The following is a 55,734-nucleotide window of genomic DNA, read 5'->3' as shown; positions in this document are numbered from 1 at the left end:
GCCTGCCCAGAGGGCGCGACCACAAACGGTCCGCACTGTGTGGTGTCGGGCTGATCACGGTGCGACGTCCGGTTCGGACAGGGTGATCCGGACCGCCCGGAATGTCGCCGGAGTCGCCTCCAGGACGGCCAGCTTCGGATCCGGGACGGCCAGGTGCGGCGCGTTCCGCGTGCGGTCGCGGAGCGTCGCCAGCGCCGTCAACCGGCGGTCCGCGAGCACGTGGTCGACAGCGGCACGGTCGCCTCCGGTGACGACGGCGTCGAGCCCGGCCACGTGGGGCAGCAGCACACGTGCCGCGACGTCGGCGGCGGCCTCGAACGCCTCGCGGGTCTGCTTCTCGCGCCGCCGGGCGAACCGCTGCTGCGACTGGCCGCCGGCGGCCGTGCGGCCCTGGACGTGCCGCGAGCCGACCTTCGACGCCACGAGCCGCGTCCCGGCGAAGACGCCGGCCGCGTAGCCGCCGCGGCGGACCAGCAGGACGGCGATGCGGCGCTCACGGGTCGCGTGCGCGATCAGGCCGTCGTAGGGCTGTTCGGTGTCGTCGTTCTCGAGCGGCGGGAACGGGACGGCGCAGCTCGCGACCGCTCCGTCCGCGGCCTCGACGACGACGACGTCAGGCCCGGCCCGGTGCGTGGTGGCGCCGTGGCGCTGGGCGAAGCCGGCCAGCCAGCCGTCGAGGCGCTCGGGCGAGACGGTGAGGACGCGTTCGGGCATGCGACGAGGATGCCCTGTCAGGGCCCGAGGTGTGGGTGGGGTGGTCCGGGAGGTTGCGACCCCGGCCTCCGCAGCGAGCCGGGGCCGCAACCGGTACCCGAACGCGCCGTGGCTCCGGTGGGTCGGCGGCTCTTGCTTGACCCCCGCCGGTGTTCGGACTCCACGGCACTCGTCGAAGTGGACCGCGATGTGGCTTGGTGTGGGGACACCGGGCCTCCACCCGATGCCGTCGCTGGACCCTTCGGTCCGGTGGTCGACCGCCGGAAGGGCGAGAACGCGCCGACGACGACACGATCTCTTCTTCGATTCCTACACCATACCGGACAGATCGTCGAGGTCCAGGTCACGTTCACCCGCTGATCATCTCGATGTGCGGACGTCCACGAGGGTTCACGCGAGCAGGGTCGACGGCCGGACGGTCACCGGGTACGGCAGCTCGAGGTGGACCTCGTCGTCGCCGCTGCCCCGGGCGGTCTCCACATAGTCACCGTCGCGCAGCTCGTAGGCGACGATCGACGGTCCGCCGTCGGGGTCGACGATCCAGTACGACGTGACGCCTCCCTCGGCGTACTTCGCGAACTTGACCTTGGTGTCGTAGAGCCGGCTGCTCGGCGACAGGATCTCCACCGCCAGCCGCAGCGGCCTGGTGAGCGGCCCATCGCGGACGTCGTCCCTGGCCACCACCAGGAGGTCCGGTTGCAGCGAGTTCCGCTGATTCGGCTGCCAGTCCAGCGGCGCGTAGAACACTTTCAGGTCGGCCGGACACGCTCGGTCGAGCGCTCGGAAGAGCTCGGTGCTGATCCACTGGTGCTTCGGCCGGGGAGACGGGCTCACGACGAGTACGCCGTCGACGAGCTCGTAGCGATTGCCGTCGTTCTCGGGGAACTGGTCGAGGTCGTCCACGGTCCAAGCGTCACTTGCACGGCGCTGCTCCAGCATGGTTGTCATGGTGCCCTCCTCGGGCTCGGTTGTCATTCGAGGATGGGTGCCGCGACGGGCCGAAGCGGGTAGGGCTAACTTCCGGGCTAACCGGGCAACGGTTGCCCGTTCGGAAGACGCTGGTCAGGCCTGTGACGCGCGGGCGGCGATGCGGCGTGCCACCGTCACGTAGCGGTGCAGGGCACGGTCCTGGGCGGCGCGGGTGAGCGGCCCGCCGAGCCTGGCGTACCAGGCGGAGGCCCGGCTGAACGCCGTCACCGTGAACCAGACGTCGTCGTGGTCGTCCAGTTCGGCGAGGAAGGCCTCCTCGCCGGAGGCCGGATGGCCCGGCAGCGTCCCATAGGCGTAGCCGCCGCGGGCCGGCTCGTCCAGTGCCCAGACCACCTCGCACGGCGCGTGCAGCAGTCGGAGCGGGCCGAGCGCCAGCGTGCTGGTGACCCGCACCCCGGCTGCGGCGCGCGGCTGGGACGACTCGACCCGCAGGCCGAACGCGCGGTGCACCTCGAAGGTGACGACGCCCTCGACGGCGGCCTCGAAGGCGGCCCGGCCGTGGCCGATGCGCTCGCGGACGCGGCCGTGGTGGTAGCCGGCCGGCAGCGGCCCGCCGTCGCGGGTGGCGCCGACCTCGGGATAGGTGAAGGACATCAGCGCCAGACTCTGCCACAGCCCGATGTCACAACCGGGCACCGGCGCGTGTCTCAGGGGTATGGCACGCATCTCCCTCGATCCGAAGCCCACGCTCGGCTATCGCCTGGTCCGGCTGTTCCTGCGCCGGCGCTACGGCGTCATGCTCGACCCGATCACGGCCGCGGCGCACCAGCCGCGGGTCATGCGGACCCTGAGCCTGCTCGAGGCCGGCGCCGAGAAGTGGCGGGTCCTCGACCGCGACCTCAGGGCGCTGGCGATCCTGGCGACGTCGGCGCGGACCGGCTGTGCGTGGTGCATGGACTTCGGCTACTGGGAGAACCACCACGCCGGTGTCGACCCGGCCAAGCTGCGCGAGGTGACCCGCTGGCGCGACAGCGATCTCTACACTGCGCTGGAACGCCGGGTGATGGTCTACGCCGAGGCCATGACGGCCACGCCACCGGAGGTGACCGACGCGATGGTGGCGCAGTTGAGGACGGACCTCAGCGAGGCCGAGCTGGTCGAGCTGACGGCGACGGTCGCGCTCGAGAACCTGCGCAACCGCACCAATGCCGCGCTGGGGCTGACCGGCCAGGGCTTCAAGGACCGCTGCGAGGTGCCGGCGCCATGACGGTGGTCGATCCCTTCCAGCGTCACCGCGGCCTGCTGTTCACCGTCGCCTACGAGCTGCTGGGCAGCGTCGCCGACGCCGAGGACGTCGTGCAGGACACCTGGCTGCGCTGGTCCGCCGACGACCGCGACGACGTGCTCGAGCCCAAGGCGTATCTCGTGCGCATCGCGACGCGGCTGGCGCTGAACCGGCTGCGGACCCTGCGCACCCGCCGCGAGACCTACGTCGGGCCGTGGCTGCCGGAGCCCCTGCTGACCGGGCCTGACGCCGCCCGCCCGGTCGAGGTGGCCGAGGACGTCTCGATGGCGATGCTCGTCGTGCTCGAGACGCTCACGCCCATCGAGCGGGCGGTGTTCGTGCTGCGCGAGGTGTTCGGCTTCCCGTACGCGGAGATCGCCACCTCACTGGAGCGCAGCGAGGCGTCGGTGCGGCAGGTCGCGCACCGGGCCCGCGAGCACGTGCAGGCGCGGCGGCCGCGGTTCGACACCGACCCGGGCCAGCGGGCCGAGGTCACCGAGCGGTTCCTGCGGGCCTGCTTCGAGGGCGACCTGACGGCCCTGCTCGAGGTGCTGGCGCCGGACGTCGTCATGACGAACGACGGCGGCGGCAAGGCGCGCGCGGCGCTGCGGCCGGTGGTGGGCGCCGACCGCGTGGCGCGGTTCATCCTGGGCATCCGCGACCGGGGCGAGCTGACCGGCTTCCGCTTCGAGGCGGTGGAGCTCAACGGCCAGCTGGGGTTCGTCGGCTGGCTGGGCGACCAGGTGGCCGTGGCGGCGATCGTCGAGACCGCGGACGGCCGGGTCACCCGGCTGTTGTCGTTCCAGAACCCGGACCGGCACAGTGGCCTGGGGCGGGCGGATCGATGAGCGTCCCGCCCCGGCCGGCCGGCATGGCGGATATTGACACACCCGATGCCGGGCGGCCGGATGCCAGGACGTTTCGGTGATGTTTTGCGGTGTTTTCAGAAAGGTGACGGCTCAGAGCCGGGTCACCTTGGGGTTCGGCAGTGCGATGCGACGGACCGCGGTGCCGAAATCGACGTGTACCTCGTGCTCGCCGGGAACACTGACCACGCGGCCCAAGCCGTGGCGGTCGTGAGTGAGCAGGTCATCGACGGAGAACTTCTCGAGGGGGGCGGGGGCGATGGGGCGGAACGGACTCGAAGGAAAAACAGGCCTCGCGGCCGGTGTGCGAGAGGTCATTGCGCCAGTCTGCCGCTCGGGGACGCCGTTGTGTAGCCCTCTTTGGAAGACTATGTCAACTCTTGACCATCACTTCGGCGGGCAGCGTTGAACAGGTGTTCCCCGTCCTCCGGCACGCTGCTGTGACAGCACCGAACGGCTAGGACACCGTACCGGAAACCCGGGCCGTGGTGGTCCGGCCCGCCGATTTCCCCTGAGCGGACAGCGGCCGGCTGGCGACCTGGTGTGCGACCAGGATCGCCGCGAAGGCGAGCGCCGTGACGGCCACCACCCCGAGCGCCGCACCGACGTACGCCGTCGCCAGGTCGGACCGTTCCGTCACCGCTCCGGCGGTGTTCAGGACGTCGCGGGTGCGCAGCAGCGCCGACGCGGCCATGGCACCCGCCACGCCCGCCGCGACCGCGAACAGGCCGGTGACGACCGCCGTCGGGGTGCTGCCGACGGACGGCACCGGCATCTTCTCGGGGCTGCTGATGGCGGTGAGGACGGTCGTCAGCCCGGCCCACGCGAGCACGACCGTGACAGCGGCGACGACGTCGGACGGACGGTGCCAGCCGCCGACCATGGTCGAGACGCCGGTGAGGGCGGTGTACCCGGCGCCGACGACGGCGACCGCCGGCCGGGCCCGTCGCGGCACCACCAGCACCAGTGCGGCCGCGACGCTTGCCGCGACCGTCGTGTGCCCGCTGGGCAGCGAGTTGCCCAGCGGCCCGGTGTCCTCGGCCAGCCGCGGCCGGTCGAGGACCGCGTGCTTGAGCACCTGGGTCGTCAGGTTGGCACCGCCGACCAGGACGATGACCTGCAGCGCCAGCAGCCAGCGCTGGCGCAGCAGGGCGATCAGGGCGACGGCGCCGAGCACCACGACGACGAACGGGACCGAGACGACGTCGAGGACCCGCTCCGCGCCGGACCAGAGCGTGGACCGGCCGATGCCGGACCCGCGGAACGCCACCTGGTCGATGCGCTGCCCGACGGCGGTGTCGACGAACCACCGCCAGCTCGCCCACGTGCCGAGAGCGCCGGCCACGAACATGAGCAGGCCGAGGACGACACCTCCGGGCCGGGGCGAGTTGGGGCGCATGCTCCGAGGGTAGTCAGTGACACTGTGAATTCCGCCCGGCTCGGCTGCGGACTCACCGGAGCCCGGCGTAGAACGCCCGGATGTCCGCGACGTGCGCGGCCGGCTCCTCCATGGCGACGAAGTGGTGCCGGCCCGGATTGCCCTCGGGCCAGTGCGTGATCGTGTTGTCCCGCTCGGCCAGCCGCCGCATCAGCGCCGACCCGCCCGCGTAGACGCCCGACGGCACCGCCTTCTGTCCCTTCGGCCACTCGAACCGCGGTCGGTCCGCGGCGCCGGCGAGCCCTTCGTACATCGGCCACGACGACGTCGCGGCGGTCTTGGTGAACCAGTAGAGGCTGACGTTGTCGAGGAACAGATCGCGGTCGATGACGTCGAACAGCGGCTGGTCGGACATCGAGAACTCCTGGAACTTCTGTGCGTGCCAGGCCAGCAGCGCCACCGGCGAGTCGTGCCAGCCGTGCCCGAAGGTCTGCGGCGCGACCCGGAGCAGCGCGTGGTGGTCGACGCCGCCGGACATCCACTGCTGCATCAGGTCCCACTCGGCCCGCTCGTCCGCCGTCATGCCGGGTACGTCGTCCTCGGTCGGGAAGCCGAAGCCGCCGTCGATGTGCACGCCGACGACACGGTCCGGGTGCAGCCGGGCGAGCTCCGGCGCGACGTACGCGCCGAGGTCGCCGCCCTGCGTGCCGTAGCGGTCGTAGCCGAGCCGCTCCATCAGCCGCCCGTACATCGCCACGACCGCACCGATGCCGAACCCCGTCGTGCGCGGGGCCGCGGAGAAGCCGAAGCCGGGCACCGACGGCACCACCACGTGGAAGGTCTGCGCGAGCAGAGGGATCGTGCGCGCGAACTCGACGAACGAGTTCGGCCAGCCGTGGGCGAGGATCAGCGGCAGCGCGTCCGGCTCGGGCGAGCGGACGTGCAGGTAGTGCAGGCCGAGACCGTCGATCTCCTCGATGAACTGCGGGAACTCGTTCAGCCGGGCCTCGCGGGCGCGCCAGTCGTAGCCGGTTCGCCAGTACTCGGCGGTGTCGCGCAGCCAGTCGGCGGGAACACCGCGGTCCCACCCGTCGCCGGGCAGCTGCGGCGTCCATCGCGTGCGGGTCAGCCGCTCGCGCAGGTCGTCGAGGTCGGACTGCGGGATGTCGATGGTGAAAGGTGTCATGTCGCCGACGCTAGGACGCATCTAGGTCTGTACTTGTCCTAGTTCTGCGGGCATTCTGTCCTTCATGAGCCATACACCGGCCCGGCTGCTCGCGCTGCTGTCTCTGTTGCAGACGCCGCGCGAATGGCCCGGCAGCGAGCTGGCGCACCGCCTCGGCGTCACCCCGCGCACCGTCCGCCGCGACGTCGACCGGCTGCGCGACCTCGGCTACCCGGTCGAGGCGACGCTGGGCGCGGCGGGCGGGTATCGCCTCGTGGCGGGCGCCGCGCTGCCGCCCCTGCTGCTCGACGACGAGGAGGCGGTGGCCATCGCGGTAGGCCTGCGGGCGGCCGCCGGGTCCGCCGTCGCGGGCATCGAGGAGGCGTCCGTGCGGGCGCTCGGCAAGCTCGAGCAGGTGCTGCCGTCGCGGCTGCGGCACCGGGTGCGGACGCTCGGCGCGGCGACCCTGCCGGTCGGGCCGGACGGTGCCGGGCCGGTGGTCGACCCGGAGGTGCTGACGGCGCTGGCGGCGGCCGCCGCGACCCGCGAGCGGGTGCGGTTCCGCTACACCGCAGGCGACGCGACGGAGTCCGGCCGGCTGGTCGAGCCGCTCGCGCTGGTCCCGTCGGGCCGCCGCTGGTACCTCGTCGCCTGGAACGTCGACGGTTCGCCTGGCCAGACCCCGCCCGGTCGGGAGGGTCCTCCCACCCTACGGGCGGGTACCGACAACCGTGGCCGCGCAGGTCACGCCGCCTCCCGGCACGACGGCGACCGCGACGGCTGGCGGACGTTCCGGGTGGACCGGATCACCCGGGTGCAGCCGACGGGGGTCCGGGTGCGCGAGGAGCGGGCGCTGCCGGCCGCCGACGCCGCGGCCTACGTCGCCGGGCGGCGGACCGACTGGGGCACGCCCGAGCTGCACGTCGTGGTGACGTTCGAGGCGCCCGTGAGCGCGGTGGCCGGCCGGCTCGGCGATCCGCCCGGTCAGGTCGTCGCCGTCGACGAGGCGCGCTGCCGGCTCCACGCCCGCCGCGACGACTCGATGGACTGGCTGGCCGCTCGCCTGGTCACGCTCGGCCACCCCTTCACCGTCGATGGGCCGGACGAACTGGTCGCCGCCGTGCGCGCCCTCGCCGCCCGCGCGGCCGCCGCGGTCGGCTAGTGTCCTGAGTCGTTAATTCGCGTGCAGTATCTGGCGATGGATTCGAGGATCTGGTCGGCGGTCTTGGTCCACACGTAGGGCCTGGGGTTGTCGTTCCAGGTGTCGATCCAGGCGCGGATGTCGGTGTTGAGTTCGCGGACTGACCGGTGGGTGCCGCGTTGGAGTTTCTTCGTGGTCAGCTCGCCGAACCAGCGTTCGACCAGGTTGAGCCATGAGGAGCTGGTCGGGGTGAAGTGGAGCGTGAAGCGGGGGTGTTCGATCAGCCATCGCTTCACGGCCGGTGTCTTGTGGGTCGAGGCGTTGTCGAGCACGACGTGCACGTCGAGTTCCGCGGGCACCTCGGCGTCGATCTTGGCCAGGAACTTCTTGAACTCGATCGCTCGGTGGCGGGCGTGCAGCGAGCCGATGACCTGGCCGGTGGCGAGGTCGAGGGCGGCGTAGAGGCTGGACGTGCCGTAGCGCTTGTAGTCATGGGTGGCGCGCTGCGGGGTGCCCGGGAGCATGGGCAGGATCGGGGCCGTGCGGTCCAGGGCCTGGATCTGGGACTTCTCGTCCACGCACAGCACCACGGCCCGCTCGGGCGGGTCGAGGTAGAGACCCACGACGTCTTTGACCTTGTCGACGAACAGCGGGTCCTTGGACAGCTTCCACGACTCCTGCCGGTGCGGCTGCAGGCCGAAGGCCCGCCAGATCCGCGAGACCGCGGACTGCGACAGGCCCAGCTCGGCCGCCAGCGACCGAGTCGACCAGTGCGTCGCATCCTTCGGCGTCGTCTCCAGCGTCCGGGTGATCACCGCCTCGACCTGCTCGTCACCAACCGTGCGGGGCCGGCCAGGGCGCGGTTCATCAAGCAGGCCATCGAGTCGGTCGGCGACGAACCGCGAGCGCCACTTACGCGCACTCGACACCGCGATCCCGAGCTTCTGCGCGATCGCGGTGTTCCCCAGCCCGTCACCAGCGGCCAGCACGATCCGCGACCGCACCGCCAACGCATTCGCGCTCGTCGGCCGCCGCGACCACGTCAACAGCTGCGACCGCTCCTCATCAGTCAACGTCACAACAGGGGCAACCGGACTCGGCACCCGCAAAGCCTACCCACTAAATACGAACTATTGACTCACGACACTAGGTACGTCCGGCGGGATCAGAGGAGCTAGCTGGATGCGGTTCGTGCTTGGCACGTTGACGGCGACCCCTTGGCACGTGGGGCATGAGCCCATGCGCCTGATTCGTCCCATGTGTAGAGCGCTGCAACGTGCCAAGGCCCGATGGGTGCGCGTACGGACAGCGTGGGTGGGAGATCACTGCGTGATCTGTGTGGCGATGCTGTCGCTCCAACGACATTTTCTTCACACACTCAGTGCACTGATCTCACACCGTTGCCTGGCCACCCGCCGTGCGCGCCTTCGCCGAGCGCGCGGCCGCTGCCGCCGTCAGCGGAACCGGGCGTTCGCCGGATGGTCGGGCAGGTTGACGACGATCGCCTCGCCGCTGGTGCGCGCGACCACGATCCGCGCGATCTCGGTCAGCGCCGGGTTCTCCTCGACGTGGATCGCCCCGCCCGGTACGTAGACGAAGTCGCCGGCCTCGGCCACGACGTGCTCCGTCAGGCCGGGGCCGAACCACCAGCGTGTGACGCCGTCGAGCACCAGGACGCCGGTCTCGGAGTCGCCGTGGTGGTGCACCTCGGTCGCGTGGCCGGCGGGCAGCTCGGCGATCCCCATCCAGAGGCCGGACGACCCGGTCATCGACGTCGAGACGGCGGACAGGCGGACTAGCCCGCCCGCCGTCTGGGCGGTGTTGCCGGACAGCTCGCCGCGGCGGACCAGCCGCACGCTCGCCTCGCTCATCCCTGAGTCCCTTCCACGGGCAGGAACACCCGCATGGTCGACGGTCCGCGCAGCCCCCACAGGTACAGCGGCACCAGCGTCAGCTCCTCGTCGCCCGCCGAGGCCGGAGGCGCCTCCGGGCCGTACGGCCAGGCCGGCACCGTGGTCTCGACGGTCGTGCGGACGGTGGTGGCGATGCCGACGGCGCCCGGGTCCAGTCCGGCGACGCCGGCGGGGACCTCGGTGAGCTTGGGCCGCGGGTCCGGCAGCGTGTGCCGGGCCTCGGCGACGCCGCCGGGCACCTCGGCGCAGTAGACCAGCGGACCGCGCTCGACGGCGACCGTCCCGCGCACCGCGTCGACCCGCGGGTCCGGGACCGTCAGCCGGGGCTCGACGTCCAGCGTCAGCCGCAGCCGGTCGCCGGGCCGCCAGTTGCGCCGCGCCCGCGCCATCCCCGGCACGACGGCGCGGACGTCGCCCGCCACCTCGATCCGGGCCGACCGCGCCCATGCCGGGACCCGCAGCGCGAGCTCCCAGTCGCGTCCGTCGGCCTCGACCACCTCGATCTCGACGGTGCCGTCCCACGGGTAGGACGTGTGCACGCGCAGGACGACCCGCTGGCCGGCGACGTCGGTCGCGATCCGCGACGCCGTCAGCTGGTGCAGCTGCAGCCCGCCGGCGTCGGTCGTCGCCACGTACCCCGAGAACGACGCGAACAGCCGGGCCAGGTTCGTCGGGCAGCAGGACACCCAGAACCAGGGCGCGCGGGGCGTGTCCTTGCGGAACGGCGCCTCGTCGTCGCCGGGCTCGGGCAGCGGGTGCCGGACCTGCAGCGGGTTGACGTACAGGAACCGCTGCCCGCTGGGGTGCAGCGCCGTCGCGACCATGTTGAACAGCGCGCGCTCGGCGTAGTCGGCGAACCGCGGCTCGCCGGTGGCCAGCGTGAACCGCCAGGCCGCCATGACGCCGGCGATGGCGCCGCAGGTCTCGGCGTAGGCCCGCTCGGTGGGCAGTTCGTAGTCGTTGCCGAACGACTCGCCGAGGTGGCGCGAGCCCATGCCCCCGTGCAGGTAGGTGCGCGTGGCGATGGTGTGGTCCCACTGGCCGACGAGGTGGTCGACCAGCGCGTCGTCGCCGGTCTCGACGGCGTGGTCGACGGCGCCCGCCGTCAGGTAGAGCGCCCGGACGGCGTGCCCGCGCAGGACGTCGACGTCGCGGAGCGGCCGGTCGTCGAGGTAGTACTCGGGGCCGATGGCGTGGTGCTCGAGGGTGTCGTGGCCGCGGCGGGCCAGGAACTTCCCGGCGAGGTCGAGGTAGCGCTCGCGGCCGGTGGCCCGGGCCAGCTCGACCAGCGCGGCCTCGACTTCGGGGTGGCCGTCGATCCGAGTGTCATCGGTATCGCCGAACGTCGCGACGGCGTGGTCGGCGGCGGCGAGCACGGCCGCCGTCAGGTCGTCCTCGACCCCGCCCCGCAGCCGCGCCACACCGGCCTGGATGAGGTGGCCGTAGCAGTACAGCTCGAAGCCGTGGCTGAGGTTCGTGTACTTCTCCGCGGCGTGGCGGTGCCCGAACCAGGTGTTGAGGTAGCCGTCGGGCTCCTGGGCCGAGCGGATCAACGCACCCAGATCGGCCAGCCGCTCGCCCGCGGGACCCTCCGGCGTGCGGCTCGCCTCCCAGGCCAGCGCCTCGGCGGTCTTGTACACGTCGGCGTCGGTGAACAGCTTGCCCTGACGCGGCCGCGCGTCCTCGCCCGCCGCCGCCCGCCGGAACGCGTCCGTCCAGCCCAGCCGGTCGATCCAGTCCAGCGCGTGCGGCAGGACGGTGCTCGCGTTGAGGTCCTGCCGGGCCTTCCAGAACCCGTCCTCGAGGACGACGTCGCCGGCCGGGACCGGGGTCAGCCGCCCGCGCGACGGAGCGACCGGCAGGCCGCGCTGCGGGTGGGACGGGTCGGGCATGGAGTCTCCTGGCAGGTGAGGGGAGTCGGGGACGGCGGACGGCTCAGCCACGCAGCGCCCCCGCGAGCAGGCCGCGGACGTAGTGCCGCTGCAGCAGCAGGAACAGCACGACGCAGGGCAGCGCCGACACGATGACGCCGGCCTGCAGCGCGCCGAGGTCGACGGCGCCGAAGTCGCCCGAGCGCAGGCTGACCAGCGCGATCGGCAGCGTGAACCGCGAGCCGTCGTTGAGCAGGATGAGCGGGGTGAGGAACTCGTTCCAGGCGGCGAAGAACGCGAACAGCCCGACGGTGACGACGCTCGGTACGACGGCCGCGAGCGACACCCGAAGCATGGCCCGCGTCTCCGAGCAGCCGTCCAGCATGGCCGCCTCCTCGAGCTCCTCCGGCACCGCGGAGAACGCGATGCGCATCATGAACACCGAGAACGGCAGCTGGAACATGATCATCACCAGCGCGACGCCGATCAGCGTGTTCTGCAGGCCGAGGTCGCCGAGCAGCACGTAGAGCGGGATCAGGATCGTCGGGTGCGGGATCATGAGGATCGCCAGGATCAGCACGAAGATCAGGTTCTTGCCGCGGAAGGAGTAGCGGGCGAACCCGTAGCCGGCCGGGATCGCCAGCGCCAGCGACCCCGCCACCGTGATGACGGTGACGACGGCGCTGTTCCACAGGTACGTCAGCAACCCGGCGCCGAAGTCGGCCAGCTTGCCGTAGTTGGCCGTGGTGAGGCTGCCACCGTCGGTCAGCGACAGAATCGCGGCGCGCAGCAGCGGGAACGCGAACAGCAGTGCGAGCAGTGCGGCCAGCACGCCGCCGGCGACACCGGTGGTGCGGCCCCACCGGCGCCTCGGCCGGGCCACAGCGGCGGGCGAGCCGTTCGCCGTCGTCGATGGGGAGGTCAGGGTGGTCACGGCGGTCACCTCTCCCGGCGCAGGGCGAGTAGCTGGACGAGGTTGAGGACGATCAGGCCGGCGAGCACGACCATCGAGATGGCGGCGGCCGAGCCCAGGTCGAGGAACGAGAACGCCTCGCGCACGATGACGATCACCAACGTGACGGTCGCGTTGTCCGGGCCGCCGTTGGTCAGCACGTAGAACTGCTCGAACGCCAGCAGCGCGCCGGTGATGATGAGGATCGTGCACAGCGCCAGCGACGGACGCAGCAGCGGCAGCGTCACGTGCCGCAGCGTCTGCCACCGGTTCGCGCCGTCGAGGCGGGCCGCCTCGTAGACGTCGTCGGGGATCGACTGCAGCCCGGCCAGCAGGATCAGCATGTAGAACCCGGCGAACCGCCAGGTCATCATGATGACGACCGAGAGGAACGCCGTCCCCGGCTGGCCGAGCCAGTCGATGGGTTCGTCGATGAAGCCGAGGCCCGTGAGCGCGTCGTCCACCGGCGACAGCCCGGCGAAGTACAGCTCGTAGAAGAGCAGCGCCGCCGACGTCAGGCCCACCGCGGCCGGCAGGAAGAACGCCGTCCGCAGCAGGCCGACGCCGCGCCGCGGACGCCGGACCAGCATCGCCAGCCCGAGCGCCACCGCGAGCAGCACGACCAGGATCACCGCGGCGTACTTGGCGGTGAACCCGAGCGCCTGGCCGACGAGGTCGTTGTCGGCGATGCCGCGGTAGTTCTCCAGGCCGGTGAAGGACGGCTCGCCCAGCAGCGGCCAGTCCGACACCGACATCCGCGCGGCCAGCAGCAGCGGCACGACGAACAGGCCGAGCGCCACCAGCAGGGCGGGCAGGACGAGCAGGAATCCGGTGCGCGGACGGCGGATGCTGTGCCGCCGTCCGCGCCGCCGGGTGAGGGCGATCGCGCTCACGTGGCTCCGATCAGTTCCGTTGCAGCGAGTCGTTCACGGCGCCGTTGAGCTCCGGCACCTCCGAGCCCGGGTCGTCGCCGAACAGCCCGGCCCGGATCAGCGGCAGCCCCGGCCCGTTGGGGTCGTTGAACGTCTGGAAGAAGTTCACGGCGTACGGCGTGCGGCCCTCGCCGACCAGCTCGTTGAGCAGCACCAGTCGCGGGTCCTGCTCGGAGTACTGGTTCGACGCGAGGTCGGTGCGGACGGTGAGGTTCTTGCCCTTGGCCATGACCTCGAGCTGCGCCTCCTCGCTCAGCGTCCACTGGACGAAGTCCCAGGCGGCGTCCGCCTGCTCCGACGACGAGGAGATGCCGAGCACGTCGCCGCCCACGAAGGACGAGCGGCCGCCGTCGACGCCCGGGATGGGGACGACGCCGATGCTGAGCGCGTCGCTCTCGGGAATGGTGGCCAGCGCCTTGGAGCCGAGCAGCGAGAACGCGGCCTGGCCGGTGGCGAACGGCTCGTTCTGGGTCGGGCCGGCCTCGTTGCGCGCGGCCTCCGGGATGGCGCCGTCGGCGACCATCTGGTTGTAGGCCTCGAAGACCTCCAGCGCCTCCGGCTGGTCCAGCAGCGACTCGGTGCCGTCCTCGCTGAGGACCTCGGCGCCGGACGCCCAGATGGACGGCCAGATGGTGAAGACCAGGCAGCCGCCGCAGTTGCCGGCGACGTAGAGGCCCTGGACGTCCGGATTCGCCGCCTGGATGGTGGCGATGTTGTCCGCGAGCGCCTGCAGCGTCGGGGCGGGATCGGCCGGGTCGACGCCGGCGGCCTCGAGGATCTTCGTGTTGACGTAGAGCGCCGAGGTGTCGACGACGTGCGGAACGGCGTAGCGCTGGTCATCGACCGTGCCCGCGTCGATGTGCGACGGCGCCAGCGCGTCGGCGTAGTCGAGCGAGTCGATGCGGTCGCCGATGTCCTGCCAGAGGCCGAGCTGCGCGTAGTTGGGCGCCTCGACGACGTTGGCGGCCAGCAGGTCGGGCAGCTCACCGCCGCCGGCGGCCGCGGTCACCTTCTGCAGGTAGCTGTCGAAGGGGACGACGGTCAGCTCGATCTGGTTCTCATGGGTGGCGTTGTACGCCTCGACCAGGGCCTCGGTCTGCGGTGCGGTGACCGAGCGGGCCCACATGGTGAGGGTGGCGCCGGTGTCGCCGCTCTCGGGCGCGGCGCCGTCGTCCGTGCTGCCGCCGGTCTGCTCGTCGGTGCTGGCCGAGTCGCCGTCGGAGCCGCAGGCGGCCAGCAGCAGTGCCGTCGCCGCGATGGCCGCGGCGAGGCGGGCTCGTCGTTGAGCCATGATCTCCTCCTGATGTGATCCTTAACATTTTGGCGATGCATGCGGTACTGGGATGGATTGCGTTGTTCCGGGGTGGTTCGGCCCGCCCGTCGGGCCTCAGTTGGACGGGGGTGGGGCGGTGCTGGCGCGCAGGATCAGGCTCGGCGGCGCGAGGGTCACGCTCTCGACACCCTCGCGCGTGCCGCTCTCGATCTGGCGCAGCGCCAGCCGGACGGTGTGCCGGCCCAGCTCGGCGAAGTCCTGGCGCAGCGTGGTGAGCGCCGGCCGGTAGTACGCGGCGTCGGGGACGTCGTCGAAGCCGACGACGCTGACGTCCTCGGGGCTGGTGATGCCGCGCTCGGCCAGCGCGTGGAACAGCCCGAGTGCCATCTGGTCGTTGGCGCTGAACACCGCGGTGACGTCGTCGCGACCGGCCAGGGCCAGCCCCGCCGCGTACCCCGACCGCGCCGTCCAGTCGCCCTCGACGGGGGGTGGGACCTCGCGGCCGGCCTTGCGCAGCGTCTGCTCCCAGACGGTGCGCCGGATGTCGGCCTCGGCCCAGCCGGCCGGCCCGGCGATGTGGTGTACCGTCCGGTGACCCAGGCTGAGCAGGTAGTTCACCGCCTGGCTGACGCCGGGTCCGGAGTCGTAGGAGACGCTCGGCACGCCCGTGGAGCGCAGCCCGCCCACCGTCACCAGCGGCAGGTCGGACGGCAGCGGGCCGAGCAGCGGCTGGTCCTCCGGGTGCGGGTCGACCACGATGACGGCGTCGACCAGCTGCTGTCGCAGCGACTCAACGGCCTCGCGCAGGGTGCTGCGGGCCATCGGCGGGAGGTTGAGGATGCGCAGCCCGTAGCCGGCCGAGCGTGAGTCCTGCTCGACGTGGCGCAGTGCCGACGCCGGGCCGTACAGCTCCTCGTTCAGCACCACCAGGCCGAGCGTGCGGGACCTTCTGGTGATCAGCGTGCGGGCGGCGACGTTGGGGGAGTAGCCGAGCACCCGCATCGCCTCGCGCACCCGTTCCCGGGTGGCGGGGCGAACCCGCGGGCTCTCGTTGAGCACGCGCGACACCGTCTGGTGCGAGACCCCGGCATGCCGGGCGACCGCATGGATGTCCGGCGGGCGGTTCGCCTTGCCGTCTGCGGGTCGCTCGGTCATGGGAGCAAATGTGAACCATCACATTCGGTTCGTCAACCGGTGACGGGCGTCACGCATATAGTCATACAAAATGATGAATGGTAAGTTGCGCCGCGTGAGCGAGGTTCGGGTGAGCGACGGCGTCGTGCTGGCGCCGCGGTACCGCGGCAGGGTGGCACTGGTCACCGGTGCCGCGTCGGGCATCGGGGCGGCGACGGCGGCCCGTCTGGCGGCCGAGGGGGCGCACGTCGTGCTGGCGGACGTCGACGAGGACGCGGTGGGTGCCGCTGCCGGGTCGGCGGCCGAGGCCGCGTCGGCGTCCGGGTTCGGTGGCGGTGCGTCGAGCGTGGTGCTGGACGTCGCCGACGCGGACGGGTGGGCGGGTGTGGCCGGGCGGCTGGCTGGTTCGCACGGCCGCTTGGATCTGCTGCACTCGAACGCCGCCATCGCGGTCATCTCGCCGGCCGACGAGTTGGCGATCGCGGACTGGGACCGGCAGGTGGCGGTCAACCTGACGGCGACGTTCCTGGCGGTGCGGTCGCTGGCCGGGTTGCTGCGCGCGTCGCGAGGGTCGATCGTGCTGACGTCGTCGGTACACGCGCATCGAGGGCTGCCCGGGCGGCCGGCGTACGCGGCGACCAAGGGCGCGCTGCTCTCGCTGGGCCGCCAGCTCGCCGCCGACTACGGACCCGAGCTGCGGGTGAACACCGTCGTCCCCGGCCCCATCCTCTCGCCCGCCTGGGACGAGGTCACTGACACCGACCGCGAGCGCAGCATCCGCGCGACGACGCTCGAGCGGTTCGGCCGCCCCGACGAGGTCGCGTCGGTGGTCGCCTTCCTGGGCTCCGATGACGCGTCCTACGTCACCGGGGCGAGTCTGGTCGTCGACGGCGGGTGGAGCGTGACGGCGGACTCGGCGTGAGCGGGTCGCCGTTTCGCGGCATCCACGGGGCGGTCGTCGCGCACCTCGGCGAGCTGATCGTCCGCGGCGACGTCGCGCCCGGGGCCACGCTCGACCCCGCCCAGCTGGAGCGCGAGCTGGGCGTGAGCCGCACCGTCGTCCGCGAGGCCCTGCGCGTCCTGTCCGCCAAGGGCCTGGTCGACGCCCGGCCCAAGCGCGGCACCGTCGTCCGCTCACGCGAGAAGTGGTCGCTGCTCGACGCCGACGTCCTGCGCTGGCAGGCGGAGCACCGCGCCGACGACGCGTTCCTGGCCGACCTCGCCGAGGTGCGCGGCATCGTCGAGCCGGCCGGGGCGCGGCTCGCGGCCACCCGCCGGACCGACACCGACCTCGCCACGTTGACCGGCGCGCTGGCGATCATGGCCGATCCGGAGGCGTCGGTCGACGCCGTCGTCGAGGCCGACCTCGTGTTCCACCGGGCGCTGCTCGCCGCCGCGGGCAACGAGCTGCTGCGGCAGATGGAGCAGGTCATCGCGACCGGGCTGCGCGCCCGCGACCTGCTGGTTCACGGCCGCGGCCCGTGGGCGGACAGCGTCCCCGCCCATCGTGCCGTCCTCGACGCCGTCGCCGCCGGGGACGCCGACGGCGCCGAGCGGGCCGTCCGTGACCTGCTGACCCAGGCCGATCGCGACGTCCACGCGATCACCGCCGAAGAGGAGACGCCATGAAGATCACCGAGATCGAGACGTTCCTGGTCGCGCCGCGCTGGCTGTTCTGCCGCGTCGCCACCGGCGAGGGGGTCGTCGGGTGGGGCGAGCCGGTGATCGAGGGCCGCGCCGACACCGTCCGCACCGCCGTCCACGAGCTCGCCGACTACCTGGTCGGCCAGGACCCGCTGCGCATCGAGGACCACTGGCAGGTCATGACGAAGTCGACGTTCTACCGTGGCGGGCCGGTGCTCTCCAGCGCGGTCGCGGGCCTCGACCAGGCGCTCTGGGACATCGCCGGCCAGGTGTACGGCGCGCCGGTGCACGCGCTGCTCGGCGGCCCCGTGCGCGACCGCGTCCGCATGTACACCTGGGTCGGCGGCGACGAGCCGGCCGAGGTCGCCGACGGCATCGCGGCCAAGGTCGCCGAGGGGTTCACCGCCGTGAAGATGAACGGGACGGCGGCGCTCGGCCCCATCGGCACCGTCGCCGAGACCGAGGACGTGCTGCAGCGGCTGGCCGCGGCCCGCGAGGCGCTCGGCCCGGACCGCGACGTCGCCGTCGACTTCCACGGCCGGGTCTCGCCGGCCAACGCGCGCCGGCTGCTGCCGCTGATGGCGCCGTTGCACCCGCTGTTCGTCGAGGAGCCGGTCCTGCCGGAGCTCGGGGCGCAGTTCGCCTCGGTCGTCGCGTGCAGCTCGGTGCCCATCGCGACCGGCGAGCGGCTGTTCGGCCGGCGCGAGTTCGTCGAGCCGCTGGCCGCCGGGGTCAGCGTCGTTCAGCCGGACATCTCGCACGCGGGCGGCATCTCCGAGGTCCGCCGCATCGCCGCGCAGGCCGAGGTGGCCGGCGCGAGTCTGGCGCCGCACTGCCCGCTCGGCCCGATCGCGCTGGCCGCGAGCCTGCAGGTGGCGTTCGCGACGCCGAACTTCCTCATCCAGGAGCAGAGCCTCGGCATCCACTACAACGTCGGGAACGACCTGCTCGACTACCTCGTCGACCCCGCCGTCTTCCGCTTCGTCGACGGATACGTGGAGCGGCCGATGGCCCCAGGTCTCGGCATCGCGATCGACGAGGCCGCCGTCCGCCGCGCCGACGAGGCCGGGCACCGCTGGCGCGCCCCGGTCTGGCGGCATCGCGACGGCTCGTTCGCCGAGTGGTGAGGGCGGTGGGGGTGTCGGCGACGGCGTCTACGATGCGCTCGTGGCGACCCGGCTGGGGCTCGACGACCATGTGACGCTGCTGCTGCACAGCGGCGCGGTGCTGCATGACGCGGCGGGCCGGGCAGGGCTCGGCGCGCCGGTGCCCACCTGCCCCAGGTGGGACGTGCGGGCGCTCGTCACCCACCAGGGCATGGTGCACCGCTGGGCCGCGGCGCACCTGCGCGGCGAGAAGGACCACGACACCCAGGCCTCGGTGACGGCGGCAGCGGCGGCGCCGGACCTGCTCGCCTGGTTCGCCGCCGGCCTCGACGCGCTGACGGCGACCATCGCGGCCACGCCCGACGACGCCGAAGCCATGGTCTTCCTGAAGGACGCGCCGCCGCCGCGCCGGTTCTGGGCTCGCCGGCAGGCGCACGAGACCACCATCCACAGCGCGGACGCGCTGGCGGCGGCGCTCGGCCGGGTGCCGGTCGCGGCCGACCTGGACATCGCGGCGGAGCTGGCGGCCGACGGCGTCGACGAGCTGCTGAGCGGCTTCATCACCCGCGGCCGCGGCAAGCTGAGCACCGACGAGCCCTACACGATCGCCGTGCGGGCCACCGACACCGGTGACGCGTGGACGCTGCGGGTCGAGCCGGACTCCCTGACGACGACGGCGGGCGCCGGCGCGGGCGGGCCCGCGGACGCGGAGCTGTCCGGGACCGCGCTGCAGCTCTACCTGGGCCTGTGGAACCGCGGCGACGAACTCACGGCCACCGGGCGGGCGAACGTGCTGCGCGACTGGCGGGCGCAGGTGCGGGTGCGCTGGAGCTGACCCGGCGCCCGCGCATCAGAGGGCGGACTGGCCGTTGAACTGCTGCGGCGGGTCGTCCGAGGACCCGCCCAGACTCATGATCGCGACGACTGCGCCGACGGCGATGGCGAGGCCGATGAGGATGACGACCGCCAGCTCCGTCCGGTAGCGGCGTTCTTCCGATGCCTTGTGCTGACTCACGGTGCCCCCCGAGAAGTCCACGTACTGAGAAGATTCGTCCCAAGGTCATACTTTACGAACACTGTCAACCGAAACGCGGAGATCATTCCCGTTTCGTGGTCCACTGAATCCTGGACATCCCGACGTTGTCGGACGCCCGTGCCAGGATCGGATCCGTGCTCACCATCAGCCCCGAACAGCGCCGCCTGCGACTGCTGCGCCGCCACCGGTTGGCGCGCGAGGCCCAGGCGGCGACGGTCGCCCAAGCCGTCGCAGGCATGGTCGTCCTGCACGCCACCGACCAGGCGTCGGTGTACCTGTCCGCGCTGGCCAGGGTGCCCACGGCCACGCTCGACGACGTCTCCGCCGCGCTCTACGAGGACCGGTCGGTGGTCAAGCTCATCGCCATGCGCCGCACCATGTTCGTGACGCCGGCCGACTTCGTGCCGGTCGTGCACAGCGCGGCCGGGCTGGCCATCGCCCAGCGGCTGCGCAAGCAACTGGTCCAGCACCTGAGCACGCTGCCCACCGACCCTCCGCTCGAGGGCGACGTCGCCGCCTGGCTGGCCGACGTCGAGACCAGCACCGAGAAGGCGCTCGACGAACGCGGCGAGGCACTGGCCACCGAGCTGGCCAAGGCCGAGCCCCGGCTGCGCACCGCCATCCTGCCCACCACCGAGAAGAAGTGGGACGTCAAGCAGAACATCACCAGCCGCGTGCTCACGCTCATGGGCGCCGACGGCCGCATCGTGCGCGGGCGCCCCGCGGGCACCTGGCTGTCGCGGCAGCACCGGTGGGCGTCGGTGCGCGGCCTCTGGCCCGACGGCCTGCCCGACCTCCCCGAGGCCGAGGCCCGCGTGGCGCTGGCCCGGCGCTGGCTGCAGGTGTTCGGCCCGGCCACGGTCACCGACCTGCAGTGGTGGACGGGGTGGACGCTCGGGGTCACGCGGCAGGTCCTGGCCGCACTCGACACCGTCGACGCCGACCTCGACGGCGCGGCGGGGGTCGTCCTGGCCGACGACACCGAGCCCGAGGCCGACGTCGCTCCGGTGGCCACGCTGCTGCCCGCCCTCGACCCCACGCCCATGGGCTGGCAGCAGCGCGACTGGTACCTCGGCCCGCACCGCGACGCCCTGTTCGACCGCAACGGCAACATCGGGCCGACGGTGTGGTGGGGCGGGCGGGTGGTCGGCGGCTGGGGCATGGGCCAGGGCACCGTCCGGTGGCGGCTGCTCGAGGACGCCGGCGCCGAGGCCGCGGCCGCCGTCGAGCAGGCGGCCGGCGAGCTCGAGCCTCGGCTGGGCGGCGCCACGGTCATCCCCAGCTTCCGCACCCCGCTGGAACGCGAGCTCGCCGGCTGACGGTCAGGGCGTCCTCGTGGCCGGGCCGGTGCTGTCCTGGTTGTGCAGTGCCAGCCAGCGGCCCCGCTCGAAGACGAACGTCACGCCGATGACCAGCGGCTCCGGGTGCGCGCCCGGCGACGGCGTGTAGACGGAGTCGAACAGCACGAAGCCCGTGCTGCAGCCGCGGACCTCGCGGGTCAGTTCGTCGAAGGTCTGGGTCCAGTCCGGCACGGCGAAGAACCGCTCGATGAAGCCCATCGTCTGGTCCTTGCCGTACAGGACGTCGCCGGTCGCGAAGATCGCGGTGACGTCCTCGTGCAGGACCGCGGCGAACCCCTCGGCGTCGCGGTCGTACGTCGTCTGCACGTAGGCGTCGACGGCGCGGTCGAACGCCTTGGCGCACAGCCGGTGCGGCAGTCCCGTGCTTGACGCCTCGGCGCCGGCGTCGGCGTGCGAGGCGGCGGGCAGTGCTGCGGCGGCGAGGACGGCGATGGCCGGCAGCGCGATGCGGGCGCGGATCTTCATGGGTGCTCCTCTCGGGGACGGTGCGCCCGAGTCAAGAGCAGCCCGCCGCGGTCGGCGAAGAGATTCGACCTGGGTCGAATCGGGACGGCCGGGGTTATCGTGCAGTCGTGATCGTGGTGGACGTCGACAGCGCCAGCCTCGCGAAGGTGCGGTTGACGCCGTCGCCGGCCTATGAGCTGGTCGGCTGGCTGATGCTCGCGGCGCAGGGGCGACGGCACCCCGTCTTCGGCGACCCCGGTCCGGCGGCGCGGACGGCGCTGCGCGATCCGCGGACGGCGCTGGTCGCGGCGGTGCTGCCGCAGGCGGGCCGCGGCTACATCCCCGACCTCCTCACGCCGCAGCCCCCGGCCGGGCGCCGGGCGCATCTGCTCGCGGCCCAGCTCGACGCCGTCGCCGCCACGCCACCGGACGTCGTCGCGCAGCAGCTGGAGTGGTGCGCGGCCGAGCGGGCGCTGCCGGGCGAGGTGCGCGCGGCCGCCCTGACCGGCACGTTCGCCTCCCGCGTCGCCGAGGGCATGCGGGCGTTCTGGCGCGCGACGCTCGCCGACGGCTGGGGTGCGCTGCAGGGCACGCTCGACGCCGACATCCGCGTCCGTTCGCACCGGCTGGCCGAGTACGGCGTCGGCGACGTGCTCGCTGGCCTGCACCGGGATCTGCGCTGGTCGGCCGGCCGGCTCGAGGTGCGCAAGCCGTACCACGAGCGGCTCGCCCTGCACGACGACGAGCTCGTGCTGGCACCGTCGGCCCTGCGCTGGCCGGCGCTGAGCGTGCAGGTCTGCGCACCCGGCAACGCCGTCCTCTGCTATCCGGCCGACGGCCTGGGCGCGGACGCCGCGGCCCCGGCGGGTGCCGTGGGGCGCCGTCATCGCCGGGCGGTGTCGGCGCTGCTCGGGACCACCCGTGGCGCACTGCTCTGCGACCTCGCCGAGGCGCGGTCGACCGGCGACCTCAGCACGCGGCACGGCCTCTCGCCGGCCACCGTCTCGCACCACCTGGGCGTCCTGCTGCGCGCCGGGCTCGTCCACCGGACCCGGGACGGGCGCGTGGTCCGCTACCAGCGCAGCACCCGTGGCGACGTGCTGGTCGGCGACTGACCGCGTGCACGCTGTCGGCGGCTGCGCCTAGGCTCGGGGCATGTGCCGCAACATCAGACCGCTCAACAATCTCGCCCCGCCGGCCACCAACGACGAGGTGTACGACGCCGCGCTGCAGTTCGTGCGCAAGCTGGCCGGCACCCGTACCCCGTCGCAGGCCAACCGCGAGGCGTTCGACCACGCCGTCGAGGAGATCGCGCACACCACGCGGCACCTGCTCGACGCCCTCGTCACCAACGCCCCGCCGCGCGACCGCGAGGTCGAGGCCGCCAAGGCGCGGGCGCGCTACGAGGCGCGCATCGCGGCCGGCGCGCCGCGCTGACGGCTGCCGGTCACACTCCGCCCCGGCGCAGCTCGTCGAGCAGCGCCGGGCGTCGGCGGTAGCGGTCGCGCAGTTCGGCGACGTACGCGTCGAACTCCCGCGAGTCCGCCTTGGCCGCGGCGTCGCGCATGCTCCGCAGGAACCGTGCGGCCGTCTGGTAGTTGCCGCGATCGCCGGCGAGCACGCACTTCTCGACGAGACGGCGGTAGTGCGGCAGCGTCGACGCCGGGTCGATTCGCACCCGCGCGCGGAACAGCCGCCGCCACAGGTCGGGGTCGAAGTCGATGCGCTCGGGCATCGTCTCGGCGGCGGCCCACGCCGCGGCCGAGTCGCCCTGGCGCAGCAGGGTCGACACCCAGCCCCGTGGATCGGCCGCGAGCAGCACCGGGTCCGCGTTCTCGCGGTCGGCCGCCCACGTGCCGGCGGTGGTCGCGGCGCGCTCGAAGGCCGCGTAGGTGGTCGTCGACGGGCGGTGGTGGAAGTCGTCTCGACGAAGCTGGGCGACCTCGTCCACGGCACCGCGCCGCCGCGCGTCCGCGACCAGTCGCTCGACCAGTGGTCCGACGGCAGGCGACAGCGGGTCGGCGGTGACTCCCGCACGGGCCTGCGCCAGGGCCAGGTCGGCGTGGCCGGCCTCCTCCAGCGCCCTCACGAGGTCTTCGACCAGGAAGGCGTGGCGCAGATCGGCGCCGAAGTGCGCCATGACCTCGGCCGGGTCCCTGCTCAGGATCGCCAGCCGGCCGCGCGCATGGCGGACCGCCGACCCATGGCTCTGCTCGTCGGCCCGGTCGACCAGGCGACGGTAGAGATCGATCCCGGCCGGCCCGACGGCGTCCGCATACTGATCGATGTCGACGGTGACGAAGTCCTGCGGGCCGGCGAACATGAGGCGGAACAGCCATCGGGCCAGCGCTGCCGACGCCTTGCGGTCGAGCGACGCGTGCACGGCCGCGGTCACGTGGGCATCGAGCAGCCGGCCGATCTGCATGCCCTGGCCGCCGGACGAGTCGTCGCTGCGCAGGATGGTGCGGATCGCTTGGTCGATGGCGGTCTGCACGACGACCAGCAGCTCGGCCGAGGGCGCTCGGGTGCACCACTCCTCGAGGAGCCGGACGGTCGCCTCGGCGTCGTCGGCGTAGGCGTTGGCCTGGTCGTAGTCGTAGAAGCGCCGTCGCGGGGTGAACACGCGCCTCACCTCGTCGGCGAGCTCGCCGACGTCGTCACCGACGGCGGGGCGCGGCTCGAACCGGTCGAGCTCGACCGGGCCGGCGGGCGCTGCGCTGCCCGAGCCGCCGGACGCCGCCAGGGCGACCGCGACGCAGTGCTTGCAGAACGCTCCGGTGACGCCGACCGGGCAGTCGCAGAACCAGCTCTGCTTCGCCGCGACCAGTTCGACCCGGTAGTCGTCCGTGCCGCGCACCACGGCGGTGAGCCTGGCGCCGTCGTCGATCAGGTCGACCACCCGGCCGCCGACGGCGTAGGCCCGGCCGCGCTCGACGGTGCGCGCGTCGGCCAGCTCGCCGAGGGCGCCGATCCAGGACATGTCCGCGCTCACTCCAGGTTCAGTGCCACCGGGGTGCCGATCTCGACGGTCCGGCTCACCGTGCACAGGCGATCGTGCGACTTCTTGACGGCGTCGGGCAGCACCTCGCGCGCGGCGTCGCCCTCGTCGCCGTCGGGGAAGCTGATCCGGATCGACACCTCGATGTTCTCGAGCCGGTTGCCCTGCTCGTCGCGGATCTTGGTCGCCGTGGTCTCCATCTCGAACACGTCGGGCTCGGCCCGGCGCGACGTGATGAGGTCGATGTCGATGGCCGAGCAGCCGGCTATCGCGGTGAGCAGCAGTTCGACGGGCGTGAAGTCGCCACCGTCGCCCTGCCCGAAGGACAGCTCGCCGCCGCGGGCATTGGTCGCGACGTAGCGGCGCTCGCCGACCCGCCGCAGGGACACCGTTCGTCGTGCGTTCTCAGCCATGCGGCCAAGCCTGTCACGCGCCCCGCTCGGGCCCGGGCAGCGGCCCGGCGATGGTCGAGTGGTGCTCGAACAACTCGCGCGCGACCTGCCGTCCGGCGTCGGCCAGCGCCGGCGGGTCGGTGACGAACGCCTCCGGTCCGGCGGTCAGCAGCAGGATGCCGAGCCGGCGCTCGACCGGCGGCAGCAGCCGCACCCGCAGCTTCACCGACTCCGCGTCCTCGTCCAGGAGCTCCGAGCCCTCGGCGAACCGGTCCACCACCCAGCGGGCGTCCTGCGGGACCACCAGCTCGACCTGCTGCTCGTACCGGGTGCCCGCCAGCCGGTCGTCGATCTCGGGCGGGCGCTCGAAGGTCTCGTCGAGCACCGTCGCCTCGCGGATGCCGGTGAGCAGGAAGCTGCCCACGACCCGCCCGTCGGCGGACATACCGGCGTCGACCTCCCAGCCGCGCCGGGTCCGCAGCAGACGGTATGGCGCGATGCGGTGCTCGCGGCTGTCGTCGCGCCACACGGGCGTGTAGTCGATACGCACCCAGCGGCGCTGCTTGATCGCCTCGACGAGCCGGCCGGCGAGTTCGGCCTTCCAGTGGTCGTCGACCGGCCGGATGCCCCGCAGCATCGTGCCGCCGAGCGCTCGCAGGGCGCCGTCGAGCACGTCGTTGTCGGGCTCCAGCGACAGCAAGGCCTGCCCGGCGCGATAGATGTTGGCCAGCTCGGCCGGCGACGTGTGCACCACGCCGATCTCGGCCGCGGGCCGCTCGGTCGACGCGCGCACCAGCTCGGCCACCGCGGGGTCGGCCTCGTCGACCTCGCCGTCGCGGTCGAGGAACTCGATGCGCACCTGCCGCAGCGGGCCGGGATCGAACGCGGCGCTGTCAGCGCAGTAGAACGCCACGATCTCGTCGCGCAACGTCTGCTCGTCGACGTCCAGCTCGGCCGCCAGCCGGCTCAACGGGACGCCGTCGGGGTGCATGGTCAGGATCTGGAGCGCGTGCGCGACCCGCTCGAAACGGCGGACGAACACGGGCGTGGTCATCGTCATGGGTCAGTCCAGGAGGGATTCCAGCTCCGTGAGGAGCTCGCTGCGGATGCTCTCGGGCCCGAGCACGCGGACGCGCGGGCCGAGTTCGTAGACGCGGTTGCGGAACGCCGACCGGTGCGTCACCCGGATCGTCAGCCGGACCACGTCGTCGTCGACCTCGCGGTACGACGGCGTGCCCAGCAGCGTCTCGACCTGGTTGCGGTGCGCCGGGGTCGTCTCGACGGTGACGTCGACCGGCTCGTCGACCCCCCAGGTCAGCGGGTCGAGCTCATCGCGGTACGGCTCGTGCCGCGGGTCCGCGGTGCGCGGCAGGTCGACGCGGACGGCGGACATGCGATCGGTGACGAACTGCTTGTCCTTCTCGCTGCCGTCCTCATGGCCGACCAGGTGCCAGCCCGACGTGCCCGGATAGACGAAGTGCGGATGCACGACGCGGAGCCGCTGCTTGTAGACGAACCGCAGCCGGCACCGTCGCTCCAGCGCGTACAGCACCTTGTCGAGGGCATCGTCGCGCTGCGCGTTCTGCGCCGTGCGCAGCTCCGGGATCGGCTCGGCGCGGGTGCCCTCGATGCCGGCGCGCTCGGCGAACTCGGCGTCGCCGGCAATGAGCGCGGCGCGGGCCAGTTCGGCCTGCTGAGCCGGAGTCAATGTCAGCCGGAGCCGATTGTCGCCGGCGAACGCGCGATAGACCGCGGTCTGCCCGGGTGGCGCGGTGTTGCGGATGTTCCACCCGGCCGCGTTGAGATCTTCGATCAGCCGCTTCAACTGTCGTACATGATGCTCTTCTCCCCCACCGAACGCCGCGATCTTCAGCAGTCGCGGCGTCGGGATCCCCTTGGGCTCGGCCGCGACCAGCGCGACCAGCACTCGGGTCACCCGTTCCAATGGACCGAGTTGGTCCCGTCCTCCAGCCATGGCGCCCCTCCACAGCAACATCGGACGATCATGCTATGCCCGTGTCATGTGAAAGGCCAGAGTAGTTCGTCATTTCTCATTTTGGGTCGAATTACTCCGGTGTATTGCCCCAAATGCCGGTTAGCCACGGAGGTTTCGATAGGCACAAGGTGGTGACGGTTTCACCTAATGAACTATTCACTCGCCCGGCTGTGCTTCGCGCAGGCCGCGAGCCGTCAGGTCGTGCAGATGGTCCAGCCATCCCTCCGGCGCCGACCGGAACCCGACCGACTGTGTGGGGGACCGGTCGACGGCCGCGCCGATGTCCTCGACCGTCAGGCCCCGAGCCGCCAGCCACTCCGCCGCGCCGGGGGCGCTGGTCTCCAGCGTCTGGTTGATCGCGTGCAGCATGTAGTCGGTCAGCCGACTGTGACCCCAGTCCTCCTGAGGCACGGGGAAGGGGTCGCCGGGGGCGGGCTCGGGTCCGAAGGCGTCGTACCAGACGTCGCGCAGCCACTCGTCGGTCATCCACTGCGACTCGGCCTCCGACTCCGGAGGGAAGGACGACTCCCGGATATGGACGGCGAACTCCTCACGGAAGGCGTGGTAGCTCCCGGACGCGTCGTTGGCCAGACGCACGGGCGCCTCCTCGACAGCCTCGATGTACAGGGCCGGCTCATCGTCCGCCAGCGCGAATCCGCCGCCGAAGATCAGTTGGAACCTCCTGCTCCAGGGGATCATCCGAAGTCCTCCAGGCGTATGGTCGAGGGTCTCTGCCGGTCCACCGGATAGCAGGTGGTCAGCCGCCACCCGTTCCCCGTTCTCGTCAAGATGATCGTCGCTCCCGGATCGTCGCCGCTGGCGATCGGGTCGTCGGGCACGCCATAGACCTGCCCGTGGCCCCGGCGCATGGCGTACTTTCGCGCGGCGAGCCAATCACGTCTCGTCGTCTTGGTGCCGGCGCCGGCGGCCCGGTACCCGAAGGCGTCGCCGGCTCTCAGATCGGCCTGCTCGGCTGAGATGTGCAGCGCGACCTTGGTCTCGTCGTCCGTGTTGTCGGTGAGATACGCGTCCAGGCCGCCGGCGGCGGTACGTGCGTGCTCCAACAGTGCTTGTAGCGGCTTCGCCATCGCCTCGGGGGAGGTGAAGCCGCCGGTCGCCGGGCCGGACCAGTGCTCTGTGACGACAGCTCCCGACGGGTCGACGTGCCACGGCCACTCGCCGGTGGGGTCCTTGAGCCAGAGCAGCCGCGCCAGCTGGGCCTGGTCGGGGATCTGCGGCCCGTGCTGCTCGACCGCGTGGCACTCGTCGGCGGCGAGCAACTCGACGCCGCCTGACCGATGGTCGTCGGTGAAGCCAGCTCGGGAGGCGGCGATCGCCTCGTCGGCGTCGCGCTGGAGGACCGTCGCGACGCCGGTGGCGTCGTCGCGGGTAAGGGTGGCGCCGCGGTGGACGCCGGCGAGCAGGTCGGCCACGTACTCGCGGGCGAACCCGTCGGGGAACAATCCGTCGAGGCTCGTGGCCGGGGCGACGGGGGTGAGCGGCGCGACGGGCCCGAGGCCGTGCAGCGGCGCCAGCAGCGCGAGCAGGGCGTGGATCTGCGTCACGTACGGCTGCCGCGCCTCGGCCAGCAGGCCGTCGAGATCGCCGCCCAGCCCGCGCCCGACGCCGTCGACCTCCTGGGCGAGGGCGGCCACGTCGATGACGTGCGCCGGCAGCCGGACCGCCGCGAGCTCGCCCGTCACCCGGCGCACCCGCTGCTCGATCCGCGCCACCATGTCGGCCGTGCCGCGTTCCACTTCCACACAGGTGCGCAGCAGGCCTTCGACGGCCGATCGCAGCTCACCGCGGTCGGTCGAGCTCGGCAGCGCCACGGGTCCGACGATAACCGACGCCTTGCGTCAATGCAGCGGATCGGCTCAGTCGTCGTCGCGCTCGAGGGAGTCGCGGACGAGGCGCCGGATGAGGACCTCGACGAGCATGCGGTCGTCGTCGCGGAGGAGTTCGAACAGGTCGACGAGGTCCTGGGTGCGGGCCGGCTTGGGCCGGTGCTCCACCTCGGGCTCGCGTGACGGCGCCGGGCCCTCGAGATGCTCCATGCCGGCCGGCAGGGGTGCGGAGTGGAAGACCGCGAGCGACTGCGTGCAGCGGGTCATGGCGACGTACAGCAGCCGCCGGCCGAGCTCGGTGCCGTCGCCGATCTCGGCCGGCTCGACCAGCGCCACGGCGTCGAACTCGAGCCCGCTGACCTGGTCGGCGGGGAGCAGCGTGACCGGTTGGCCGAGGTCGCCGTCGCGGCCGTCGCCGGCCTTGATGCCGGCCGCGCTGCAGTAGCGCAGGACCTCGTCGTAGCGCGCCGGTGCCACGACGACGCCGACCTTGAACCCCGTCCCGGCCGCCGCTTCGCCCGCGGAGATCGCCACCGCGACGGCGTCGCCGGGGTCGACCCGGCGGACGAGCGGGGTGCCGAGGCCGTCGCGCAAGGACTGTGCGAGGTCGAGCGTGCCGCCGTCGGCCAGCTGCCGGCGCGACAGCTCGACGACCGGGCGTGGGACGCGGTAGCCGAGGCTCAGCGTCGCCTCGCGAGCCTCGGACGCGAAGTAGCTGGTCAGCTCGCTCCAGGTGTCGTGCTTGCCGGGTCCGGTGGAGCACTCGAGATCGCCGACGAGCGTGACGTCGCGGCAGCGGCGGGCGATGGCGCGCGCCTGCATGGGCGACAGGTTCTGTGCTTCGTCGACGACGGCGTGCCCATAGCGCCGCGGCGCCCGGCCCAGCAGGTACGACAGCTCGTCGAGCAGCACGAGGTCGTCGACGGTCCACGGCTCGTCGTCGGCGGACGCGGCCGGCTCGCGGTACAGGACGTCGCGCTGGCCCACCTTGAGGAGGTCGTCGGCCAGGCGCTCGAGCAGGGCAGGGTCGGCGTAGAGGTCGCGCAGCAGGCCTTCGGGAGTGCCGGGCCCGGCAGGGTCGTCGATCGACTCGACCAGGCGGCGCAGCACCATGGCCATGACGGCGGAGCCCTTGACCCGTGCGGCCTCGGCCTTCGTGTCGCGGCCGCGCCGGCGCGCCGGGCCGGCGTACAGCGACGCGATGTCGGCCGTGACCGCGTCGACGCCGAGGCACGGCAGGGCGTCGCCGATGTAGCTGCGCAGCGCCGGGGTCGGCACCACGACCAGCAGCCCGGCCGAGCGGACGCCGTCGTCGTTGGTGGCCAGCCATGCGGCGCGGTGCAGCGCGGTGATGGTCTTGCCGGTGCCGGGCCCGCCGCGGACGACCAGGACGCCGTCGGCCGGCTCGCGGACGATGCGGTACTGCTCGGGCCGGAGGGTGGCCGTGGCCTCAGCGATGGTCCCGGTGCGGAACTGCTCGAGCGCGGCGACGACGACCTTGCCGACGACGGGGCGCTGGTCGCGGTCGGGGCTGACGTCGGCGGGGACTCCGTCGGCGATCTCGTCGTGGACGGCGATGACCTGGCGGCCGCTGACGGTCACGACGCGCTTGAGCGTGACGCCGGCCGGGTCGGTGGCGCAGGCCTGGTAGAACGCGCCGGCCTTGGGCGAGTGCCAGGCGATGACGACGGAGTCGCCGGCGTCGTCGCGGACCTCGATGCGACCCACGTAACGTGAGCCGCCGGCGTCGTCGACCCGGCCGAAGATCAGCGGCCGGTCCGGCGCGTCGTCACCGAGAAGGGCATACGAGCGGTCGAGCCGCTGCTGCTCGTCGTCGAGAGCAGGGTGTGTCGTCACGTCTGTCCTTCCTCACCACGATGTGCCGGGTTCGACGTCGACAGCTGGCGACCTACCCCGCGGAACCTCCCGCGCCGTTGCGGTATTTGACCATGATTGCGCAGATCCCCGTCCGGGTCAGGCGAACGATCGGAAAGATGGCTTCCAGTGACCTCGTCAGGGTGTCGGGACCGCTCCGCCGTCGTGCCGGCCGAGCACGAACGCGATGCGCTCGGCGTCGGCGTCGCGGCCCTCGAGCCGCAGCTCAACGGCCCAGCGGTGGATCGCCTCGACGTAGGCGCGGTAGCGGTCCGCGCGGCGCCGCGAGCTCGCCAGCCGGGTCGTCCCGCCGATCATGAGAGTTCTGTTCAACGTCGCGTACACCCGGTCGTCGAGGACCAGCGGCTGCCAGGTGCGGCCGGCGACGTAGCCCGCGCAGGCCCACCACCGGCTCGCCTGCGACTGGCCGACGCCACGCAGCGTCCACGCCCGGTGGGCGGCCTCGAGGCTCCCGTCCTGGATGCTCTGGGCCGACCGGAGCGTGCGGACGGCGTCGCTCAGGATCCGGTGCGCGCGGCCGGGATCGGTGAGGGCTCGCGCCGTCGCCCGCAGCGTCGGGTTGGCCGCCGCGCCTTCCGACGCCCAGGCCATGGTCAGGACGAACGCCTGCAGCACCTCGCGCTCGTCGGCGACGTCCATGGCCCGGCAGGCCGCCCGCACGTCGGCGAGCGTGACGGTGCGGTCCTTGGCCTTCGACTCCGCGAGCGGCGCGGTGTACTGCCGGCTGCGCAGCAACGCTGTGATGTCGAGCCCGGCCGGCGCGTGGTAGAGCACGCCCTTCCACGTCGCCGGCCGGAACCGCACCGGCCTCGGCTGGACGTCGCGATACTTGTCGATGAGCGCCGGAAGGGCGGCGGGCAGCGCGGTGCTGACGATGCGCGCCATGGCGTCCCCCGTGGGCCGCGGATGTGTGCAATCAGGACATTACGCCTGGCGCCGAATGATGGCCTCCGAATTCAGCGGCTGGGTGGGGCGCCTCCGTTGTGGTGGAACAGCACGAACTCGATGCGCTCGGCGTCGATGTCGAGGCCGGACATCTGGAACTCGAGCGCCCAGCGGTGGACGGTCTCGACGTAGGCGCGGTAGCGGTCGGCCCGGCGGCGCGAGCCGGCCAGCCGGGTGGTCCCGCCGATGCGCAGGGTGTCGTTGAGCGTGGCGTAGACCCGGCTGTCGAGGATGAGCGGCTGCCACTCGCGCCCGGCGGTGTGGCCGGCGAAGGCCCACCACTTGCTCGCGAACGACTGCCCGACGCCTGGGAGCGACCACCAGCGGTGCACCTCTTCCAGCGCGCCGTCGTGGAAGCCGGCGGCGTGGCGCAGGACCTTGGCGGAGTCGCTGAGCACGCGGAACGCTCGACCGGGGTCGAGGACGGCCTTCGCGGTGTTGGCCTGGTTGCGGCCGCCCACCAGCCCGGAGCCCCACGCCATGACCAGCACGAACGTCCGGAGCACCTCCTTGGTGTCGTCGACGTTGAGGGCGGCGCAGGCCGCGCGCACGCCGTCGCGGCCGATGGTGCGGTCGTGCGTCTTCGACCCCGGAACGGCGCGGGTGAAGCGCCGGTGCGTCAGCAGCGACGTCACCTCGAGCGACTCAGGGACGCGGATGAGGGCGTTCTGCCACGTGCTGGGCCGGATGCGCACGGGCTTCTGCTCGACGCCGGCGTACCGGTCGAGAAGGTCGCGCAACACCGGCGGCGGCATGCTCATGGGCTCAACGTAGGCGGAGGCACTGACAGGATCGTGATCATGACGGCGGTGCGATCGGCCCGGGCCCTCCTCTTCGACGACGGCGGCCGGCTGGTGCTGATCAAACGGGTGCGGCCGGGACGGGGGCCGTACTGGACGACACCGGGCGGCAAGCTCGAGCCGTCGGACGACTCGCTCGAGGCGGCGCTGCACCGAGAGCTCATGGAGGAGCTCGGCGCGACGGCGCAGGTGCTCGGCCGGGTCCACGTCGTCGAGCCGACCACTGAGCACCCGACTCGCCAGCACGTCTTCCTCGCCCAGCTGCTGACGATGGACCCGTCGTTGCGCTGCGGCCCCGAGCTCACCGCCGGCCACCTCGTCGACCACGTCCCCGTCGACCTGCTGCACACGATCGACCTGCGGCCGCCCGAGCTGGTGCCGCTCGCGCAACAACTGGCTCGGAGTCAGTCCGTGTAGTGGGCGAGGAGGTCGCGGGCGAGATCGGTGCCGGCGTCCCTGAGCCCCGTCGGGGAGTTGACCCAGGTGTCCGGCCCAGCGACGAGGAGCAGCAGCCCGAGCCGCTGCTCGACCGGGGGCAGGAGGTGGGCCCGCATGCGGATCATGTCCTCGTCGGCGCCCAGCACCTCGACGGACTCGGAGAAGCGGTCGACCACCCAGCGGCTGTCCTGAGGGGTGACGAGGTCGACGGCGGCGGTGCGGCGGTTGGCGGCGATCAGGTCGTCCGCGTTGGCGGGGCGGTCGAAGCCGGCCGCCAGCACCGTCGCCGATCGCACGCCCGACAGCAGGAAGGTGCCGACCCGCCCGTCGAAGGCGCCGTCCTCGACGAAGCCGGCGTCGAGCTCCCAGCCACGGCGGGTCTTGACCAGGCGGTACGGCTCGACGACGTGGGTGCGGACGCCGGGCTGCCAGGCCCGGGCGTAGGTGAGCGACATCCGCCGCCGCGAGCGCAGGGCGTCGCCGACGGACGCCACGAGGTCGCCCAGCCAGGCGGTCCGGCCGGACACACCGGTCCCGAGGCCGGCCAGCACGGTCGCCGTCAGCGCGTTGAGGGCGCCCTCCAGAGCGGAGTTCCCGGGCTCCACCGCGAGCAGGTCCTGTCCCGCGCGGTAGATGCGGGCCAGTTCGCCGACGGTGACGTAGTCGGCGCCGATCTCCTCGGTGGGCCGCGGCGAGGCAGACACGAACTCCGCGTCCGTCGGCTCGACGTCGGCGCCGTCGGCGTCGTGGAAGCGGATGCTGGTCTGCCGGATCGCGTTCGGGCTGAAGGCGGGGTCGACGTCGGCGCGGAAGTAGGCGCGCAGCTCCGCCCGAAGCGTCGCGGCGTCGGTCCCCAGCTGCTCGGCGAGGGCCGCGATGGGCAGGCCGCCGGCGTGCAGGGACAGCTCATTGAGCGCCCGGGTGACGCGGTCGAACCGGCGGACGTACTGCGGCGTGCTCATGCCGGGCTCACCATGGGGATCACCGTCGTTCCGGAGCGGTCGGGCCGACGAACCGGCGCAGCTCGGCGACGATCTCGGCGACGACCTCGGGCGGCGCGACGACACGGGCTCGGCGGCCGAGCTCGTAGAGGCGGGCCCGGAACGCCGCGCGATTGGTGACCGGCACGGTCAGCCGCACGCCGTCGTCGTCGTCGCCGTCTCCAAAGACAACGTTGCGAGCCGACGGCGTGCCCAGCATGGTCGCGACCTGCGGCTCGTGCTCGGCCGTGGTCTCGACGGTGACGTCGACGCGCGGGTCGCGGTTCCACGTGATGGGGTTGAGCTGGTCGGCCGTGACGTCGCGGAGCGGGCCGACGGTGCCGGGTGGGTCGAGCGACACGTCGGACATGCGGTCGGTGACGAACCACTTGGTGTCGGCCGACCCGATCTCGTGGCCGTACAGGTACCAGCCCGACGCGCCGGGGCGGACCAGTTGCGGGCGCACCACGCGCGGGCGCCCCTTGTAGGTGAAATGGATGAGGCAGCGCCGCTCGACGGCGTAGGCGGCCTCGGTGAGCGGGTCCGGTGCGGCGGAGGCGGGCGTCCCCGAGCGGACGAGGCCGGCCTCGTCGGAACCCGGCTCCGGCAGGTCGCCGAGCCGGTCGCGGAACCCGGCGTCGCCGGCGACGAGCGCCGCCCGGACCAGCTCGACCTGGTGCTCCGGCGCCAGCTCGACTCGCAGCCGGGTGTCGCGCGCGTGCAATCGGTAGACGGCGTCGACGCCCGGCCCGGCGACGTTGCGGATGTCCCAGCCGATGGCCGTGAGCGCGGTGACGTCGCGGGCGAGCTGGCGCTGCGCGTCGTAGGCGGAGTCGGCGCCGTACCGGCCGACGGCGACCAGCCGCGCGGCGGGCAGCCCGGCCGGCTCGGCGGACTCGAGCACCAGCAGCAGCCGGGTCAGCCGCTCCAGCGGACCGAGCTGGTCACGTCCTCCTGGCATGCATGCCCTTCGCCGCCCGACGGGGTCGAGCCGCAGCCTAGGCGCCACCCCGGACGGAACGTGGCAGGCGACGCAACGCTCGTCGCCGGCCGCTCGCCGCGCAACCCGGCAGGGAGTTCGTCCGTGGACCGACCCGTACGGTTCGCGGCGGGCTCGTGTAGCTGCTCCTCGCCTTCCGAGGCTAGTCGGCGAGGCTGTGGACGACGTCAACCATCTCCAGGTAGCCATCCGTCGCACTCCACAGCTGCTGATCGGGGTAGTCACCGTCACCGTGGTGTTCACGTCGCCAGTCGCGGTCCCAGTAGTGGTCGCGGACGGTACGCAGGTGATCGCGACAGGCGGTCAGCTCGAGCCGATACTGCTCGGCCCGCTCTTCGTGCGGAGGGCTCGGCAGCCGGAAAGACTCTGCCTTCCCCCGCGACAGAGCGTCGAGTGCCGCCGAGTCGATGCCGTCGGCGGCCGACCAGAGCCGCAGCGGACGCTGGATCCTGTGATTCCACACCGGCCAGGCCGCCGGTCGCCACCGAGCCGACACCGGGTTCCTGCCGAGATCCAGGACGTAGCGGAGCCATCGGCACGCCGCGGGCTGGGCGCCCCAGGTCAGTTGTGCTGCGGGTAGGTCGAGGACGATCGCAACCTGCACGACGTCGAGGTCGCCGGCGTCTTCCAGGATCTGGCCGAACGCGTAGGCCGCCACCAGCACGCGACCCTCCTCGGCCCGCTGAGCCGTCCGATCACAGAGCTCGAGCGTGGTGCGCAGGTGCCGGATTCCGGTGCTTCGGTGCATGGTCACTCCTCGACGCAGATGCTCGAACCTCCGGTCCGACGCTAACGGTCGTCCTGTTCCGCGGCCCGCACGCGCCGCGTCCCCGCGCGCGGAAATCCGATGGAGTTCTGTCGGAGGCCGCCCGTATCGTCGAACCATGGCATCCGGCCCCGCAACGACCAGCGGCTCCATGGGGGAGCCCGCGGCAGGAGGTGGTGCGCTTCAACGCCCAGGGAGGTGAAGGCGATGGACGCCGAGCAGGAACCGACCGATGACGTGAGGCGCATCGACGACGCGACCCGGCGCATGCCGGCGAGCGTCAGGGACACGCTGTCGTGGCTGGCGCACGTGCTGGACGCGACGCTGCCGCTGCGTGCGGCCGAGGACCACGACGAGTTCGCCCGCCGCGTGCTGAGCGGCACCACGAGCGCCGACGGCGCCGGAGTCGTCGCCGTCCGCGAGCAGCTCGGCCCGTTCACCGCGCCGCTGGTGGCCCGGGTGCTCGCCGAGGACCTGCGCGCACACCCGCCGTTCGCCCTCGCCGGACTCGAGAGCGACGAGAGCCCTCGCTGGGACCGCCTCCAGCTCGCCGACGCCGTCGAGACGGTGCCGACGTCGCTGGTCGCGGCGTTCGCGGCGGGAACGCTCGACGCGACGGCGCCGCTGGTCGTGGCCATCGACGCGCGGTGGTCGTCCAAGGAGCTGATCGTGCACGCCCGCGCGGGCGACGTCGAGGCGGCCGAGGCGTATCTCCACAGCGTGGTCGAGCGCGGCCGCGGCCCGCGCAACTACTTCAAGGGCCGTTGCCTGCAGGTCCGCGCCGACCACAGCGGCTTCCAGGTCGGCACGGTCCCGGTGCCCGAGGCGACGCGCGACGGCGTCATCGTGCCGGCGGCGGTGTGGGCCGAGATCGACCTCAACGTCGCCGGGCTGTTCCGCCGTCGTGCCCTGCTCGAAGAGCTGGGCCTGGGCACCAACCGCGGGCTGCTGCTGTTCGGCGCGCCGGGCACGGGCAAGTCGGCGCTCTGCCGGGTGCTCGCGGCCGAGCTGGCCGGCGAGGTCACGGTCGTGTTCTGCGACGCCCGCACCATCGTCGACTCCATCGAGGCGGTGTACGAGGAGCTCACCCGGCTCTCGCCCGCGCTGGTCGTGCTCGAGGACCTCGACCTCGTCGTCGGGCGGCGCCGGCACGGCAACGACGTCGGCCTGCACGGGTTCCTCGCCGCGCTCGACGGCGCCATGAGCCGGCACCAGGGCGTGGTCACCGTCGCCACCACCAACGATCCCCAGGTGCTCGACGACGCCGCGGTGCGGGCCGCGCGGTTCGACCGCACCATCGAGGTGCCGCTGCCCGACGCCACGCAGCGCCGGGCCATCCTGCGCCGCTACCTCGGGCCGCTGGCGGCCGCCGTCGACGCCGGGACCATCGCCGCCGGCACCGACGGAGCGTCGGGTGCCGACCTGCGCGAGCTGGTGCGCCGGGCGGTGCTGGCCGACGGCGACGAGGTGACGACGGCGACGCTGCTGCGGTTCGTCCGCGACGGTGCGTGGGAGCCCGAGACCGGGGCCGGACTGTACGTGTGACGTCGGTCAAGTCGCACGTCAGGGACCGGCCGGATCGCTACAATATCCACTGGACGTACACCCCGCCGCTGCAGTGAGGCAGCTGGACTCCGGCCGACCTGCCCGCACCCCCAAGACCGAGCAGGTCGACCGAAGCGAGAGGACGGTACGACACACCCCGGACAGATCGAGAGCCGCGACCCGGCGAGTCGGGTCAGGGAGGCTGCCGCAGTGCGCCAGGACCGACGTTGACGGCCCGCAAGCAGGTCGGCATCTGGTCGATCGGTCCCTCGGTGTACCTTCCGTCGCTCCTGTTCGGCATCGGTCAGGGCGCCATCGCCCCGATCATCCCGCTGACGGCGCGTGACCTGGGCGGCTCCGTCGCCACCGCCGGTCTGATCGTCGCGCTGCTGGGCGTGGGCAAGATCGTGGGCGACCTGCCGGCCGGTGTCCTCGCGGTCCGGCTGGGGGAGCGGCGGGCCATGCTGTTCGCGCTCGTCGTCGTCCTGGCGGCGCTCACCGCCTGCCTGCTGGCGCCGTCGGTGCACCTGCTGGCGGTCGCGGTCGTGCTCATCGGCATCTCGTCGTCGGTGTTCGGGCTGGCCAGGCATGCGTACGTCACCGAGGCGATCCCGTTCCACCTGCGTGGCCGGGCGCTGTCGACGCTCGGCGGCATGCAGCGCATCGGCCTGTTCGTGGGCCCGTTCCTCGGCGCGGCGGTCATGAGCCGGCTGGGCCTCGCCGGCGGGTACTGGGTGCACATCGTGGTCGCGGTCGCCGCCGCCGTCGTGCTGATCGTGGTGCGCGAACCCGAGATGGCCGACGGCGGCAGCGAGCGCGCCGAGCTCCAGCCGTCCGGCAAGCCCGACAGCACGGCCCGCATCATCCGCCGTCACCTGCCCATCCTGCGCACGCTCGGCTTCGGGGCGCTGCTCATCGGCGCGGCCCGGGCGTCGCGGCAGGTCGCGATCCCGCTGTGGGGCGAGCACATCGGCCTCGACCCGGCCACCGTGAGCCTCCTGTTCGGCCTCTCCGGCGCCATGGAGATGCTGATCTTCTACCCGGCCGGCTACGCCATGGACCGCCTCGGCCGCCGCTGGATCGTCGTCCCGTCCATGGTGCTGCTCGGCCTGTCGCTCGTGCTGCTGCCGCTGACCAGCGGCATCGCGACCTACACCGCCGTCGCCCTGCTCATGGGTTTCGGCAACGGCCTGGGCAGCGGCATCATCATGACCATCGGCTCCGACGTCTCTCCCGAGGTCAGCCGGGCGACCTTCCTCGGCGCCTGGCGGCTCTTCGCCGACCTCGGCAACGGCGCCGGGCCGGTCCTCGTCAGCGTCATCACCGCCGCCGCCACCCTGGGTGCCGCCATCGCGGCGGCCGGCGCCGTCGCGTTCGTCGCCGCCACCCTCATGGCGCGCTGGGTCCCGCGGCACGGCGCCGCGCCGTGACCCGAGGGGCCCCCCGGGGCCGGGGCGGAGCCGACGGTGCCGGTGGGGTCCCGGCCCGGCTCCTGCTGACGCTGTCGCTGGGCACGCTGCTCAACCCGCTGAACTCGTCGATGATCGCGGTGGCGCTGGTCAGTCTGCAGCACGACTTCGGCATCGGCATCGCGACGACGACCTGGCTCGCGTCGGGGTTCTACGTCGTCGCCGCGGTGTGCCAGCCGCTGATGGGCCGGCTCGCCGACCAGTTCGGCGCGCGGCGGCTGTTCATCGGCGGGCTGGTGGTCATGGGGACGGCGTCCGCGCTGGCGCCGCTCGCGCCGTCGTTCGGGTGGCTGCTCGTGGTCCGGCTGGTGCAGGCCGCGGCGACGTCGACGGCGTACCCGTCGGCGCTGATCCTGGTGCGGGCCGCGGCGGGCAGCGGCGGTGGTGCCGGGCCGCCCGCCCGGGCGCTCGCCGTCCTGTCCGTCGCCGCGTCGGGGAGCGCCGCGCTCGGCCCCGTGCTCGGCGGACTGCTGATCGCCGTCGCCGGCTGGGAGGCGGTGTTCCTGGTCAACGTGCCGGTGACGCTGGTGGGGATCGTGCTGGCGATGCGCGTGCTGCGCGGCGTGACGGTCGAGCAGGGCCGGCGGATCGGCCTGCGCGAGCTGGACCTGCCGGGGATCGCGCTGTTCAGCGGCCTGCTGGTGGCGCTGATCTTCGCCGTCCTGTCGTTCGCCGACGAGCCGCTGTGGTGGCTGGTCCCGGTGGTCGCCGTGCTGGGCGTCCTGCTGGTGCTGCGCGAGCGGGCCGTGGCCGAGCCGTTCCTCGACGTGCGCGGACTGGTGGCGAACCGGGCGCTCAGCACCGTCCTCGTGCAGCAGGGCGGCATCAACCTCATCTTCTACTGCATCTTCTTCGGCATGCCGATCTGGCTCGAGAACGTCCGCGGCTTCGACCCGGCGACGGTCGGCCTGCTGGTGCTGCCGACGACGGTCCTCAGCATCATCGTCACGCCGATCACCGCTCGCGCGATCCGCCGGCACGGCCCGACGGGACCGCGGCTGCTGGGGCTCGGGCTCATGGTGGTGGCGGCGTCGGCGCTGCAGCTGCTCGGCGACGCGACGCCGGTGGTGCTGCTGCTCGGGATCGCCGTCCTGCTGGGCGTCCCGAACGGCGTCAACAACATCAGCCTGCAGACGGCCCTCTACTCGGCGGCGCCGGTCGGCCGGATGGGCGCCTCGGCCGGGCTGTTCCAGACCTTCCGCTACCTCGGCGCGATCGCCGCGACCAGCGTCCTCGGCGTCATCCTCGAGCAGAACCTCTCGACCGACGGCCTGCACGACGTCGGCCTGCTCATGACGAGTGTCGCCGTCGTGCTGTTCGTGCTCGGCCTGCTCGCCGTGCGCCGCCGCTGACACGCCCGGCCGGCGAACGGTCACTCGGTGGCGAGGGCGACGATGGTCCGCAACAGCACGTTGGCACCGCGCTCGATGTCCTCCCAGCTGCTGTGCTCGGCCGGGGAGTGACTCCGCCCTCCGGTGCTCGGAATGAAGATCATCCCCGTGGGTGCGATGCGGCTCATGTTCTGGGAGTCGTGGCCGGCACCGGACGGCATCCGCCGGGTCGAGTGCCCTTGCGCGGAGGCCACCGACTCGATCAGGTCCTGGATCCGCGGGTCGAGCGGGGCGGGATCGGTGATGCTGTCGCGCGTGTACCGGACCTCGAGATCGTGCGCGGCGGCCGCGCGCCGGGCCGCGTCGACCAGCGCCGACTCGAGCGCCTCGATCGACGATCGGCGCACGTCGCGGAAGTCGAGCTGCAGCCGGGCGAGGGACGGCACCACGTTGGCCCCGCCGGGCTCGACGGCGATGATCCCGCACGTCGCCACGGCGGTCTCGCTGATGGAGGCGGTCACTGCCGGTAGCCCGGCCAGGAACTCGCCGGCACCTCGGAGCGGGTCGCGGCGCAGGCGCATGGGAGTCGTACCGGCGTGATCGGCCCGGCCGATGAACTCCAGCGCTCCGCCGCCCATGCCGACGATCGACGTCACGACGCCGAGGTCCGTGCCGGCCGACTCGAGGACGGCGCCCTGCTCGATGTGCAGCTCGACGAAGGCGTGCACAGTGCCGGGTGGCACGGTCGTCCGGGTGGCCGCGGCGACGTCCCAGCCGAGAGCGTCCAGCGCGTCGACCAGGCGGTCGCCGTCACGCCCTCGGAGTCGCTCCAGCTCGTCCGCCGCGTAGGGCCGCACGAGCGCGGTCGAGCCGAGAAGATGGTGATAGCAACCCTCCTCGTCGGCGAACACCACCATCTCGACCGGCCGTCGCAGCGGGACGCGCGTCTCCGCCAGGCGCCTGACCACCTCGAGCGCCGCCATGCTGCCCAGGGCGCCGTCGAACCGGCCACCGTCGGGCACGCTGTCGATGTGCGAGCCGGTCCACACCGCGGCCTGCTCGGAGGCGTCCGGGGCGGGCACCGTCACGACGATGTTGCCGATGCCGTCGGTCCGCTGGCTCAGCCCGGATGCCTCGCACTGGTCGCGCAGCCAGGCTCGCGCGGCGGCGTCGGCGGGGGAGAAACTGGTCCGGCTGACGCCGCCGGACGGCTCGGCGCCGAAGGTGGCGAGGGTCTCCAGGGTCGCGCGCAGCCGTGCGCCGTCGATGGTCAGGTCGTCGTCGCTCATGCCCGCCCCCGTGCCTCGACGACCGGTGCCGGTTCGTCGTCGCTGAAGTAGGGGTCGGTGGCGCTGGCCGGCGGCGGCGCCGTGAGCAGGCTGACGACGACCATCAGCACCAGCGAGGCGGCGAAGCCGGGCACGACCGGGTCGACCGACCCGATGTCGCCCCACTGCCGCCAGCCCACCGTGCCGGCCAGTCCGCCGAGCATGGCCGCGATGGCGCCCTCGCGAGTGGCGCGCCGCCACAGCACTCCGGCGACCACCGGGACCAGGAAGACCGCACCCATGAGAGCGCTGAAGAGCGCGACGATGAACTGCACCAGTTCACCCGCGCCGAAGCCGGTGAGCACCATGACCATGGGCACGATGCCCACCACCACGGTTCCGATGCGTCCGATGAGCACGCGGCGCTCCGGTGAGCCGCCCGGCCGGATGACGCCGTAGATGTCGTGTGACAGCGCGGTGCCCGCGACGAGCAGCACCGACGAGATGGTCGACATCATGGCGGAGGCCACTGCCACCAGCAGCAGGGTGCCGAGGAAGACCGGCAGCGCATGGACGGCGAGCACCGGCATCGCCTGGTCGGCGGTGCTGAGCGCGGGGAAGAGCGTCCGGCTGCCGAGCGCGAGGACGAACACGAGCGTGTGGGCGAGGCCGACGAGCACGATGACGAAGCCGATGCCCTTGCGGATGGTCGCCATGTCCTTCATCGCGTAGAAGCGCACCAGCTGCTCGGGCCGTGCCACGGCCCCGAGGAAGAAGGCCAGCGACAGCGTCAGCAGCAACGACGGCGCCATGCCGTCCCACGTGAACGTGACCGGGTTGGCGCTGTCGACCAGGGCGAGCATGGAGCTCAGACCGCCCGTCTGGCCCAGGACCATCGGGATCGCCGCGGCGGCGCCGACGATCATGATCATCATCTGGAGGAAGTCGGTGTAGACGACGGCGAACATGCCGCCGATGGCGGTGTACGCCAGCACGACCACCGTGAATCCGATCATCCCGGACTCGACGGAGACGCCGAACAGCGCGTTGGCGATCAGTCCGCCGGCGATGACCTGTGCCGAGATGTAGACGACGAACGCCACCAGGATGATCAGAGCCGCGACGACCCGGGCGCCGCGGCTGTAGTAGCGGGCCTCGATGAAGTCCGGCAGCGAGATCTTGCGCTGCCGCGTGAACCGGGGCGCGATGACCGCGACCATGATCCAGTAGGCCAGCGGGAAGACGAACACCACCCAGGCGAACGACCAGCCGACGGCGTACATGATGCCGATGGTCCCGATGAACAGACCGGAACTCATCTGGGTGGCGGCGATGCTCGCGCCGCCGACGGCCCAGCCGAGCCCGCCGCCGGCGATGTAGAAGTCCTCGTCGTTCCTCGTCATGCGCAGCCCGAAGTAGCCGAGGGCGAGGGTCAGGACGAGGTAGCCGAGGAGTACGGCCCATTCGGTCATGGCGTCATCCGTTCTCGCGGCGGTCGCCGGTCCGTCGCGACTCGCGTCGGTTCAGGGCGGCCATCCAGCCGAAGTAGGCGAGGGTGAGCACGATGTAGATGGCCAGGTAGCCCCAGAAGACGAAGCCGGCCTCGAAGATCGACATCAGAGCCTCCGTCCGGTGGACGCGGCGCCGGTGGCACCGGTGCCGGTGTCGTCGGCGCTCGGATCAGCGGCGCCGGGGTCGTCCGCGCCCGAGCCGCCGGCCGCGCGGGCACGACCGCGGGTGAACGAGAGGGCCAGGGCGGTGCCACCGGCCAGGAGGGTCAGGAACAGCGCCAGGTTCACCCAGCCGCCCAGGGTCAGCAGCGGGGCGTTGCCCGTGGTGCCGACCGAGCGCACCAGCGAGGGCACGGCCGGGGCGTCGTAGGTGATCTCGGCGCGGCCGCCGGAGGCCGACACCCTCTCGGGATTGGCGGGGAAGCCCTCGACGTAGTCGTACCCGGGAGCCAGCCGCACCGTCGCGGTGAAGACGCCGGGCTCCGTCGTCGCGGCGGGCAGGTCGAAGGCCAGCACGGGGACCTCGGTGGTCATCCGGTCGCCGTCGACCACGCCGGCTGTGGGAACGACGTAGCCGATGGTCAGCTCGGCCTGGGCCCCGGGTTCGAGCGGCTCGTCCAGGGTCACCGTCACGGTGGTCTTCAGATCGGCGGTCTCGACCGAGGTGTCCAGCCGGTCGCCCCCACCGGACGTGACCTCGACGTCCTCGACCGGAACGGCGCCGGTGCCGCCGAAGTCGAGGGCCGAGAAGGACAGGGTCGTCGCGGGCTCGGTGCCGCCGGCGCCGCCGTCGATGACGTAGGTCAGCTCGACCCGCGCCGTCCCCTGCTCGTCCACGTCGACCGTCGCGGTGGCCTCGCCGAGGGCCGGCGCCGCCGCCGCGGCCGCCGCGACGACCAGGGGCAGCACGGCGGCCGCCGCTCCGGCCGTGGCGGCACGCCGCGCGGCCCGACGGGTCATGGCCGGGTCCCGTCGCCGCCGAGGAAGAGCTCGCCGAGCTTCGCGCCGGCGGCGATCTTCGGTGGCGTCATGTAGGCGCGCCTGCTGTGGGTCAGGCCGAGCGCCACCGTCGACTCCGCGACGTGCAGGCCGGCCTGGGACGGGTTGACGACCGGGACACCGAGCGCCTCGGTCATCTGCTCGGCGACGTCGAGGAAGCCCATGCTCATGCACCCGAGGACGAGCACGTCGGCGCCGTCGTGCTCCACCGCCAGGCGGCCCTGTTCGAGCATGCGGCCCAAGGCGGCGCCGTGGTCCTTGTTGACGTCGAGGACGGAGGTCTCGATGTACCGCACGGACGCGAGAGCGTCGGCGGCCCCGGCTTCCCACGCCAGGCGGCGCAGGGCCGGGACGATGCTGGCGGTCACGGTGACGAAGCTGAATCGATGACCCAGGGTCGTGGCGAGGGCGATGGACGCCGACGCCGGCCCGACGACGAGCATGTCGCTGATCTCGCGCAGACCGTCGAGTCCGGGGTCGCCGAAGCAGCCGACGATCGCCGCGTCGAAGCCGTCGGCCTCGGTGGCGACCAGGAGCTCGGCCATGGCGGGGATGCTCAGGTACTCCTCGTACATCGACTCGATGGAGGCCGGGCCGCGGTCGACGGCGCGGACCTCGACCTCTGTGCCGGGGAACGCCCAGCCGCGGAGCTTGTCCTGACGGCGTTCCACCTCGGCGGCGCCGAGCTCGGTCCGGTGCATCGGCCCGGGAACGAGGTAGGCGATGCGGCGGGTGCCGCGGGACGGGTCGTTCGGGTTCGGTGTCATGGCTGCTCCTCGCGGTGCGTCGGTGCGCGGCCGTCGTCTGAGGACGGGGCGGGGCGGGTGAAGCCGTCGGCGTCGACGACCCGGTGGCCGTCGCGGTAGACGCCGGCGACCTCGCGGACGGCGTCGATGTCCTGGAGCGGGTCGCGTCGCAGCGCGACGAAGTCGGCACGGCGGCCGGGCTCGAGCGCGCCGATGTCGGTGACGCCCATCAGCTCGGCGCCGCGGACGGTACCGGCGAGCAGGGCATCCTCGGCGGACCACCCGTGCTCGACCAGCCACTGCATCTCGTAGCCGAACAGACCGTGCATCGAGTCGGTGCCGAGCGCGATGGGCAGCCCCGCCGCACGGATGCGGCCCACCGCGCTCTCCATGGAGGCTCGCGCCTGCCGGACCTTGGCCAGGATGGCCGGCTCCGCGGCATCGCCTTGCTCGATGCCGGTGGGGTGGAACAGGATCGTGTTGGTCAGGACCAGCCAGGTGCCGTGGGCGACGAGGGCGGCGATGTTCTGCTCGGTCAGCAGCGCGCCGTGCTCCACCGACCGGACACCCGCGGCCGCCGCGAGGTCCACGCCGGCGCCGCCGTGGGCGTGCGCGGAGACCATGAGCCCGAGCTGGGCCGCGGCATCGACGATCGCGGTGATCTCCTCGGCGGAGTAGTTCGACTCCTCCAGTGACGTGTCCGTGGAGGACACCCCGCCGGTGGTGAAGATCTTGATGTGGTCGGCGCCCTTCGCCGCGTTGGCCCGGACCGCTGCGCGGGCCGCGTCGGCTCCGTCGACGCCACCGGCCGCGCTGCCGTGCTTGCCGCTCGGGCTCAGCCCGCGCCCGGCGACCCGTAACCGTGGACCGGCTACCTCACCGGCGGCGACGGCGGCCTTGAAGTGCACGTCGATGTCGTGCTCCTCGGTCATGATCCGCGCGGTCGTGACTCCGGACGCGAGCATGCGGCGCAGGTTGTCGACGCCGCGGACGGTCTGCCAGGCGGCCGGGCGCTGCAACTGGCCGTGCTGATCGCCCTCGCCCGGCCTGATGGTGACGTGGGTGTGGGCGTCGACGAATCCGGGCACGAGGTAGACGTCGCCGAGGTCGACCTGCGCCGCGCCGGGAGGACAGACGTCGGCCGGCGGGCCGACGGCGGCGACCCGGCCGTCCTGGACCAGCAGCCCGGATCCGGCGCGAAGCCCGGGCCGGACGGCGTCGAACACTCCGGCAGCGCGGAAGAACGTCATGTCGGTCATGGCTGGAGATGCACCTCGCCGATCGTCGTGTCGGGCAGGAGATCCGGCCGGGCGACGACGGCGCCACCGGCGTCGCTGCCGCCGAGCCGGTGGACGATCGCCCGTGCGCGATCGCCCGTGGCCAGGACCGGTTCGCCGCCCACCATGGTGGCCGGGACGAACCGGACGGTCAGCCGGTCCCCGTCGGGCGGTGCGACCAGCACGACCACCGAGTCGAGCGTGACGTCGGACCCGAACGCGCTGCGGTACGGCGCTGCCGGCACCCGCATGGGGAAGGTCCCGGCCCCGGCCAGGTCCGACCAGGCATGGAAGATGAAGTTGCCGACGGAGTACGCGATGAGCCCGCCGCGGTGTCGTTCGACCGGATGCAGTTCGTGCGGGTGGTGACCTACGACGAGGTGGGCACCGGCCTCGACCAGAGCATGTCCGGCCGGTCGCTGGTACTCGGCCAGGAGGCCGTAGGAGGGCGCCGCGAACCCGTGCGGGACGCCCCAGTGGACGGCGACGACGACGAGGTCGGCGCTCGCGTGGGCGGCTTCGACGACCTCGCACGCGGCGTCGAGGTCTGCGGCGACGACCGACGTGTGCACGTAGGGCGCCATCCCAGGCTGTTCGGCCGCCAGGACCGGGTCGATCGACACCTGCTGCCGGACCCGCAAGGGCGCCGCTCCGGGCCGGTCGGACGCCGCGGCGAACCCCGGGGGGAGTGCGGCGGACAGGCCGATGAGCGCCACTCGGCCCGAAGTGGTCGTACGGACGGCGGCCGCCCGCGCGGCGGTGTCGTCGGGTCCGGCGCCGACGGCGGCGATTCCGTGGCGGGCCAGCGCGGCCAGGGTGTCCTCGAGGCCCTCGGCGCCGAAGTCGAGGACGTGGTTGTTCGCGAGGGTGGCGACGTCGACGCCGAGCGCCGCGAGGTCCGCCGCCCGGTCCGGTGCCGAGCGGTGGACGAACGCCTTCTCGGCCGGGACGCCGCGTGCCGTGAGCGGGGACTCGATGTTCGCGAACGCGGTCTCCGCGTCCCGGAGCAGTTCGGACAGCCGAGGGTCGACGCCCGCCGGCGGATCCATGACCACGACGTCACCGACGACGGCGAGCCAGGCGGGGCCGAGGGTGTGGGTCCCGAGATGGTCGGACACGGCTGCCTCCTCCCGCTCACGATGGTGCCTGGGAGCCTTGCAAGATTCCGCCGATATGACAAGGGGTGATGGGTGATCGCTCCGAAATGCGAGGACCAAGCGGGTTGAAGTGATCACGCACGCCAGGCATCGGGCTCGATCGAAGGATTTTCTGCCCTGGTGGTTGCCCGGCCGATGAGTCTTTGCAAATATGAGCGACATGTCGCAAGAACCGCCCGCCTGGCTCTCCGGAAGGTTGCCGTCCCTGTCAGCCGGACTCAGCCGGCTCGACGAGCTCGACCGGGCGATCATCGCCTGCCTCCAGTTGAACGGCCGGGCCACGTGGCAGCAGGTCGGGGCGGTGGTCGGCGCTTCGGAGTCGACGGTGTCGCGCCGCGCCAACCGCCTGCTCGCCAATCGCGTCGTGTGCGTCTCGGCGGTGCCCGATCCGGCGCGCTGTGGTCTCGGCACGCCGGTGCTCATGCAGGTGGAGTGCGCCGTCGGCGCCACCACGGCCGTGGCCGGTGTGCTCGCCGTGCGCTCCGACGTGCGGTTCCTGGCCTTGCTCACCGGGTCCCACGACCTCGTGCTCGAGGTGATCGTCGGGTCCCGGGCGCACCTCGCCGACGTCCTGGTCGACCAGCTCCGATCGGTCCCGGGCATCACGCACACCAGCACCGAGACCGTCGTGCGCAACTTCAAGACGTCCTATGACTGGAGCCGCGGGCTCCTCGGCGACCGTGCAGCGCTCCTGGAGCGGCCCCCGGCGCCGAGCGGAGGCCGGGTCTCCCTCGACGCCACCGACCTGCAGATGATCCAGATCCTGGCCGCCGACGGCCGGACGACCATGTCGGAGGTGGCCGCGCGCGTCGGCATCGGCGAGGCTGCCGCCCGCCGCCGGCTCGACGCCCTGACGTCGCAGGGCGCCCTGTGGTTCGCCACCTTCGCCGACCCGCAGGCCATGGGTTTTCAGACCGAGATGTTCCTGTGGCTCGGCGTCGACTTCGCGCGCCTCGAGGAGGTCGCGGCGGAGCTCGCCCGGCATCCCGAGGTGCGCTACCTCTCCGCGACGGCGGGCTACAGCGACCTCGCCTGCGAGCTCGTGCTGCGCGACCTCGACGACCTCTACCGGTTCAACACCGAGGTGCTGGGCTCGCTGCCCGGCATCCGCCGGGTCGAGATGGGCCAGGAGCTGCAGATCGTCAAGCGAGGGTTCCTGACCAGCTCGACCGTGCTTCCCGACATCGCCCCGTACATGCCGCGCTGACCCGTGGCGCCCAGGGGCGGGAGATGAGGTAACCGCATGACCGACACCGTCAAGCCGGCCACCCCCTACCGGTCCGGCCGATACACCGGGTACACGTCCTTCTCCTACCTCGAGGAGGGACGCGACTACGAGGCGTTCGCCCTCGCGCCGGAGCTGGGCCGGGTACCGGCCCACGACCTGGGGCTCGACGAGGACCAGGAGGAGCGCACCCGACGCCTCGTCCGGGACAACATCATCATCAGCCTGCACGACCACCCGCAGGTCTTCCCCGACGACATGAACGAGGTGCGCGCCTACATCCGCACGGGCCGGGAGCGCACCGGCTACCTCGGCCTCTCGCAGTCGGGCATGACGGCCGTCTTCGACAACATGATGGACGGCACCGCGTGTGTCACCAGCAAGTCCGGCTGGAAGTTCGACGACATCGTCTACGACATCGGCATGCGCACGTCCGACATCGCGCACCAGGACTACGTCACCATCGCCCTCGGCCTCGACGACATCCGGTCCGCGCACGAGAACGACCAGCTGGCCATCGTGCTCTGCCTCGAGGCGGCCACGCCCATCGAGAACGAGGTCGACCGCATCGACCTGCTCTACGGCCTCGGCGTGCGCCAGATGGGCATCGCCTACTCCGAGGCGAACACACTGGGGTCGGGCCTCAAGGAGGCCGGCGACGGCGGCCTGACGGTGTTCGGCCACCGCGCCGTGGAGCGCATGAACAAGGTCGGCATCGCCATCGATGTCTCACACTCCGGCGACAAGACCTGCATGGACACCTTCGCGGCCTCCACCAAGCCGGTGCTCATCACCCACGCCGGCGCGCGCGCCCTCTGGCCGACGCCGCGCATGAAGCCCGACGAGGTCATCCGCGGCTGCGCCGAGACCGGGGGCGTCATCGGCATCGAGGCCGCGCCCCACACCACGCTGACCGAGGCGCACATCGAGCACTCCATCGAGTCGGTCATGGAGCACTTCGAGTACTGCGCCGAGCTGGTCGGCATCGAGCACGTCACCTTCGGTCCGGACACGCTCTACGGTGACCACGTCACACTCCACGACGTCTTCGCGGCGAACCTCGGCGTGCACGACGCGCACAAGGGGCCGTCCTACCCCAAGATGCCGTACGTGGCCGGGCTCGAGAACCCGACCGAGTGCTTCCACAACCTCGTCGGCTGGCTGGTGAAGCACGGCTACAGCGATGCCGACATCATCGCGGTCACGGGCGGCAACGTCATGCGGGCACTCGGTGAGATCTGGGTCTGAGCCCGCATGCGTGCTGTCGTCATCGACCGTTACGGCGGGCCCGAGGTGCTCACCGTCCGCGACCTCGCCGACCCCGAGCCCGGGCCCGGCCAGGTGGTCGTCCGCATGGCGGCGTCCGGGCTGAACCGGCTCGACGTGTTCGTCCGGCAGGGGCTCACCGGCCCGGGTGTGCGCCAGCCACGGGCGCTTCCGCACGTCATGGGGGCCGAGGGTGCCGGCACCGTGGTCGACGTCGGCCCGGTGGCCCGCACCGACCTGGTGCCGGGCGACCACGTCATGGTGTTCTGCGGGTTGTCGTGCGGGCACTGCCGCTACTGCCGCCGCGGCGAGACCAGCAGGTGCCCGGCCTACGCGATCCTCGGCGAGGACGCGTGGGGCGTGCAGCGCGAGCTCGTGGCCCTGGATCCCGCGAGCCTGCTCCGGGTGCCGCCGGGCATGTCGTCGATCGAGGCGGCCGCGGTCCCCACCACGTTCACCACCGCCTGGACCATGCTCATGACGACCGGTCGCCTGCGGCTGGGGGAACGGGTCCTCGTGGTGGGCGCCAGCGGCGGCGTCGCCACCGCCGCCATGCAGCTCGCGGCACGGGCCGGAGCCGAGGTGTGGGCCGCCACCCGGAGCCCGGACAAGGCGCGGCGGCTGAGCGAGCTCCCGTACGTCCACCACGTGGTCGACAGCAGCGCGCCGGGCTGGTCGGCGCAGGTGCGCGAGCGGACGGCGGGCCAGGGGGTCGACCTGGTGGCCGACGCCGTCGGCGCGCCGACGTGGCGCGACTCCATCCGCGCCCTGGCGATGGGTGGACGCCTGGTGATCTGCGGGGCGACGGGCGGCGATCGGCCCGACATCAGCATCCGCGAGCTCTACCAGGCGCACCGGCAGATCCTGGGCGCGCCGTTCGGCGGCTGGAACGACTTCGTCGACGTCGTCGGCCTCATGGAACGCACCGGCATCCGCCCGCTCGTCCACGCGACGGTTCCCATGGAACGCACCGGCGACGGCCACCGGATCATCGAGCGCGACGAGCACATCGGCAAGGTCGTGATCGACCTCACGTGACCCGCTGCCGACCCGGCATACCGTTCCATGTCGGGGCGACCTACGCTGAGCGCGGCCAGTCCACCAGCCAGCGAGGAGTTCGGCATGCCCTTCATCGTCGGTGCGTATGCGGCGGCACCCCGGGGCCTCGAGCCCGGCACGCAGTTCCGGACCTACGTGGACGACGTGCTGGCGCTGCCGGCGGTCGACGGGCTGGAGGTGCCGTTCCAAGGAGAAGGTTCCACGTGGAACGATCCGGCCTACCTGCACGCGACCGCCGCCGGCAGTGAGCACGTGCTGACGATGATCCCGGCGACGATCATGGCGCTGGCCGGATCGCCCACTCAGGGCCTCGCCTCGTCCGACGACGGCGGCCGGAAGCAGGCCGTGGAGCAGCTGCGCCGTGCCTTCGAGTTCGTCACCGCCGTCAACGAGGGCCCGGGCGGCACGTTCGCCGCCGTCGAGGTGCACTCCGCGCCGCGGCACCCGTACACGTCCGCCGACGCGTTCCGGGCCTCGCTCGACGAGGTCCTGGCCTGGGACTGGGGCGGCACCGAGCTGCTGATCGAGCACTCCGACGCGCACAGCGACGAGCACGAGCCGGCCAAGGGCTTCCTGACGCTCGACGACGAGCTCGCCGTCGCGGCCGAGCGCGGCATCGGCTTCTCGGTGAACTGGGGCCGCTCGGTCATCGAGACCCGCCGCGTCGCCGGCGCCCGCGAGCACCTCGCCGCCGTGCTGGCGCAGGGCCGGCTCGGCGCGCTCGTGTTCTCCGGGGTGTCCGACGCCGACACGCTCGACGGGCCGGCCTGGGCCGACCTGCACCTGCCGATCCGCGACTGGTCCGGCGCCCCGGTCGCCGCCGAGGCCGCCACCAGCCTGCTCACCGCCGACGAGGTACGGGCCTGCGTCGACGCGGCCGCCTCGCCGCGGTTCGCCGGCGTCAAGGTCTCCTCGCCCAGCACGGCCACGCCGGCCGAGTGCCTGGACCTGGTGGCGGCCAACGTAGCGATCGTCGCCGACGCGGTCGAGCGCGCACAGAGCCGCAGCTGACGCCGTCGCCGATGACGTCACGCACCCGGCGGCACGGGGCCGACGATGCCGCCGGTTGACGTCATGCTCGTGCTCGCGGTCGCCGTGTTCCTGGGCGCCGCCGTGCAGGGCGCGATCGGACTCGGGCTGGGCCTGCTCGCTGCGCCCGTGGCCGCGCTGCTGGCGCCGGAGCTGATGCCGGGGACGCTGCTCTGGCTGTCCATGCTGCTGCCGGTGTTCACGCTGGCCCGCGAGTGGTCGCACATCGACTGGTGGGGGCTGCGCTGGGCGTTCCTCGGGCGGTTCCCGGCCACCGTGCTCGGCGCGTGGATCGTCTCGGTGATCTCGCAGCGCGTGCTGAGCGTGATCGTCGGACTGGTGATCCTGGTCGCGGTGGTCCTCACGGTCCGGACGATCCGGCTGCCGATGACGCGCGGCGTGCTGGTCGCGGCCGGCACGGTGTCGGGCATCTCGGGGACGGCGACGTCGATCGGCGGGCCGCCGCTGGCGCTGGTCTACCAGAGCGAGCTGGGTCCGAAGGTGCGCTCGACGCTCGCGGTGTACTTCCTCATCGGCGCGGGGTTCTCGCTCGCCTCGTTGCGGCTGTTCGGCGAGCTGACGATGACGCAGACGACGGCGGCTCTCTCGCTCTCGCCGCTGCTCGCGGCCGGGTTCGCGGCGGCGTCCTCGCTGCGGAGGGTCGCCGACGGCGGACGGCTGCGGCTGGCGGTCATGGTGGTGTGCGCGCTGTCGGCGATCACACTGATCGTTCGTTCACTCGCCGGCTGACGCGCCGTACCGATTCTGTCGGAGGCATGCGGCAGGCTTGGACCCGACGAGAAGAAGGAGGTGCGGCATGTACGTCACCGACGGCGGGCTGGTCCTCAGCCCGACCGACCTGGTCGGCCACCTCGAGTGCCCGCACCTCACCACGCTCAACCGCGAGGTGGCGGAAGGACGGCGCGCGCGGCCGCGGGCCGACGATCCCGGCGCCGACGTCGTCCGCCGCCGCGGCGACGAGCACGAGGCCGCCATCCTGGCCGAGATGTCCGCGGCGCACCGCGTCGTCGAGATCCCGCGCGGCACCGGCCCCGCCGACGCCGAGGACCGCACCCTGGCCGCCATGAAGGACGGCGCCGACCGCATCTTCCAGGCCACCTTCTTCGACGGGCGCTGGCGCGGGCACGCCGACTTCCTCATCCGCAACGACGACCGTTCCTCCGAGCTCGGGCCGTGGTCCTACGACATCGCCGACACCAAGCTGGCCCGGCACGTCAAGGCGGCGGCGCTGCTGCAGATGGCCGTCTACGCCCAGCGTCTCGAGCAGCTGCAGGGCGTTCCTCCGCAGACCCTCACCGTCATCCTGGGCGACCGCCAGCAGGTCGCCGTCCCGTACGTCGACGTCGCCGCCTACGCGCGCCACGCCATGCGGCAGTACGGGCAGTGGCTCGCTGACCCGCTGCCGACCTATCCGCTGCGCGTCAGCCACTGCGCCATCTGCCCATGGAAGGACCAGTGCGCCGAGCAGTGGCACACCGACGACGACCTCGTGCTGGTGCCGTTCCTGCGCCGCGACCAGCGCGACTCCCTCCGGGCCGCCGGCATCACCACCGTCGACCAGCTGGCCGCCGCCACGCCGGCTGAACTCGACACCGTCACGCGGGTGGGCGGGTCCAGCAGGCGCAAGCTCGCCACGCAGGCCCGGCTGCAGGTCGGCGCACGCTCGCAGCAGCTGCCGCCGTACGAGCTGGTCACCCCCATCGAGGCGCGCCGCGGCCTGGCCCTGCTGCCCGCCCCCGACGACGGCGACCTCTTCCTCGACCTCGAGGGCGACCCGTTCTTCGGCGACCACGGCCTCGAGTACCTGTGGGGCGTGTCCGATGTGCACGACGGCTTCGTGTCCTGGTGGGCGCACGACCCGCAGGCCGAGCGGCGAGCGTTCGAGCACGTCGTCGACCACCTCATGGCCGCCTGGCAGGCCCGTCCCGGCATGCACGTCTACCATTACGCGCCGTACGAGCCGAGCCGGTTGAAGGGGCTGTCGCAGCGCTACGGCACCCGGGTCGACGAGGTCGACGCGCTGCTGCGGGGCGAGCGGCTGGTCGACCTCTACGCCGTGGTCAAGCAGGGGCTGCTGGTCGGGACCGAGTCGTACTCCATCAAGGCTCTGGAGCGTTTCTACTCGCCCGACGGCCGGGCCGGCGCCGCCGTCAAGGACGCCGGGTCCAGCATCGTCGAGTACGAGCGCTGGCTGGCCGACCACGACCAGCAGATCCTCGACGACATCGAGGCCTACAACCGCGACGACTGCATCAGCACTCGGCAGCTGCGCGACTGGCTCGAGGACCGGCGGGCCGAGGCGGTCGAGGCCGGGCATGCCGTCCCGCGGCCGGCCCTCGGCGACGGGCAGGACGACTACCTGAAGGAGCGCGATCCCGACCTGGTCGCGCTCGAAGAGCGGTTGCTCGCCGGCGTCCCGGCCGACCCCGATTCCCGCACGCCCGATCAGCGGGCCCGCGCCCTGTTGGCGGGGCTGCTCGAATGGCATCGGCGCGAGGCGCGGGCGGAGTGGTGGGAGTACTTCAGGCTGCGCTGGCTCAGTTCCGCCGAGCTGGTCGACGACGTGTCGCCGCTCGGCGGTCTGTCCGATCCGCAGTTGCTGCGCACCGAGCTGAGGTCCGGGGTTTGGCGTTACTCCATGCCGGTCCAGGACTGCCGCATCCGCGTCGGCGAGCGGGTCGACCACGCCGAGCAGGAGGGCCGGAGCAGCATCGTCGTCGGGCTCGACCTCGAGCGCGGGCACGTCGACCTCAAGCGGTCGCTGGCCAACGAGCACCCGCATCCCGACGGCGTCCTGAAGGTCGGCCCCATCCCGTCCAAGGTGCAAGAGACGGCCATCTGCCGGGTCGGCTCCTGGATCGCCGACCACGGGTTCGACGCCGACGGCCCGTTCCGCGGCGTCCGCGACCTGCTGTCCGGCGCGTCGCCGCGGCTGGGGGACGGGGTCCGGCTGCGGCTGGACGGCGAGTCCGGTTCCGACGCGCTGCGACGGGTGGCGCCGGCGCTCGACGGCGCGCTGCCGGTCCAGGGTCCGCCGGGCGCGGGCAAGACGTACTCCGGCTCGCACGCCGTCATCGAGCTGCTGCGCGCGGGCAAGACCGTCGGCATCACGGCGCTCAGTCACCGGGTCATCACCAACCTGCTCGACGCGGTCATGGCCGCCGACGCCGTCGGTGTCGGCGGCGGTGTCGTGCGGGCCGTCCAGAAGGCCGACGACGGCAACGGCAGCCGACACCCGTCGGTGCTGGTGACGAACTCGAACGACCAGGTCGAGGCGGCCATCGCGACCGGCGCCGTCAACCTGGTCGCCGGCACCGGCTGGCTGTTCGCCCGCCCCGACATCCACGTCGACGTCCTGGTGGTCGACGAGGCCGGGCAGTTCTCGCTGGCCAACACCGTCGCCGCCGGGGCCGCCGCCCAGTCCGTCATCCTGCTCGGCGACCCCCGCCAGCTGCCGCAGCCGGCCAAGGGCATCCACCCCGACGGCGCCGGCCTCTCCGCACTCGACCACGTGCTGGGCGAGCACGACACCGTCCCGCCCGAACGCGGCCTGTTCCTCGACACCACCTGGCGCATGCACCCCGACGTGTGCGCGCCGGTGTCCGAGCTGTCCTACGACTCCCTGCTGGTGCCGCGCTCCGGCATGGAGAACCAGCGGGTCGGCGGCTCCGACGAGCTGGCGGGCGCGGGCGTGCGGTGGGTGCCGGTTGCTCACGCCGGCTGCTCGGTCCGCAGCGACGCCGAGGTGGCGGTGGTATCCGACCTGGTGGCCTCGCTCACCGGCCGCACCTGGACGGCGGCCGACGGGTCCGCGCGCGTGCTCGGGCCGGCCGACATCCTGGTGGTCGCGCCCTACAACGCGCAGGTCGGCCAGCTGCTCGGCGTGCTCGACGGCCGGGCGCGCGTCGGCACCGTCGACAAGTTCCAGGGGCAGGAGGCGCCGGTCGTCATCGTCTCCCTCACCACGTCGTCCGCCGCCGACGCTCCCCGCGGCGTCGACTTCGTCGCCAACCGCAACCGTCTCAACGTCGCGGTCTCGCGGGCCCGGTCGCTGGCCGTCCTGGTCGGCAGCCCGGCCCTGCTGAGTGCGCCGGTGCGCAGTCTCGACCAGGTCCAGGGCGTCAACACGCTGTGCCGCCTGGTCGAGTACGCGACGGGTCGCGTCGCCGCGGGTTGAGTCCGAGGCTCCCGGCATCCTCGGCCCATGCGGTTCGTCGTCAGAGGAGTCGAGGTCGACCTGGACCGCGAGGACATCGTGCGTGTGCTCAACGGTGTGCAGCCCGGCCGTGTGCAGAAGTACGGCGTCCGCGTCGGCGACGTCGTCTTCCCCGTCAAGCAGGTGTACCACCTGGTCACCGGCCTGCCGCTCGGCCAGTTCTCCAGTGCGGTCGCCCGGCGGCACCTGCGGGCGCTGGGCTTCGAGATCCTCGGTTCCGAGGCAGGCGGAGCGTCGCCGCTCGACCCGGCCGCCGGTCAGGGCTGGCCGTGGGACGGCGAGGTGCGGTCGATGTTCGCGGCGTTCCTGCACGACCACGGCTGGCAGGTGGTCTCCACAGCCGACACCGCCTCGCGCGAGCGCGGTGTCGACGTGGCCGCTCGCAAGGGCGATCGCCGGCTCGGCGCCGAGG

55 protein-coding genes (1 of these 55 only partly in view) are annotated in these 55,734 nt (G+C 72.6%); 21 read left to right on the top strand and 34 right to left on the bottom strand.

Annotated features, from left to right (window positions below; translation table 11 throughout):
* Window positions 1–54 precede the first annotated feature (54 nt).
* From HD601_RS08215 to HD601_RS08205, 3 genes are all read right to left on the bottom strand, one after another.
* Window positions 55–714 carry an acVLRF1 family peptidyl-tRNA hydrolase gene (locus HD601_RS08215; RefSeq protein WP_184820903.1) on the bottom strand — a complete coding sequence of 220 codons (660 nt, stop codon included), beginning with the start codon at window positions 712–714 and terminating at the stop codon, window positions 55–57.
* Window positions 715–1,104: 390 nt separating this feature from the next.
* The gene (locus tag HD601_RS08210; protein ID WP_184820901.1) at window positions 1,105–1,662 is read right to left on the bottom strand and encodes a Uma2 family endonuclease; all 558 of its coding nucleotides are present in this window, start codon (window positions 1,660–1,662) and stop codon (window positions 1,105–1,107) included.
* A gap of 114 nt (window positions 1,663–1,776) precedes the next feature.
* Window positions 1,777–2,298 carry a DUF1990 domain-containing protein gene (locus tag HD601_RS08205; protein ID WP_221440699.1) on the bottom strand — a complete coding sequence of 174 codons (522 nt, stop codon included), beginning with the start codon at window positions 2,296–2,298 and terminating at the stop codon, window positions 1,777–1,779.
* A 61-nt stretch (window positions 2,299–2,359) separates the two neighbouring features.
* Between HD601_RS08205 and HD601_RS08200 the strand changes: the two genes are divergently transcribed.
* Window positions 2,360–2,911 (top strand): carboxymuconolactone decarboxylase family protein, encoded by a 552-nt coding sequence (locus tag HD601_RS08200; RefSeq protein WP_184820897.1) that lies wholly within the window; start codon window positions 2,360–2,362, stop codon window positions 2,909–2,911.
* The gene (locus tag HD601_RS08195; RefSeq protein WP_184820895.1) at window positions 2,908–3,777 is read left to right on the top strand and encodes an RNA polymerase sigma-70 factor; all 870 of its coding nucleotides are present in this window, start codon (window positions 2,908–2,910) and stop codon (window positions 3,775–3,777) included. The genes HD601_RS08200 and HD601_RS08195 overlap by 4 nt, the downstream gene beginning before the upstream one ends.
* Before the next feature lie 111 nt (window positions 3,778–3,888).
* On the opposite strand, the gene HD601_RS08190 is transcribed toward HD601_RS08195, so the two are convergent.
* From HD601_RS08190 to HD601_RS08180, 3 genes are all read right to left on the bottom strand, one after another.
* A complete protein-coding gene (locus HD601_RS08190; RefSeq protein ID WP_184820893.1) occupies window positions 3,889–4,113 on the bottom strand; it encodes a hypothetical protein in 225 nt (74 codons plus the stop codon).
* 139 nt (window positions 4,114–4,252) lie between these two features.
* A complete protein-coding gene (locus HD601_RS08185) occupies window positions 4,253–5,194 on the bottom strand; it encodes a phosphatase PAP2 family protein (RefSeq protein ID WP_184820891.1) in 942 nt (313 codons plus the stop codon).
* Between the two features lie 52 nt (window positions 5,195–5,246).
* A complete protein-coding gene (locus HD601_RS08180; protein WP_184820889.1) occupies window positions 5,247–6,359 on the bottom strand; it encodes an epoxide hydrolase family protein in 1,113 nt (370 codons plus the stop codon).
* A 64-nt stretch (window positions 6,360–6,423) separates the two neighbouring features.
* On the opposite strand from HD601_RS08180, the gene HD601_RS08175 reads away from it, so the two are divergent.
* A complete protein-coding gene (locus tag HD601_RS08175; protein WP_184820887.1) occupies window positions 6,424–7,500 on the top strand; it encodes a helix-turn-helix transcriptional regulator in 1,077 nt (358 codons plus the stop codon).
* On the opposite strand, the gene HD601_RS08170 is transcribed toward HD601_RS08175, so the two are convergent.
* The 7 genes from HD601_RS08170 to HD601_RS08140 form a co-directional block, all read right to left on the bottom strand.
* The gene (locus tag HD601_RS08170; RefSeq protein ID WP_184820886.1) at window positions 7,497–8,582 is read right to left on the bottom strand and encodes an IS630 family transposase; all 1,086 of its coding nucleotides are present in this window, start codon (window positions 8,580–8,582) and stop codon (window positions 7,497–7,499) included. The genes HD601_RS08175 and HD601_RS08170 overlap by 4 nt on opposite strands.
* Window positions 8,583–8,933: 351 nt before the next feature.
* Window positions 8,934–9,350, bottom strand: coding sequence for a cupin domain-containing protein (locus HD601_RS08165; protein ID WP_184820885.1), 417 nt, complete (start codon window positions 9,348–9,350; stop codon window positions 8,934–8,936).
* The gene (locus HD601_RS08160) at window positions 9,347–11,284 is read right to left on the bottom strand and encodes a glycoside hydrolase family 127 protein (protein WP_184820884.1); all 1,938 of its coding nucleotides are present in this window, start codon (window positions 11,282–11,284) and stop codon (window positions 9,347–9,349) included. Before HD601_RS08160 ends, HD601_RS08165 begins: the two co-directional genes overlap by 4 nt.
* A gap of 43 nt (window positions 11,285–11,327) precedes the next feature.
* On the bottom strand, window positions 11,328–12,197 hold the full coding sequence (locus HD601_RS08155; RefSeq protein ID WP_221440697.1) for an ABC transporter permease subunit: 870 nt from the start codon (window positions 12,195–12,197) through the stop codon (window positions 11,328–11,330).
* A 5-nt stretch (window positions 12,198–12,202) separates the two neighbouring features.
* A complete protein-coding gene (locus HD601_RS08150) occupies window positions 12,203–13,108 on the bottom strand; it encodes an ABC transporter permease subunit (RefSeq protein ID WP_184820883.1) in 906 nt (301 codons plus the stop codon).
* Between the two features lie 10 nt (window positions 13,109–13,118).
* Window positions 13,119–14,438: an ABC transporter substrate-binding protein gene (locus HD601_RS08145; protein ID WP_184820882.1), complete on the bottom strand. Its 1,320-nt coding sequence runs from the start codon at window positions 14,436–14,438 to the stop codon at window positions 13,119–13,121.
* Window positions 14,439–14,534: 96 nt separating this feature from the next.
* Entirely contained in the window at window positions 14,535–15,575 is a 1,041-nt protein-coding gene (locus HD601_RS08140) for a LacI family DNA-binding transcriptional regulator (RefSeq protein WP_184820881.1), read from the bottom strand.
* A 94-nt stretch (window positions 15,576–15,669) separates the two neighbouring features.
* Between HD601_RS08140 and HD601_RS08135 the strand changes: the two genes are divergently transcribed.
* From HD601_RS08135 to HD601_RS08120, 4 genes are read left to right on the top strand one after another with little or no spacing between them, the layout of a single operon-like run.
* Window positions 15,670–16,476, top strand: a complete 807-nt coding sequence (locus HD601_RS08135) for an SDR family oxidoreductase (RefSeq protein WP_221440696.1) — start codon at window positions 15,670–15,672, stop codon at window positions 16,474–16,476.
* The gene (locus HD601_RS35520) at window positions 16,473–17,183 is read left to right on the top strand and encodes an FCD domain-containing protein (protein ID WP_184820879.1); all 711 of its coding nucleotides are present in this window, start codon (window positions 16,473–16,475) and stop codon (window positions 17,181–17,183) included. The genes HD601_RS08135 and HD601_RS35520 overlap by 4 nt, the downstream gene beginning before the upstream one ends.
* Complete coding sequence (gene dgoD / locus HD601_RS08125; protein ID WP_184820877.1) at window positions 17,180–18,325, top strand: galactonate dehydratase; 1,146 nt, start codon at window positions 17,180–17,182, stop codon at window positions 18,323–18,325. The genes HD601_RS35520 and dgoD overlap by 4 nt, the downstream gene beginning before the upstream one ends.
* A gap of 40 nt (window positions 18,326–18,365) precedes the next feature.
* Window positions 18,366–19,139: a maleylpyruvate isomerase N-terminal domain-containing protein gene (locus tag HD601_RS08120; protein WP_221440694.1), complete on the top strand. Its 774-nt coding sequence runs from the start codon at window positions 18,366–18,368 to the stop codon at window positions 19,137–19,139.
* 15 nt (window positions 19,140–19,154) lie between these two features.
* On the opposite strand, the gene HD601_RS08115 is transcribed toward HD601_RS08120, so the two are convergent.
* Window positions 19,155–19,319, bottom strand: coding sequence for a hypothetical protein (locus HD601_RS08115; protein WP_184820875.1), 165 nt, complete (start codon window positions 19,317–19,319; stop codon window positions 19,155–19,157).
* Window positions 19,320–19,474: 155 nt separating this feature from the next.
* Between HD601_RS08115 and HD601_RS08110 the strand changes: the two genes are divergently transcribed.
* The gene (locus HD601_RS08110) at window positions 19,475–20,659 is read left to right on the top strand and encodes a DNA glycosylase AlkZ-like family protein (RefSeq protein ID WP_184820873.1); all 1,185 of its coding nucleotides are present in this window, start codon (window positions 19,475–19,477) and stop codon (window positions 20,657–20,659) included.
* 3 nt (window positions 20,660–20,662) lie between these two features.
* On the opposite strand, the gene HD601_RS08105 is transcribed toward HD601_RS08110, so the two are convergent.
* Complete coding sequence (locus HD601_RS08105; protein ID WP_184820871.1) at window positions 20,663–21,166, bottom strand: YybH family protein; 504 nt, start codon at window positions 21,164–21,166, stop codon at window positions 20,663–20,665.
* Between the two features lie 107 nt (window positions 21,167–21,273).
* Here HD601_RS08105 and HD601_RS35515 point away from each other — a divergent pair, with 107 nt between their 5' ends.
* Window positions 21,274–22,260 carry a DUF5937 family protein gene (locus tag HD601_RS35515; protein WP_184820869.1) on the top strand — a complete coding sequence of 329 codons (987 nt, stop codon included), beginning with the start codon at window positions 21,274–21,276 and terminating at the stop codon, window positions 22,258–22,260.
* 40 nt (window positions 22,261–22,300) lie between these two features.
* The gene (locus tag HD601_RS08095; protein ID WP_184820867.1) at window positions 22,301–22,582 is read left to right on the top strand and encodes a DUF2277 domain-containing protein; all 282 of its coding nucleotides are present in this window, start codon (window positions 22,301–22,303) and stop codon (window positions 22,580–22,582) included.
* Window positions 22,583–22,592: 10 nt separating this feature from the next.
* Here the strand turns inward: HD601_RS08095 and HD601_RS08090 are convergent, their stop codons facing one another.
* From HD601_RS08090 to HD601_RS08050, 9 genes are all read right to left on the bottom strand, one after another.
* Window positions 22,593–24,125 (bottom strand): SWIM zinc finger family protein, encoded by a 1,533-nt coding sequence (locus tag HD601_RS08090; protein WP_184820865.1) that lies wholly within the window; start codon window positions 24,123–24,125, stop codon window positions 22,593–22,595.
* 8 nt (window positions 24,126–24,133) lie between these two features.
* The gene (locus tag HD601_RS08085) at window positions 24,134–24,556 is read right to left on the bottom strand and encodes an OsmC family protein (RefSeq protein ID WP_184820863.1); all 423 of its coding nucleotides are present in this window, start codon (window positions 24,554–24,556) and stop codon (window positions 24,134–24,136) included.
* A 13-nt stretch (window positions 24,557–24,569) separates the two neighbouring features.
* Complete coding sequence (locus tag HD601_RS08080; RefSeq protein ID WP_184820861.1) at window positions 24,570–25,595, bottom strand: helix-turn-helix transcriptional regulator; 1,026 nt, start codon at window positions 25,593–25,595, stop codon at window positions 24,570–24,572.
* Between the two features lie 3 nt (window positions 25,596–25,598).
* Window positions 25,599–26,471, bottom strand: a complete 873-nt coding sequence (locus HD601_RS08075; RefSeq protein WP_184820859.1) for a WCX domain-containing protein — start codon at window positions 26,469–26,471, stop codon at window positions 25,599–25,601.
* Between the two features lie 216 nt (window positions 26,472–26,687).
* Window positions 26,688–27,230 carry a hypothetical protein gene (locus tag HD601_RS08070; RefSeq protein ID WP_184820857.1) on the bottom strand — a complete coding sequence of 181 codons (543 nt, stop codon included), beginning with the start codon at window positions 27,228–27,230 and terminating at the stop codon, window positions 26,688–26,690.
* Entirely contained in the window at window positions 27,227–28,363 is a 1,137-nt protein-coding gene (locus tag HD601_RS08065) for a hypothetical protein (RefSeq protein WP_184820855.1), read from the bottom strand. Before HD601_RS08065 ends, HD601_RS08070 begins: the two co-directional genes overlap by 4 nt.
* 45 nt (window positions 28,364–28,408) lie before the next feature.
* Window positions 28,409–30,235, bottom strand: coding sequence for an ATP-binding domain-containing protein (locus HD601_RS08060; RefSeq protein ID WP_184820853.1), 1,827 nt, complete (start codon window positions 30,233–30,235; stop codon window positions 28,409–28,411).
* A gap of 156 nt (window positions 30,236–30,391) precedes the next feature.
* Complete coding sequence (locus HD601_RS08055; RefSeq protein WP_184820851.1) at window positions 30,392–31,159, bottom strand: 8-oxoguanine DNA glycosylase OGG fold protein; 768 nt, start codon at window positions 31,157–31,159, stop codon at window positions 30,392–30,394.
* 71 nt (window positions 31,160–31,230) lie between these two features.
* Window positions 31,231–31,980 (bottom strand): 8-oxoguanine DNA glycosylase OGG fold protein, encoded by a 750-nt coding sequence (locus HD601_RS08050; RefSeq protein WP_184820850.1) that lies wholly within the window; start codon window positions 31,978–31,980, stop codon window positions 31,231–31,233.
* 39 nt (window positions 31,981–32,019) lie between these two features.
* On the opposite strand from HD601_RS08050, the gene HD601_RS08045 reads away from it, so the two are divergent.
* Window positions 32,020–32,436 carry an NUDIX domain-containing protein gene (locus tag HD601_RS08045; protein WP_184820848.1) on the top strand — a complete coding sequence of 139 codons (417 nt, stop codon included), beginning with the start codon at window positions 32,020–32,022 and terminating at the stop codon, window positions 32,434–32,436.
* Here the strand turns inward: HD601_RS08045 and HD601_RS08040 are convergent.
* The 3 genes from HD601_RS08040 to HD601_RS08030 all read right to left on the bottom strand — a co-directional run bounded on the left by HD601_RS08040 (window position 32,424) and on the right by HD601_RS08030 (window position 35,185).
* On the bottom strand, window positions 32,424–33,419 hold the full coding sequence (locus HD601_RS08040) for a WYL domain-containing protein (protein ID WP_184820846.1): 996 nt from the start codon (window positions 33,417–33,419) through the stop codon (window positions 32,424–32,426). The genes HD601_RS08045 and HD601_RS08040 overlap by 13 nt on opposite strands.
* A gap of 19 nt (window positions 33,420–33,438) precedes the next feature.
* Window positions 33,439–34,398 carry a helix-turn-helix transcriptional regulator gene (locus HD601_RS08035; RefSeq protein ID WP_184820844.1) on the bottom strand — a complete coding sequence of 320 codons (960 nt, stop codon included), beginning with the start codon at window positions 34,396–34,398 and terminating at the stop codon, window positions 33,439–33,441.
* Between the two features lie 181 nt (window positions 34,399–34,579).
* Window positions 34,580–35,185, bottom strand: coding sequence for a DUF7711 family protein (locus HD601_RS08030; RefSeq protein WP_425503379.1), 606 nt, complete (start codon window positions 35,183–35,185; stop codon window positions 34,580–34,582).
* A gap of 225 nt (window positions 35,186–35,410) precedes the next feature.
* Between HD601_RS08030 and HD601_RS08025 the strand changes: the two genes are divergently transcribed.
* The 3 genes from HD601_RS08025 (at window position 35,411) to HD601_RS08015 (ending at window position 39,569) form a co-directional block, all read left to right on the top strand.
* Window positions 35,411–36,748 (top strand): AAA family ATPase, encoded by a 1,338-nt coding sequence (locus tag HD601_RS08025; protein WP_184820840.1) that lies wholly within the window; start codon window positions 35,411–35,413, stop codon window positions 36,746–36,748.
* A 227-nt stretch (window positions 36,749–36,975) separates the two neighbouring features.
* Window positions 36,976–38,178, top strand: coding sequence for an MFS transporter (locus HD601_RS08020; RefSeq protein WP_184820838.1), 1,203 nt, complete (start codon window positions 36,976–36,978; stop codon window positions 38,176–38,178).
* Window positions 38,175–39,569 (top strand): MFS transporter, encoded by a 1,395-nt coding sequence (locus HD601_RS08015; protein WP_184820836.1) that lies wholly within the window; start codon window positions 38,175–38,177, stop codon window positions 39,567–39,569. The genes HD601_RS08020 and HD601_RS08015 overlap by 4 nt, the downstream gene beginning before the upstream one ends.
* 20 nt (window positions 39,570–39,589) lie before the next feature.
* On the opposite strand, the gene HD601_RS08010 is transcribed toward HD601_RS08015, so the two are convergent.
* The 7 genes from HD601_RS08010 to HD601_RS07980 are packed head-to-tail and all read right to left on the bottom strand — an operon-like array spanning window position 39,590 to window position 46,467.
* Window positions 39,590–40,837: a Zn-dependent hydrolase gene (locus HD601_RS08010; RefSeq protein ID WP_184820834.1), complete on the bottom strand. Its 1,248-nt coding sequence runs from the start codon at window positions 40,835–40,837 to the stop codon at window positions 39,590–39,592.
* Window positions 40,834–42,288 (bottom strand): sodium:solute symporter family transporter, encoded by a 1,455-nt coding sequence (locus HD601_RS08005; RefSeq protein ID WP_184820833.1) that lies wholly within the window; start codon window positions 42,286–42,288, stop codon window positions 40,834–40,836. Before HD601_RS08005 ends, HD601_RS08010 begins: the two co-directional genes overlap by 4 nt.
* 4 nt (window positions 42,289–42,292) lie before the next feature.
* Window positions 42,293–42,433: a hypothetical protein gene (locus tag HD601_RS08000; RefSeq protein ID WP_184820832.1), complete on the bottom strand. Its 141-nt coding sequence runs from the start codon at window positions 42,431–42,433 to the stop codon at window positions 42,293–42,295.
* On the bottom strand, window positions 42,433–43,287 hold the full coding sequence (locus HD601_RS07995) for a hypothetical protein (protein ID WP_184820831.1): 855 nt from the start codon (window positions 43,285–43,287) through the stop codon (window positions 42,433–42,435). The genes HD601_RS08000 and HD601_RS07995 overlap by 1 nt, the downstream gene beginning before the upstream one ends.
* Window positions 43,284–44,093 (bottom strand): aspartate/glutamate racemase family protein, encoded by an 810-nt coding sequence (locus tag HD601_RS07990; RefSeq protein WP_184820830.1) that lies wholly within the window; start codon window positions 44,091–44,093, stop codon window positions 43,284–43,286. Before HD601_RS07990 ends, HD601_RS07995 begins: the two co-directional genes overlap by 4 nt.
* Entirely contained in the window at window positions 44,090–45,331 is a 1,242-nt protein-coding gene (locus tag HD601_RS07985) for an amidohydrolase family protein (RefSeq protein ID WP_184820829.1), read from the bottom strand. Before HD601_RS07985 ends, HD601_RS07990 begins: the two co-directional genes overlap by 4 nt.
* Window positions 45,328–46,467 (bottom strand): CapA family protein, encoded by a 1,140-nt coding sequence (locus HD601_RS07980; RefSeq protein ID WP_184820828.1) that lies wholly within the window; start codon window positions 46,465–46,467, stop codon window positions 45,328–45,330. The genes HD601_RS07985 and HD601_RS07980 overlap by 4 nt, the downstream gene beginning before the upstream one ends.
* Before the next feature lie 190 nt (window positions 46,468–46,657).
* Here HD601_RS07980 and HD601_RS07975 point away from each other — a divergent pair, with 190 nt between their 5' ends.
* The 7 genes from HD601_RS07975 to HD601_RS07945 all read left to right on the top strand — a co-directional run.
* A complete protein-coding gene (locus HD601_RS07975; RefSeq protein ID WP_184820826.1) occupies window positions 46,658–47,713 on the top strand; it encodes an Lrp/AsnC family transcriptional regulator in 1,056 nt (351 codons plus the stop codon).
* 36 nt (window positions 47,714–47,749) lie between these two features.
* On the top strand, window positions 47,750–48,979 hold the full coding sequence (locus HD601_RS07970) for a dipeptidase (protein WP_184820824.1): 1,230 nt from the start codon (window positions 47,750–47,752) through the stop codon (window positions 48,977–48,979).
* A 6-nt stretch (window positions 48,980–48,985) separates the two neighbouring features.
* Window positions 48,986–50,035, top strand: coding sequence for a zinc-binding dehydrogenase (locus HD601_RS07965; protein ID WP_184820822.1), 1,050 nt, complete (start codon window positions 48,986–48,988; stop codon window positions 50,033–50,035).
* 84 nt (window positions 50,036–50,119) lie between these two features.
* Window positions 50,120–51,067: a DUF4862 family protein gene (locus tag HD601_RS07960; protein WP_184820820.1), complete on the top strand. Its 948-nt coding sequence runs from the start codon at window positions 50,120–50,122 to the stop codon at window positions 51,065–51,067.
* Between the two features lie 45 nt (window positions 51,068–51,112).
* The gene (locus HD601_RS07955; protein WP_184820818.1) at window positions 51,113–51,835 is read left to right on the top strand and encodes a sulfite exporter TauE/SafE family protein; all 723 of its coding nucleotides are present in this window, start codon (window positions 51,113–51,115) and stop codon (window positions 51,833–51,835) included.
* 67 nt (window positions 51,836–51,902) lie between these two features.
* Window positions 51,903–55,283, top strand: coding sequence for a TM0106 family RecB-like putative nuclease (locus tag HD601_RS07950; RefSeq protein ID WP_184820816.1), 3,381 nt, complete (start codon window positions 51,903–51,905; stop codon window positions 55,281–55,283).
* A gap of 27 nt (window positions 55,284–55,310) precedes the next feature.
* Window positions 55,311–55,734, top strand: partial view of a hypothetical protein gene (locus tag HD601_RS07945; protein WP_184820814.1) — the 5' portion only. The gene runs 284 nt beyond the window's last position; only the first 424 of its 708 coding nucleotides appear in the window; the start codon lies at window positions 55,311–55,313; its stop codon lies beyond the right edge, outside the window.

Origin of the sequence: Jiangella mangrovi, assembly GCF_014204975.1 — a bacterium.
Lineage (GTDB): Bacteria > Actinomycetota > Actinomycetes > Jiangellales > Jiangellaceae > Jiangella > Jiangella mangrovi.
Note: the sequence above shows the minus strand (reverse complement) of the source record. Positions and strands in the feature narration are given on the sequence as shown.

What these genes read in the sequence shown, in the direction of transcription:
- HD601_RS08195 (WP_184820895.1), top strand. Translation starts at nt 2,908, where the DNA reads ATGACGGTGGTCGATCCCTTCCAGCGTCACCGCGGCCTGCTGTTCACC.
- HD601_RS07965 (WP_184820822.1), top strand. Translation starts at nt 48,986, where the DNA reads ATGCGTGCTGTCGTCATCGACCGTTACGGCGGGCCCGAGGTGCTCACC.
- HD601_RS08185 (WP_184820891.1), bottom strand. Translation starts at nt 5,194, where the DNA reads ATGCGCCCCAACTCGCCCCGGCCCGGAGGTGTCGTCCTCGGCCTGCTC.
- HD601_RS08030 (WP_425503379.1), bottom strand. Translation starts at nt 35,185, where the DNA reads ATGCACCGAAGCACCGGAATCCGGCACCTGCGCACCACGCTCGAGCTC.
- HD601_RS08055 (WP_184820851.1), bottom strand. Translation starts at nt 31,159, where the DNA reads ATGGCGCGCATCGTCAGCACCGCGCTGCCCGCCGCCCTTCCGGCGCTC.
- HD601_RS08025 (WP_184820840.1), top strand. Translation starts at nt 35,411, where the DNA reads ATGGACGCCGAGCAGGAACCGACCGATGACGTGAGGCGCATCGACGAC.
- HD601_RS07970 (WP_184820824.1), top strand. Translation starts at nt 47,750, where the DNA reads ATGACCGACACCGTCAAGCCGGCCACCCCCTACCGGTCCGGCCGATAC.
- HD601_RS08215 (WP_184820903.1), bottom strand. Translation starts at nt 714, where the DNA reads ATGCCCGAACGCGTCCTCACCGTCTCGCCCGAGCGCCTCGACGGCTGG.
- HD601_RS08045 (WP_184820848.1), top strand. Translation starts at nt 32,020, where the DNA reads ATGACGGCGGTGCGATCGGCCCGGGCCCTCCTCTTCGACGACGGCGGC.
- HD601_RS08040 (WP_184820846.1), bottom strand. Translation starts at nt 33,419, where the DNA reads ATGAGCACGCCGCAGTACGTCCGCCGGTTCGACCGCGTCACCCGGGCG.
- HD601_RS08205 (WP_221440699.1), bottom strand. Translation starts at nt 2,298, where the DNA reads ATGTCCTTCACCTATCCCGAGGTCGGCGCCACCCGCGACGGCGGGCCG.
- HD601_RS07950 (WP_184820816.1), top strand. Translation starts at nt 51,903, where the DNA reads ATGTACGTCACCGACGGCGGGCTGGTCCTCAGCCCGACCGACCTGGTC.
- HD601_RS08190 (WP_184820893.1), bottom strand. Translation starts at nt 4,113, where the DNA reads ATGACCTCTCGCACACCGGCCGCGAGGCCTGTTTTTCCTTCGAGTCCG.
- HD601_RS08010 (WP_184820834.1), bottom strand. Translation starts at nt 40,837, where the DNA reads ATGAGCGACGACGACCTGACCATCGACGGCGCACGGCTGCGCGCGACC.
- HD601_RS07985 (WP_184820829.1), bottom strand. Translation starts at nt 45,331, where the DNA reads ATGACCGACATGACGTTCTTCCGCGCTGCCGGAGTGTTCGACGCCGTC.
- HD601_RS08070 (WP_184820857.1), bottom strand. Translation starts at nt 27,230, where the DNA reads ATGATCCCCTGGAGCAGGAGGTTCCAACTGATCTTCGGCGGCGGATTC.
- HD601_RS08200 (WP_184820897.1), top strand. Translation starts at nt 2,360, where the DNA reads ATGGCACGCATCTCCCTCGATCCGAAGCCCACGCTCGGCTATCGCCTG.
- HD601_RS08210 (WP_184820901.1), bottom strand. Translation starts at nt 1,662, where the DNA reads ATGACAACCATGCTGGAGCAGCGCCGTGCAAGTGACGCTTGGACCGTG.
- HD601_RS08180 (WP_184820889.1), bottom strand. Translation starts at nt 6,359, where the DNA reads ATGACACCTTTCACCATCGACATCCCGCAGTCCGACCTCGACGACCTG.
- HD601_RS08140 (WP_184820881.1), bottom strand. Translation starts at nt 15,575, where the DNA reads ATGACCGAGCGACCCGCAGACGGCAAGGCGAACCGCCCGCCGGACATC.
- HD601_RS07975 (WP_184820826.1), top strand. Translation starts at nt 46,658, where the DNA reads ATGAGCGACATGTCGCAAGAACCGCCCGCCTGGCTCTCCGGAAGGTTG.
- HD601_RS08035 (WP_184820844.1), bottom strand. Translation starts at nt 34,398, where the DNA reads ATGCCAGGAGGACGTGACCAGCTCGGTCCGCTGGAGCGGCTGACCCGG.
- HD601_RS08080 (WP_184820861.1), bottom strand. Translation starts at nt 25,595, where the DNA reads ATGACGATGACCACGCCCGTGTTCGTCCGCCGTTTCGAGCGGGTCGCG.
- HD601_RS08105 (WP_184820871.1), bottom strand. Translation starts at nt 21,166, where the DNA reads ATGAAGATCCGCGCCCGCATCGCGCTGCCGGCCATCGCCGTCCTCGCC.
- HD601_RS08050 (WP_184820850.1), bottom strand. Translation starts at nt 31,980, where the DNA reads ATGAGCATGCCGCCGCCGGTGTTGCGCGACCTTCTCGACCGGTACGCC.
- HD601_RS08160 (WP_184820884.1), bottom strand. Translation starts at nt 11,284, where the DNA reads ATGCCCGACCCGTCCCACCCGCAGCGCGGCCTGCCGGTCGCTCCGTCG.
- HD601_RS08000 (WP_184820832.1), bottom strand. Translation starts at nt 42,433, where the DNA reads ATGTCGATCTTCGAGGCCGGCTTCGTCTTCTGGGGCTACCTGGCCATC.
- HD601_RS07995 (WP_184820831.1), bottom strand. Translation starts at nt 43,287, where the DNA reads ATGACCCGTCGGGCCGCGCGGCGTGCCGCCACGGCCGGAGCGGCGGCC.
- HD601_RS07990 (WP_184820830.1), bottom strand. Translation starts at nt 44,093, where the DNA reads ATGACACCGAACCCGAACGACCCGTCCCGCGGCACCCGCCGCATCGCC.
- HD601_RS08095 (WP_184820867.1), top strand. Translation starts at nt 22,301, where the DNA reads ATGTGCCGCAACATCAGACCGCTCAACAATCTCGCCCCGCCGGCCACC.
- HD601_RS08165 (WP_184820885.1), bottom strand. Translation starts at nt 9,350, where the DNA reads ATGAGCGAGGCGAGCGTGCGGCTGGTCCGCCGCGGCGAGCTGTCCGGC.
- HD601_RS08145 (WP_184820882.1), bottom strand. Translation starts at nt 14,438, where the DNA reads ATGGCTCAACGACGAGCCCGCCTCGCCGCGGCCATCGCGGCGACGGCA.
- dgoD (WP_184820877.1), top strand. Translation starts at nt 17,180, where the DNA reads ATGAAGATCACCGAGATCGAGACGTTCCTGGTCGCGCCGCGCTGGCTG.
- HD601_RS08090 (WP_184820865.1), bottom strand. Translation starts at nt 24,125, where the DNA reads ATGTCCTGGATCGGCGCCCTCGGCGAGCTGGCCGACGCGCGCACCGTC.
- HD601_RS07955 (WP_184820818.1), top strand. Translation starts at nt 51,113, where the DNA reads ATGCCGCCGGTTGACGTCATGCTCGTGCTCGCGGTCGCCGTGTTCCTG.
- HD601_RS08175 (WP_184820887.1), top strand. Translation starts at nt 6,424, where the DNA reads ATGAGCCATACACCGGCCCGGCTGCTCGCGCTGCTGTCTCTGTTGCAG.
- HD601_RS08005 (WP_184820833.1), bottom strand. Translation starts at nt 42,288, where the DNA reads ATGACCGAATGGGCCGTACTCCTCGGCTACCTCGTCCTGACCCTCGCC.
- HD601_RS08085 (WP_184820863.1), bottom strand. Translation starts at nt 24,556, where the DNA reads ATGGCTGAGAACGCACGACGAACGGTGTCCCTGCGGCGGGTCGGCGAG.
- HD601_RS07960 (WP_184820820.1), top strand. Translation starts at nt 50,120, where the DNA reads ATGCCCTTCATCGTCGGTGCGTATGCGGCGGCACCCCGGGGCCTCGAG.